Origin of the sequence: Sphingomonas sp. IC081, from assembly GCF_006874585.1 — a bacterium.
Lineage (GTDB): Bacteria > Pseudomonadota > Alphaproteobacteria > Sphingomonadales > Sphingomonadaceae > Novosphingobium.
In genome coordinates, this window is record NZ_CP029761.1 from 135,001 (window position 1) to 189,817 (window position 54,817).

Annotated in this window: 62 protein-coding genes (1 of these 62 cut by a window edge); 40 read left to right on the forward strand and 22 right to left on the reverse strand. The window is 66.8% G+C overall.

Going from position 1 to position 54,817, the window contains the following annotated elements:
* The first annotated feature begins 64 nt into the window (after positions 1-64).
* Positions 65-409 (forward strand): DNA-directed RNA polymerase subunit omega, encoded by a 345-nt coding sequence (gene rpoZ, locus DM450_RS00700; protein ID WP_142632159.1) that lies wholly within the window; start codon positions 65-67, stop codon positions 407-409.
* A gap of 209 nt (positions 410-618) precedes the next feature.
* Positions 619-1,359, forward strand: a complete 741-nt coding sequence (locus DM450_RS00705; RefSeq protein ID WP_260610362.1) for a ParA family protein — start codon at positions 619-621, stop codon at positions 1,357-1,359.
* Positions 1,360-1,458: 99 nt separating this feature from the next.
* Here the strand turns inward: DM450_RS00705 and DM450_RS00710 are convergent, their stop codons facing one another.
* Genes DM450_RS00710 through DM450_RS00725 form a run of 4 tightly spaced genes read right to left on the reverse strand, consistent with a single transcriptional unit; the run spans position 1,459 to position 3,844 of the window.
* Complete coding sequence (locus DM450_RS00710) at positions 1,459-2,433, reverse strand: alpha/beta hydrolase (protein WP_142632161.1); 975 nt, start codon at positions 2,431-2,433, stop codon at positions 1,459-1,461.
* 4 nt (positions 2,434-2,437) lie between these two features.
* Entirely contained in the window at positions 2,438-2,707 is a 270-nt protein-coding gene (locus DM450_RS00715; RefSeq protein WP_142632162.1) for a hypothetical protein, read from the reverse strand.
* Entirely contained in the window at positions 2,704-2,913 is a 210-nt protein-coding gene (locus DM450_RS00720) for a toxin-antitoxin system HicB family antitoxin (RefSeq protein WP_142632163.1), read from the reverse strand. The genes DM450_RS00715 and DM450_RS00720 overlap by 4 nt, the downstream gene beginning before the upstream one ends.
* Before the next feature lie 19 nt (positions 2,914-2,932).
* On the reverse strand, positions 2,933-3,844 hold the full coding sequence (locus tag DM450_RS00725; protein WP_142632164.1) for an SPFH domain-containing protein: 912 nt from the start codon (positions 3,842-3,844) through the stop codon (positions 2,933-2,935).
* Positions 3,845-4,138: 294 nt separating this feature from the next.
* Between DM450_RS00725 and DM450_RS00730 the strand changes: the two genes are divergently transcribed.
* The 3 genes from DM450_RS00730 to DM450_RS00740 all read left to right on the forward strand — a co-directional run bounded on the left by DM450_RS00730 (position 4,139) and on the right by DM450_RS00740 (position 6,014).
* Positions 4,139-4,315 carry a DUF465 domain-containing protein gene (locus DM450_RS00730; RefSeq protein WP_142632165.1) on the forward strand — a complete coding sequence of 59 codons (177 nt, stop codon included), beginning with the start codon at positions 4,139-4,141 and terminating at the stop codon, positions 4,313-4,315.
* A 75-nt stretch (positions 4,316-4,390) separates the two neighbouring features.
* A complete protein-coding gene (locus DM450_RS00735) occupies positions 4,391-5,377 on the forward strand; it encodes a TerC family protein (protein ID WP_142632166.1) in 987 nt (328 codons plus the stop codon).
* A gap of 88 nt (positions 5,378-5,465) precedes the next feature.
* On the forward strand, positions 5,466-6,014 hold the full coding sequence (locus tag DM450_RS00740) for a pseudouridine synthase (protein ID WP_142632167.1): 549 nt from the start codon (positions 5,466-5,468) through the stop codon (positions 6,012-6,014).
* 52 nt (positions 6,015-6,066) lie between these two features.
* Here the strand turns inward: DM450_RS00740 and flgH are convergent, their stop codons facing one another.
* Genes flgH through DM450_RS00760 form a run of 4 tightly spaced genes read right to left on the reverse strand, consistent with a single transcriptional unit; the run spans position 6,067 to position 8,877 of the window.
* Positions 6,067-6,834 carry a flagellar basal body L-ring protein FlgH gene (gene flgH / locus DM450_RS00745; protein ID WP_142632168.1) on the reverse strand — a complete coding sequence of 256 codons (768 nt, stop codon included), beginning with the start codon at positions 6,832-6,834 and terminating at the stop codon, positions 6,067-6,069.
* A gap of 19 nt (positions 6,835-6,853) precedes the next feature.
* Complete coding sequence (flgA, locus tag DM450_RS00750) at positions 6,854-7,291, reverse strand: flagellar basal body P-ring formation chaperone FlgA (RefSeq protein WP_142632169.1); 438 nt, start codon at positions 7,289-7,291, stop codon at positions 6,854-6,856.
* 4 nt (positions 7,292-7,295) lie between these two features.
* Complete coding sequence (gene flgG, locus DM450_RS00755) at positions 7,296-8,081, reverse strand: flagellar basal-body rod protein FlgG (protein WP_142632170.1); 786 nt, start codon at positions 8,079-8,081, stop codon at positions 7,296-7,298.
* 52 nt (positions 8,082-8,133) lie between these two features.
* Positions 8,134-8,877 (reverse strand): flagellar hook-basal body complex protein, encoded by a 744-nt coding sequence (locus tag DM450_RS00760; protein WP_142632171.1) that lies wholly within the window; start codon positions 8,875-8,877, stop codon positions 8,134-8,136.
* A 150-nt stretch (positions 8,878-9,027) separates the two neighbouring features.
* On the opposite strand from DM450_RS00760, the gene DM450_RS00765 reads away from it, so the two are divergent.
* From DM450_RS00765 to DM450_RS00780, 4 genes are read left to right on the forward strand one after another with little or no spacing between them, the layout of a single operon-like run.
* The gene (locus DM450_RS00765) at positions 9,028-9,549 is read left to right on the forward strand and encodes a flagellar basal body-associated FliL family protein (protein WP_142632172.1); all 522 of its coding nucleotides are present in this window, start codon (positions 9,028-9,030) and stop codon (positions 9,547-9,549) included.
* Positions 9,546-10,565, forward strand: a complete 1,020-nt coding sequence (fliM, locus tag DM450_RS00770; protein ID WP_142632173.1) for a flagellar motor switch protein FliM — start codon at positions 9,546-9,548, stop codon at positions 10,563-10,565. Before DM450_RS00765 ends, fliM begins: the two co-directional genes overlap by 4 nt.
* Positions 10,562-11,167, forward strand: a complete 606-nt coding sequence (locus DM450_RS00775; RefSeq protein WP_185928661.1) for a DUF6468 domain-containing protein — start codon at positions 10,562-10,564, stop codon at positions 11,165-11,167. The genes fliM and DM450_RS00775 overlap by 4 nt, the downstream gene beginning before the upstream one ends.
* A complete protein-coding gene (locus tag DM450_RS00780; RefSeq protein ID WP_260610033.1) occupies positions 11,164-11,829 on the forward strand; it encodes a MotE family protein in 666 nt (221 codons plus the stop codon). Before DM450_RS00775 ends, DM450_RS00780 begins: the two co-directional genes overlap by 4 nt.
* Before the next feature lie 232 nt (positions 11,830-12,061).
* On the opposite strand, the gene DM450_RS00785 is transcribed toward DM450_RS00780, so the two are convergent.
* Positions 12,062-12,511, reverse strand: coding sequence for a hypothetical protein (locus DM450_RS00785; protein WP_142632174.1), 450 nt, complete (start codon positions 12,509-12,511; stop codon positions 12,062-12,064).
* Positions 12,512-12,628: 117 nt separating this feature from the next.
* Here DM450_RS00785 and DM450_RS00790 point away from each other — a divergent pair, with 117 nt between their 5' ends.
* Positions 12,629-12,946, forward strand: a complete 318-nt coding sequence (locus DM450_RS00790; RefSeq protein WP_142632175.1) for a hypothetical protein — start codon at positions 12,629-12,631, stop codon at positions 12,944-12,946.
* A 24-nt stretch (positions 12,947-12,970) separates the two neighbouring features.
* Positions 12,971-14,893 carry a hypothetical protein gene (locus DM450_RS00795; protein WP_142632176.1) on the forward strand — a complete coding sequence of 641 codons (1,923 nt, stop codon included), beginning with the start codon at positions 12,971-12,973 and terminating at the stop codon, positions 14,891-14,893.
* A gap of 131 nt (positions 14,894-15,024) precedes the next feature.
* Here the strand turns inward: DM450_RS00795 and DM450_RS00800 are convergent, their stop codons facing one another.
* From DM450_RS00800 to flgE, 3 genes are all read right to left on the reverse strand, one after another.
* The gene (locus tag DM450_RS00800; protein ID WP_142632177.1) at positions 15,025-15,933 is read right to left on the reverse strand and encodes a flagellin; all 909 of its coding nucleotides are present in this window, start codon (positions 15,931-15,933) and stop codon (positions 15,025-15,027) included.
* A gap of 11 nt (positions 15,934-15,944) precedes the next feature.
* Positions 15,945-18,044 carry a flagellar hook-associated protein FlgK gene (gene flgK, locus DM450_RS00805; protein ID WP_185928662.1) on the reverse strand — a complete coding sequence of 700 codons (2,100 nt, stop codon included), beginning with the start codon at positions 18,042-18,044 and terminating at the stop codon, positions 15,945-15,947.
* 194 nt (positions 18,045-18,238) lie between these two features.
* A complete protein-coding gene (gene flgE, locus DM450_RS00810) occupies positions 18,239-19,540 on the reverse strand; it encodes a flagellar hook protein FlgE (RefSeq protein WP_142632178.1) in 1,302 nt (433 codons plus the stop codon).
* Positions 19,541-19,716: 176 nt separating this feature from the next.
* Here flgE and DM450_RS00815 point away from each other — a divergent pair, with 176 nt between their 5' ends.
* The 6 genes from DM450_RS00815 to DM450_RS00840 all read left to right on the forward strand — a co-directional run bounded on the left by DM450_RS00815 (position 19,717) and on the right by DM450_RS00840 (position 25,904).
* The gene (locus DM450_RS00815) at positions 19,717-20,151 is read left to right on the forward strand and encodes a flagellar biosynthesis repressor FlbT (RefSeq protein WP_142632179.1); all 435 of its coding nucleotides are present in this window, start codon (positions 19,717-19,719) and stop codon (positions 20,149-20,151) included.
* A gap of 13 nt (positions 20,152-20,164) precedes the next feature.
* Positions 20,165-21,514, forward strand: a complete 1,350-nt coding sequence (gene fliI / locus DM450_RS00820) for a flagellar protein export ATPase FliI (RefSeq protein ID WP_142632180.1) — start codon at positions 20,165-20,167, stop codon at positions 21,512-21,514.
* Entirely contained in the window at positions 21,514-21,963 is a 450-nt protein-coding gene (locus tag DM450_RS00825; protein WP_142632181.1) for a hypothetical protein, read from the forward strand. Before fliI ends, DM450_RS00825 begins: the two co-directional genes overlap by 1 nt.
* The gene (locus DM450_RS00830) at positions 21,960-23,018 is read left to right on the forward strand and encodes a peptidoglycan-binding protein (protein WP_260610036.1); all 1,059 of its coding nucleotides are present in this window, start codon (positions 21,960-21,962) and stop codon (positions 23,016-23,018) included. The genes DM450_RS00825 and DM450_RS00830 overlap by 4 nt, the downstream gene beginning before the upstream one ends.
* A 198-nt stretch (positions 23,019-23,216) precedes the next feature.
* Positions 23,217-24,113 (forward strand): sigma-70 family RNA polymerase sigma factor, encoded by an 897-nt coding sequence (locus DM450_RS00835; RefSeq protein WP_142632182.1) that lies wholly within the window; start codon positions 23,217-23,219, stop codon positions 24,111-24,113.
* Positions 24,114-24,464: 351 nt separating this feature from the next.
* Positions 24,465-25,904, forward strand: coding sequence for an alginate export family protein (locus tag DM450_RS00840; protein WP_142632183.1), 1,440 nt, complete (start codon positions 24,465-24,467; stop codon positions 25,902-25,904).
* Between the two features lie 46 nt (positions 25,905-25,950).
* Here the strand turns inward: DM450_RS00840 and DM450_RS00845 are convergent, their stop codons facing one another.
* The 3 genes from DM450_RS00845 to flaF form a co-directional block, all read right to left on the reverse strand.
* Positions 25,951-26,571 (reverse strand): response regulator transcription factor, encoded by a 621-nt coding sequence (locus DM450_RS00845; protein ID WP_142632184.1) that lies wholly within the window; start codon positions 26,569-26,571, stop codon positions 25,951-25,953.
* Positions 26,568-29,312 (reverse strand): PAS domain S-box protein, encoded by a 2,745-nt coding sequence (locus tag DM450_RS00850; protein ID WP_142632185.1) that lies wholly within the window; start codon positions 29,310-29,312, stop codon positions 26,568-26,570. The genes DM450_RS00845 and DM450_RS00850 overlap by 4 nt, the downstream gene beginning before the upstream one ends.
* Before the next feature lie 173 nt (positions 29,313-29,485).
* Complete coding sequence (gene flaF / locus DM450_RS00855) at positions 29,486-29,866, reverse strand: flagellar biosynthesis regulator FlaF (protein ID WP_142632186.1); 381 nt, start codon at positions 29,864-29,866, stop codon at positions 29,486-29,488.
* Positions 29,867-30,098: 232 nt separating this feature from the next.
* Here flaF and motA point away from each other — a divergent pair, with 232 nt between their 5' ends.
* The 13 genes from motA to DM450_RS00920 are packed head-to-tail and all read left to right on the forward strand — an operon-like array spanning position 30,099 to position 39,655.
* Complete coding sequence (gene motA / locus DM450_RS00860) at positions 30,099-30,983, forward strand: flagellar motor stator protein MotA (protein ID WP_142632187.1); 885 nt, start codon at positions 30,099-30,101, stop codon at positions 30,981-30,983.
* Positions 30,967-31,275, forward strand: a complete 309-nt coding sequence (locus DM450_RS00865; RefSeq protein ID WP_142632188.1) for an STAS domain-containing protein — start codon at positions 30,967-30,969, stop codon at positions 31,273-31,275. The genes motA and DM450_RS00865 overlap by 17 nt, the downstream gene beginning before the upstream one ends.
* The gene (locus tag DM450_RS00870; protein ID WP_142632189.1) at positions 31,272-31,637 is read left to right on the forward strand and encodes a response regulator; all 366 of its coding nucleotides are present in this window, start codon (positions 31,272-31,274) and stop codon (positions 31,635-31,637) included. Before DM450_RS00865 ends, DM450_RS00870 begins: the two co-directional genes overlap by 4 nt.
* Entirely contained in the window at positions 31,634-33,847 is a 2,214-nt protein-coding gene (locus DM450_RS00875; RefSeq protein ID WP_142632190.1) for a chemotaxis protein CheA, read from the forward strand. The genes DM450_RS00870 and DM450_RS00875 overlap by 4 nt, the downstream gene beginning before the upstream one ends.
* Complete coding sequence (locus DM450_RS00880; RefSeq protein WP_142632191.1) at positions 33,844-34,335, forward strand: chemotaxis protein CheW; 492 nt, start codon at positions 33,844-33,846, stop codon at positions 34,333-34,335. The genes DM450_RS00875 and DM450_RS00880 overlap by 4 nt, the downstream gene beginning before the upstream one ends.
* Positions 34,332-35,210 (forward strand): CheR family methyltransferase, encoded by an 879-nt coding sequence (locus tag DM450_RS00885; RefSeq protein WP_242526256.1) that lies wholly within the window; start codon positions 34,332-34,334, stop codon positions 35,208-35,210. The genes DM450_RS00880 and DM450_RS00885 overlap by 4 nt, the downstream gene beginning before the upstream one ends.
* Positions 35,207-36,268 (forward strand): chemotaxis response regulator protein-glutamate methylesterase, encoded by a 1,062-nt coding sequence (locus DM450_RS00890; RefSeq protein ID WP_142632192.1) that lies wholly within the window; start codon positions 35,207-35,209, stop codon positions 36,266-36,268. The genes DM450_RS00885 and DM450_RS00890 overlap by 4 nt, the downstream gene beginning before the upstream one ends.
* Positions 36,269-36,283: 15 nt before the next feature.
* Complete coding sequence (locus DM450_RS00895; protein WP_185928663.1) at positions 36,284-36,673, forward strand: response regulator; 390 nt, start codon at positions 36,284-36,286, stop codon at positions 36,671-36,673.
* 5 nt (positions 36,674-36,678) lie between these two features.
* A complete protein-coding gene (locus tag DM450_RS00900) occupies positions 36,679-37,209 on the forward strand; it encodes a chemotaxis protein CheD (RefSeq protein ID WP_142632193.1) in 531 nt (176 codons plus the stop codon).
* Positions 37,210-37,262: 53 nt separating this feature from the next.
* The gene (locus DM450_RS00905) at positions 37,263-37,568 is read left to right on the forward strand and encodes a hypothetical protein (protein ID WP_260610038.1); all 306 of its coding nucleotides are present in this window, start codon (positions 37,263-37,265) and stop codon (positions 37,566-37,568) included.
* Positions 37,569-37,579: 11 nt separating this feature from the next.
* Positions 37,580-38,440, forward strand: coding sequence for a flagellar motor protein MotB (locus DM450_RS00910; protein ID WP_142632194.1), 861 nt, complete (start codon positions 37,580-37,582; stop codon positions 38,438-38,440).
* Positions 38,441-38,496: 56 nt separating this feature from the next.
* The gene (locus DM450_RS00915) at positions 38,497-38,934 is read left to right on the forward strand and encodes a hypothetical protein (RefSeq protein ID WP_312846157.1); all 438 of its coding nucleotides are present in this window, start codon (positions 38,497-38,499) and stop codon (positions 38,932-38,934) included.
* A gap of 31 nt (positions 38,935-38,965) precedes the next feature.
* Positions 38,966-39,655, forward strand: a complete 690-nt coding sequence (locus tag DM450_RS00920) for a PilZ domain-containing protein (RefSeq protein ID WP_142632195.1) — start codon at positions 38,966-38,968, stop codon at positions 39,653-39,655.
* A 17-nt stretch (positions 39,656-39,672) separates the two neighbouring features.
* Here the strand turns inward: DM450_RS00920 and fliP are convergent, their stop codons facing one another.
* From fliP to DM450_RS00935, 3 genes are read right to left on the reverse strand one after another with little or no spacing between them, the layout of a single operon-like run.
* The gene (gene fliP / locus DM450_RS00925) at positions 39,673-40,455 is read right to left on the reverse strand and encodes a flagellar type III secretion system pore protein FliP (protein WP_185928664.1); all 783 of its coding nucleotides are present in this window, start codon (positions 40,453-40,455) and stop codon (positions 39,673-39,675) included.
* Positions 40,452-40,757: a flagellar biosynthetic protein FliO gene (locus tag DM450_RS00930; RefSeq protein ID WP_142632196.1), complete on the reverse strand. Its 306-nt coding sequence runs from the start codon at positions 40,755-40,757 to the stop codon at positions 40,452-40,454. The genes fliP and DM450_RS00930 overlap by 4 nt, the downstream gene beginning before the upstream one ends.
* Positions 40,758-40,760: 3 nt before the next feature.
* Positions 40,761-40,997 carry a FliM/FliN family flagellar motor switch protein gene (locus DM450_RS00935; RefSeq protein ID WP_142632197.1) on the reverse strand — a complete coding sequence of 79 codons (237 nt, stop codon included), beginning with the start codon at positions 40,995-40,997 and terminating at the stop codon, positions 40,761-40,763.
* A 117-nt stretch (positions 40,998-41,114) separates the two neighbouring features.
* Between DM450_RS00935 and flgC the strand changes: the two genes are divergently transcribed.
* The 8 genes from flgC (at position 41,115) to DM450_RS00975 (ending at position 46,096) form a co-directional block, all read left to right on the forward strand.
* Positions 41,115-41,522 carry a flagellar basal body rod protein FlgC gene (gene flgC, locus DM450_RS00940; RefSeq protein ID WP_142632198.1) on the forward strand — a complete coding sequence of 136 codons (408 nt, stop codon included), beginning with the start codon at positions 41,115-41,117 and terminating at the stop codon, positions 41,520-41,522.
* Positions 41,523-41,533: 11 nt separating this feature from the next.
* On the forward strand, positions 41,534-41,860 hold the full coding sequence (locus DM450_RS00945; protein WP_142632199.1) for a flagellar hook-basal body complex protein FliE: 327 nt from the start codon (positions 41,534-41,536) through the stop codon (positions 41,858-41,860).
* Positions 41,861-41,892: 32 nt separating this feature from the next.
* Positions 41,893-42,156 carry a flagellar biosynthetic protein FliQ gene (locus DM450_RS00950; RefSeq protein WP_142632200.1) on the forward strand — a complete coding sequence of 88 codons (264 nt, stop codon included), beginning with the start codon at positions 41,893-41,895 and terminating at the stop codon, positions 42,154-42,156.
* A gap of 11 nt (positions 42,157-42,167) precedes the next feature.
* Entirely contained in the window at positions 42,168-42,935 is a 768-nt protein-coding gene (gene fliR, locus DM450_RS00955) for a flagellar biosynthetic protein FliR (protein WP_142632201.1), read from the forward strand.
* A 4-nt stretch (positions 42,936-42,939) separates the two neighbouring features.
* A complete protein-coding gene (gene flhB, locus DM450_RS00960; protein ID WP_142632202.1) occupies positions 42,940-44,052 on the forward strand; it encodes a flagellar biosynthesis protein FlhB in 1,113 nt (370 codons plus the stop codon).
* A gap of 115 nt (positions 44,053-44,167) precedes the next feature.
* Positions 44,168-45,253, forward strand: coding sequence for a flagellar basal body P-ring protein FlgI (locus tag DM450_RS00965; RefSeq protein ID WP_142637350.1), 1,086 nt, complete (start codon positions 44,168-44,170; stop codon positions 45,251-45,253).
* Between the two features lie 11 nt (positions 45,254-45,264).
* Positions 45,265-45,684, forward strand: coding sequence for a rod-binding protein (locus DM450_RS00970; protein ID WP_142632203.1), 420 nt, complete (start codon positions 45,265-45,267; stop codon positions 45,682-45,684).
* Positions 45,674-46,096 (forward strand): flagellar biosynthesis protein FlgN, encoded by a 423-nt coding sequence (locus DM450_RS00975; RefSeq protein WP_142632204.1) that lies wholly within the window; start codon positions 45,674-45,676, stop codon positions 46,094-46,096. The genes DM450_RS00970 and DM450_RS00975 overlap by 11 nt, the downstream gene beginning before the upstream one ends.
* Before the next feature lie 88 nt (positions 46,097-46,184).
* Here the strand turns inward: DM450_RS00975 and DM450_RS00980 are convergent, their stop codons facing one another.
* The 4 genes from DM450_RS00980 to DM450_RS00995 all read right to left on the reverse strand — a co-directional run bounded on the left by DM450_RS00980 (position 46,185) and on the right by DM450_RS00995 (position 52,894).
* On the reverse strand, positions 46,185-47,585 hold the full coding sequence (locus tag DM450_RS00980; protein ID WP_142632205.1) for a putative bifunctional diguanylate cyclase/phosphodiesterase: 1,401 nt from the start codon (positions 47,583-47,585) through the stop codon (positions 46,185-46,187).
* A gap of 78 nt (positions 47,586-47,663) precedes the next feature.
* Positions 47,664-48,893, reverse strand: coding sequence for a helix-turn-helix domain-containing protein (locus DM450_RS00985; protein WP_260610040.1), 1,230 nt, complete (start codon positions 48,891-48,893; stop codon positions 47,664-47,666).
* A gap of 793 nt (positions 48,894-49,686) precedes the next feature.
* The gene (locus tag DM450_RS00990) at positions 49,687-50,109 is read right to left on the reverse strand and encodes a flagellar basal body rod protein FlgB (protein ID WP_142632206.1); all 423 of its coding nucleotides are present in this window, start codon (positions 50,107-50,109) and stop codon (positions 49,687-49,689) included.
* Between the two features lie 28 nt (positions 50,110-50,137).
* Positions 50,138-52,894, reverse strand: coding sequence for a hypothetical protein (locus DM450_RS00995; RefSeq protein WP_142632207.1), 2,757 nt, complete (start codon positions 52,892-52,894; stop codon positions 50,138-50,140).
* Between the two features lie 108 nt (positions 52,895-53,002).
* On the opposite strand from DM450_RS00995, the gene fliG reads away from it, so the two are divergent.
* Positions 53,003-54,031, forward strand: coding sequence for a flagellar motor switch protein FliG (gene fliG / locus DM450_RS01000; RefSeq protein ID WP_370584569.1), 1,029 nt, complete (start codon positions 53,003-53,005; stop codon positions 54,029-54,031).
* A gap of 82 nt (positions 54,032-54,113) precedes the next feature.
* Positions 54,114-54,817: the 5' portion of a hypothetical protein gene (locus tag DM450_RS01005; RefSeq protein ID WP_221889443.1), read on the forward strand. Its footprint extends 52 nt past the window's final position; only the first 704 of its 756 coding nucleotides appear in the window; the start codon lies at positions 54,114-54,116; its stop codon lies beyond the right edge, outside the window.

Genomic DNA, 54,817 nt, shown 5'->3' on the forward strand with positions numbered 1-54,817 from the left:
CTGCGCAGGGTAGCCCCTAGTGGGCAGGGTTTACCGATCCAGCGAATTTATTCACGGAGTGCCCATGGCGCGCGTTACTGTCGAAGACTGCGTCGACAAGATCCCCAACCGGTTCGATCTCGTCCTGCTTGCCGCGCAGCGTGCGCGCGAGATTTCGGGCGGTGCCGAACTCACGCTCGAGCGTGACCGCGACAAGAATCCGGTCGTTGCCCTGCGCGAAATCGCCGAGCAGAACGTCAAGCCGAACGAACTGAAGGAATCGCTCGTCACCTCGATGCAGCGCGTGCTGCCGGATGACGACGACGAGATGGACGAAATCGGTTCGCTCAGCCAGTCGGCCGAGGCCCTGCGCATCACCGCTTCGGCGCCGACGCGCAACACCTCGATCGGTGGCGACTACGACGGTTGATCTTTTCCTCGCATGCGTCCTGTTGAGCCACGTGGCTTGACTATCGGCGCATCGCGGGCAACCATCGGCAGGTGGTTGCAGGAAAGCACAAATTGCCCCGCATAGCCGGGAGCGGCGGGTCGGCCCTGAAGAGGGTTCGGCCCGTTGTCGTGTCGGCGACGGAGGGCGCCGGGGCGGTCAAGGCGGGCCGCGAGGATGCCGCGAAGGCACTGCGCGGTGCCACCATCGCCATCTACAGTGTCAAGGGCGGGGTCGGTAAGACCACCTTTGCCGCAAATCTTGCCTGGTGCTCCGCCCGGCTCGGGCAGCGCACACTGCTCTGGGATCTTGATGCCGCAGGGGGATCCGGCTTCCTTTATGGCCTGGAGCCGCGCGGCACCCGCCTTGCCGAGGACGTCTTCACCAAGGACCGCCCGGCTGCCAAGCTGATCCAGCCCACCGGCAATCCGCTTGTCGACGTGCTGCCTGCGGACGAGAGTATCCGCGCGCTCGATGCCCAGTTGATGCGCATCGGCAAGCGTAGGCGCCTCGCGAAGCTGGCTGACGAACTCTCGGCGGATTATCCGCGCATCGTGCTCGATTGCCCGCCGGTGCTGAACGAGCTATCCGCGCAAGTCGCGCGCGCTGCCGATCTGGTGATCGTGCCGCTGCCGCCTTCGCCGCTCTCGGCCCGTGCGCTCGAACTCGTGGTGCGCGAGATTGCCGATACCACCAAGCGCCATCCGCCGATCCTGCCGGTACTCTCGATGCTCGACATGCGACGCACGCTCCACCGACAGGTCCGCGAGGCGCAACCGGACTGGCCGGCGGTGCCGTATGCCAGCGTTGTCGAGCAATGCGCGGTGCGCCATCAGCCGGTCGGGGAAATCGCCCCGGCCAGCCCGGCCGCAAAAGCCTTTGCCATGTTGTGGCGGGCGATCGAGGCGAAACTGGCGGAGCGTAGAGCTTAGAGCAGTTCCCGATCCGATTGCATCGGATCAACTGCTCTAAGATTTTGGTTTTCCGCGTTTTCCGAGTCATCAGGTGATTCCACCTGATTAGAAAACGCTCTAACGCGAGGCTCGGATGAACGTCGCGATATCGGGCACCACGTCGGGCACCAGCGGCAGGTCCGGGTTGGCGTAAGTGGCGAGGTTCGCGGCGCGATCGTCGGAAGTCACGACTTTCAGCACATGGTTGGTATCGGGCAGCAGGCGCAGCTGTGCCTTGGGCTGGGCCTGCCCCAGCAGGGCGGCGTCTTCCTTGCTCACCTGAATGTCACGCTCGCCCTGAAGGATCAGCACCGGGCCGCGGTAGGTGGCGACCAGCTTGGCCGGATCGAGCGCCATGGCGCTGATCAGGAAGCCCTGCACGTTCGCACGGAACAGCGGGGCGAGGGCGGGGTTCAGTCCGGAGGCATCGACGCGGCGCCCGGCTTCCAGTTCGGTGATCGCGCGATCGGCCTGATCGAGCAGCGGCGCGTTGGCGGGGTTCGCATGCAGTTGCCCGCGCAGCACTGCGCCGAACGGACGCCCTGGTGTCGCAATCAGGATCAGGCCGCAGATGCCCTCAGGTGCGTGCGAGGCCGCAGTTTTGCGCGAGGCGGTAAGGGCGACCAGCCCGCCTTCGCTATGCCCCAGCAGCCACACGCATTTTCCGCCGGTGCGGGCGCGGATGCTGGAGACCCAGTTGTGAACGTCGGTGGCATAGTCTTCCATCGTCACGGCATTGGCATCGGGCACGGCGGCGGCACTGGCAAAAAGGCCGCGTTTGTCGATGCGCACGCTGGCGATGCCCTGCGCGGCAAGCCCTTCGGCGATCAGGCGCAGCGAGGCGGCCTTGACGCCCAGCGGGTTGTTGCCGTCGCGGTCGGTCGGCCCGGAGCCGGGGATCATCAGCACAATCGGCGTCGCGGCATTGGAGGGCGAGAGCATCGTGCCCTTGAGCGGGCCGTTGGGGCCGGGGGCCTCCACGAAGGTCTCCTTGACGGGCGGCGATGTGCCCATCAGGGCGGCGGCGGCCAGCAATGCAGCGAGGGTCCGCATCGGTTCAGTCCTCCTTGCCCGAGCGCCACTTCCACCCGCCGCGCGTGCGGCGCGCGGTGATGACGAGGAACAGGCCCGTCGCCAGCAGGAACAGCACGAAAGCGGCGGTCCGCCTTCCGCCCGTGCCCATATGGTTCAGCAACCCGATCCCGGCCAGCGTTGCCACATAGACGGCAATCACCAGCCAGCCCTGCCAGGCGATGGGGAGGCCCGCTCCGTAGCCTAAACGCTTGGGCGCAAACCAGGCCCCATCTTCGGTGGACTTGTGCATCATGCTTCACCCTCCTGTCTGGGCGGGCGGCCGCGTTTCACGGGTTCGCTCGCCGCCACTCTCACGCCGCGCCGGGCCAGGGCCTCGCGCAGCAAGACTTCGACTTCGGCATTCACCGAGCGCAAGTCTGCCGCCGCGCAGCGTTCGAGCGCGGCGTAGAGCGCCGGATCGATCCGCAGCGGAAAGGCCTTCTTGCCGGGGTTAGCCATGGTACCTGGACAGACTGCGTTACTGGTAAAGGGTGCCGGCGTTCACAACGGGCTGCGTGTCCCGCTCGCCGCACAGCACGACCATGAGGTTGGAGACCATCGCCGCGCGGCGCTCGTCGTCCAGTTCCACCACGTTCTTTTCGGAAAGCTGCGTCAGCGCCATCTCGACCATCGAGACCGCGCCTTCCACCAGCTTGCGCCGCGCACCGATCACCGCTTCGGCCTGCTGGCGGCGCAGCATGGCCCCGGCGATCTCGGGCGCATAGGCAAGGTGAGTGAGGCCGCATTCGTCCACGGTGATGCCCGCCACGCGCAGCCGCTCGATCAGTTCGGCGCGCAGTTCGCCGTTCACTTCCGCGTGGCTGCCGCGCAAGGTGATCTCGGCATGCTCCACATCGTCATAAGGATAGCGCGAGCCGATCGAGCGCACCGCGGCCTCGATCTGCACTTCGACAAAGGCCTTGTAGTCGTCCACATCGTAGAGCGCCTGGGCGGTGTCGGCCACGCGCCAGACGACATTGGTGGCGATCTCGATCGGATTGCCGCGCAGGTCGTTCACCTTGAGCTTTTCCGAGACGACATTGTTGGCGCGCACCGAGATCTTGCGCTTGGCCATCCACGGCCAGGTCCAGCGCAGCCCCGCCTCGCGGTCGGTGCCGCGATAGGATCCGAACAGCGTCACCGCCACCGCCTGATTGGGCTGGATCATGTAGAAGCCCGAGGCGATCAGGATCTGGCAGACCACGGCGGGCAGGATGAAGGCGAGGGAGGCCAGTATCGTTGCAGGTGCGGGATCACCGCTCGCCAGCGTGACCACGGCGAAGACGATGGCAGCCAGAACGCCGAGGAAAACCAGCAGCATGAGGTATCCGCTCATGCTCGACGCGGCGCGTTCGCGGCTGGAGTTGATGGGAAGATGCGACTCGGTCATCGGCGGCAATCTCCATTAAATCTGATATCAGATTAATATCGAAATGGCGCCTGGCGTCAAATGAATCCGCATCCGGGGTTGAAATCGGATCGATTCGCTCATATTGGACCCTTGCGGGCCGGGCCCCTCTGGCGCGGCGCCTCATAGCAGGCGCCACGTGATGTCGGACCGCATCGGGTTGATCCCCGGTGCAGGTTTCCGAGTGCCCCTTCCAAGGCTCCGCAAGCTCGGCAATCCCAATGTGCCGTCGGGATCATCCGATCGAACCAACCTTTGTTCGATAGGGATGCTGTTATGACCGACCGTATGTTCCACCTGCTTGAGCGCTTCCAGATGCTCGACGCCCAGTTGCGCCGTGCGCAGGGCTCGACGCGCCGCAATCTGCTCAGGATTGCGGAGCTGGAGCGAAGGAAATTGAGAATAAGGGCCAGGCTGGCCCGGCTGTTCGTCCCCCCGACGGCCGTAGTGTAAGCCTGTTACCCTCGCGCCGGCGCGCTGCCCCCCATGTACGCGCCGGCGCTTCCTTCCTTCAGCAGGACATGACTCGTGGAATTTCTCTTTGCTGACTGGCTGGGCACCCCGGTCTGGTTCTGGCTGGCATTTGTCGGCCTCGTGCTTGTACTCACCGCATTCGACCTCGGCTTCCTGCACAAGGACGACCGGGAGATGGGCATTGCCGAATCGCTGAAGCTGTCGGTCTTCTACATCGCCATCGCCGTGCTGTTCGGCGGCTGGGTCTGGTGGACCAAGGGATCGGCGGACGGTATCGCCTGGTACACCGGCTATTTCCTTGAAAAGGCGCTGTCGATCGACAACGTCTTTGTCATCTCGATGATTTTCGGTTTCTTCGCGATTGCGCCCAGGTACCAGTACCGCGCGCTGCTCTGGGGCATCATCGCGGTGATCGTGCTGCGCGGCCTGATGATCGCGGGCGGCGTGGCGCTGGTCTCGCAGGCGCACTGGGTGATGTACATCTTTGCCGCGTTCCTCGTCTTCACCGGCGTGAAGATGCTGTTTACCGGTGATCATGAACCCGATGTCGCGCACAACCCGGTGGTCCGCTGGATCTCGCGCCACATGCGCGTGACCAAGGCGCACTACGGCCACCATTTCTTCGTGAAGGAAGCGAACGATACGGGCCGACTGGTCTGGGCCGCGACGCCGCTGTTCCTGGCGCTGGTGGTCATCAATCTGGCCGACCTGGTGTTCGCGGTGGACTCGGTGCCGGCGATCTTCTCGATCACCACCGACACCTTCATCGTCTACACCTCTAACATCATGGCGATCCTTGGCCTGCGCGCGCTCTACTTCGCGCTGGCGGCGATGGTGCACCGCTTCCACTACCTGAAGTATGCGCTGGCCCTGGTGCTGGTATTCATCGGCGGCAAGATTCTGGTGGCCGAGTTGCTGCTGGACGGCGCCAAGTTCCCGCCCTTGCTGAGCCTTGGCGTGACCCTGGGCCTGATCGGCGGCGGCGTCGGCTGGTCCTTGTGGAAGACGCGCGGTCAAGAGGCGGAGAGCGGCCACGCTTGAACTGGTAGGGCGCGCTGCGTTTGTTTTTCGCATTTTCCAAGTCGTCAGGCGACTTCACCTGACTTGAAAATGCTCTAGGGAAGACCGGATGGCGCGCCTTATCCTCTTCAACAAGCCCTTTGACGTCCTGCCGCAGTTCACCGACGCGCGCTCGCCCACCCCGCGCGCGACGCTATCGGACTATATCGGGGTGCCGGGCGTCTACCCTGCCGGACGGCTCGACCGTGACAGCGAGGGGCTGATGCTGCTGACCGACGATGGCCGCCTGCAGGCGCGCATTGCGGACCCGCGCTTCAAGACGGCCAAGACCTACCTCGTGCAAGTCGAGGGCGAGCCGGACGAGGCGGCGCTTTCGGCCTTGCGCAAGGGCGTGACGCTGAACGACGGGCCGACGCGTCCGGCCGAAGTACGGCGGATCGACCCGCCCGAACTCTGGCCGCGCAATCCGCCGGTGCGCTTCCGCAAGACGGTGCCGGACTGCTGGATCGAACTGACCATTCGCGAAGGCCGCAACCGGCAGGTCCGCCGCATGACCGCGGCGGTGGGGCATCCGACCTTGCGGCTGGTGCGCTGGGCGATCGGCGGCTGGTCGCTCGAGGGAATCGCCCAGGGCGAATGGCGCGAACTTTCGGTCTGAGCGGCGCGATCAGGCATCGGCGCCGCTCAGACCGGGAAGACGGCCTGTTCTATCAGAACGGGAACAGCGCGTCGTAGATCTGCTGGCCCCAGCGGGCCTGCTGCGCGTCGGTGAGCTGGCCGCGGCCGCCGTAGCTGATGCGGGCATCGGCGATCTGGGAATGGCGGATCGAATTGTCGCGGGCGATGTCCTCGGGGCGGATCACGCCGGTGACGATCAGTTCGCGCAGCTCATAGTTCACCCGCACTTCCTGGCGGCCCCGGATCTGCAGGTTGCCATTGGGCAGCACGCCGATCACCGAGGCGGCCATCGTCATGTTGATCTGTTCGCTGCGGGCGGTGTTGCCCACGCCCACCGCGCTCGACGAGGAACTGGTGTCGGCCAGCGAGGACGGGTCGGAGCCGGTCAGCTTGCCGATGTGCTTTTCAAGGCCGAGCAGCGCGGCCACGCCGGCGCTTTCGCTGCCGTTGCGGGTGCGCGTAGTGGTATTGGCGACCGTGGCATTGTCGGCGATGTTGATGCGGATGGTGACGATGTCGCCTACGCGGGAGGCGCGCTGGTCGTGGAAGAAGGCGCCGGCGCCGGTACGGAACAGCGAGGCGCCGCGGGCGCCGTCGGCCAGCTGCGGATCGTCCACCGCACCGCGATCGGCGGTGCCCTGCTTGCCGATCGAGGGTTCGACGCGGGGTGCCACGGCGACTTCGGGCGCATCCATCTTCGGCGTCTTGCCGACGTTCTTGAGGCGGCCCACTGCACCGCAGCCGGACAGCAAGGTTGCGGCCATCAGCAGCGGGATAAGACCGGCACGGGTCGCTTTCATGATCGGGGAATCCTGTGGCTTAACGGACGGGAATGCTGACCTGGCCCGGCGCCTCGGCGACGGCGTCGAGCGTGCGGCTGGTGGCGAGGTTGAGCACGCGCACCGGCTCGCCCTTGGCGGCGTCGCTGAGCGCGCGGCCGGCCGAGGTGATGCGCATGGTGCCCGAGGCGACCGAGATCGTCACCGCCTCGCCGCGCCGGACGAGGCGAGGCGGCACGACGTCCGCGGCGCGCACCGGGGCGCCGGCACTAAGGCGACGGCTGGCCTCCTGCCCGGCGGCCTCGGCCGGGGTGAGCGCGCCGCGCGCGGTGACGGCGGGTAGCGCGGCCTTGGAGAAGTCGCTGGCCGAAAGGCGTTCGCCGCGCTCGACCGTGCGGTCGAGCACGGCAGTGGCGACCGTGTCCGGGGCAGCGGCGGGAGCCGTGGCCGCGAGAGCAAGCACGAGTGCGGCGAACATGACCTCAGCCCGCCTGCGTCGAGGTCTGGAGCATTTCGTCGGCGGTCTTGAGCACGCGGCTGTTCATCTCGTAGGCGCGCTGCGCGGTGATCAGCGAGGTGATTTCCGAGACCGGGTTGACGTTCGAGGCTTCGACAAAACCCTGGCTCAGCGAACCGAAGCCGGGCTCGGTCGGGGTCGAGACGGTCGGCTGGCCCGAGGCGCTGGTCTCCAGATAGAGGTTCGAGCCGACCGCTTCGAGGCCGGCTTCGTTGACGAAGGTCGCCAGTTCGAGCTGCCCGACGGTCTGGAGGTCGGTCTGGCCGTCGATCTTGACCTGCACTTCGCCGGTCTTCGACACGGTGACGCTGGTGGCGCCCTGCGGGATGGTGATGTTGGGCTGCACGAGATAGCCGTCGGTAGTGACGAGCTCACCCTGGTCGGAGAGCTGGAACGAACCGGCGCGGGTATAGGCAAGGTCGCCCGAGGGCAGCTGCACCTGGAAGTAGCCCTGGCCGTCGATGGCAAGGTCGTAGGTGTTGCCGGTGTTGGTCAGCGCGCCCTGTTCGGTGATGCGGTAGATGCCGCCGGTCTTCACGCCCGCGCCGAGCTGGATGCCGGTCGGAACCTTGGTGCCGCTGTCGCTGGTGTTGGCGCCGGGACGGGCGACCTGCTGGTAGAGCAGGTCCTGGAACTCCGCGCGCTGGCGCTTGAACGCGGTGGTGTTCATGTTGGCGATGTTGTTCGAGATGACGTCGACGTTGGTCTGCTGTGCAAGCATGCCGGTGGAAGCGATGGAGAGCGAACGCATGATGGCTCCTTCGGGAAAATGGGGTTGGGCGGGCGCGAAACGGTGATCGGGGTCAGCCGACCCTGCTGAGGCGGCCGATGGCATTCTTGCGCATGTCGGCAAGATCGGCCGAAAGGCGCTGGCTGGTCTGGTAGGAGCGCAGGATCTCGACCATGTGGGTGGTCTCGACGATCGGCTCGACGTTGGAGGCTTCGACGCCCCCGGTCTTGAGCCTGGTGCGCGCCGCGGTCAGGAACTGGCCGCCGGTGCCGGTAAGCAGGCCGTCGCCGCGCGGGTCGACGAGGCTCTCGTTGCCGAAATCGGTGACCGCGAGGCGCCCCACCGGGGCATCGCCGGCCATCACCGTGCCGTCCTCGGCAATGGTGATGCGGCTCAGCTGGTCGGCGGGGATGGCGATCGGACGGCCGTTCTCGTCCAGCAGGCGCTGGCCGCCGGACGTGATCAGTTCGCCGTTCTCGCTGACCTTGATATAGCCCGCGCGCGTATAGGCGACGCCGCCGTCCGGGTTCTCGACATTGAGGTAGCCGGCGCCGTCGATCATCACGTCGAGCGGGTTGCCGGTCGCCTGGAACGAGCCCTGCGCGGTGTCGTGCACGGTGCCGAAGTCGAGCACGAACGATGTCTTGCGGGCATCCTCGACCGGGGCTTCCTGCGCGGTCTCGACATATTCGTGGAACAGCGCCTGTTCGCGCTTGAAACCGACCGTGCTGGAGTTCGCCATGTTGTTGGCGACGATGTCGAGCTGGCGCCTCAGCGCCTGTTCGTGGCTCAGCAGAACGAAGGAGGAAACGTCCATTTCCAGCACCTTGAGAAAAAGTTGGCAGTTTTCGGCACTCGGCAGAATTTGCCGCTTGGTCCTCCTATAATAGAGGCGAAAACGCGATTGCGGTCGGATCGGAAGTTTTCGATTTTTCCGCCGCAGGCGCGGCAGCCAAGGGGGTCCACAGTGTCCAGCGAAGAGATCATCGACGTCGCACCCGTCGATGCGGACGAAACCAAGCCGTCGCGCAAGCGGCTGATCGTGATCGGCGCCGCGGTCGCGGTGCTGCTGATCGGCGGCGGCGCAGGCTATTACGGCTATACCCAGTTCGCCGGTGGCGGCAGCGACAGCGAAAGCGGCGCACCGGACGAGGAGGGCGGGTCGGAATCGGCCAAGGCCGGAAAGTCCTCCTATGTGGAAGTGCCGCCGATGGTGGTGAACCTGCGCGGCAGCGATGCCTCGGCGCGGTTCCTCAAGCTGCGCTTCATCATCGTCGCGGCCGACGATTCCAAGGCGGACAAGATCAAGGAGAAGCTGCCGGTCGTGCTCGACGCGCTCCAGCCGTTCCTGCGCGAACTGCGCCCGGATGACCTCGATGGATCGGCTGCGGTGTTCCGCATCAAGGAAGAGATGATGCGCCGCGCCACCCAGGCGCTTGGCCCCGGCATGGTCAGCGACGTGCTCATTCAGGACCTGATCCAGCAATGACCGACGATTTCGACGACTTCCTGCTGCCCGATCCGCCCAAGATGGACGAACTGGTCGGCGACACCTTCGACCAGGCGGGCATCGACGCGCTGTTCGGCTTCGACGGCGATGCCCCCGCGCAGACCAAGAGCGGTCTCAAGGCCGTCATCGAGTCCAACGTCATCAGCCATGAGCGGCTGCCGATGCTGGAAGTGGTTTGCGAGCGCATGGTGCGCACGTTTGCCACCAGCATGCGCAACCTCACGTCCGATGCCATCGACGTCAGCCTGGAAGAGATCACCTCGACCCGCTTCGGCGAGTTCATGAACCGCGTGGCGCTGCCCGCGATGTTTGGTGTGTTCCAGGTGACCGAATGGGAAAACTACGGCGTCGTCACCGTGGAATCGAGCCTGATCTATGCGGTCGTCGATGCCCTGCTGGGCGGGCGCAAGGGCAGCAAGCCGATGCGGGTCGAGGGGCGCGCCTTCACCACCATCGAGACGGTGCTGGTCTCGCGCATGGTCCAGCTGGCGCTCGACGATCTGTCGCAGTCGTTCGAGGCGATCGAGCCGGTGACGATGCAGGTCGAGCGCATGGAATCGAGCCCGCGCTTTGCCGCCATCGCCGGGCCCAGCAACATTGCCGCGGTCGCCACCTTCCGGGTCGACATGGAAGGACGCGGCGGCAAGTTCAGCGTGCTGCTGCCTTATGCGACGATCGAGCCGGTGCGCAACAAGCTGCTCCAGCGCTTCATGGGCGAAAAGCTCGGCCGCGACCGCATGTGGGCGGCGCACATGGCCAGCGAACTGTCGCAGACCAAGGTCACGGTCGATGTGGTCCTTGGCGAGAAGCAGATGGCGCTGCGCGACGTCATGAATCTCAAGGTCGGTCAGACGATCGCTTTCAGTCAGAGCCCGAACGATGCGCTCCAGGTCCAGTGCGGCGGCGTCCCGCTGGGTATCGCGCATATCGGGCAGCGTTCCAGAAACATCGCCGTGCGCATGGCGAATGACATCTCAAGGGGGTATCCGAAGTGAACACCGCGACCATGATCAATTTCACGCTGGTTCCCATCTGCACCGCCGTGATGGTGCAGGGCTGGCGTATCGACCGCCGCATGAAGGCGTTTCGCAATGCCCCGCTGACCGAAGGCGTCGCCAGCCTCGAACGCGCGACCGCCCAGGCCCGCGCGGTGCTGGGTGAACTCAAGCGGGTGCTCGCCACCGATGGCGTCGCCCAGGCCCGGACGATCGCCGATGCCGAAGCGATGCGCGATGAGCTTGCCGACATGGTGGGCATCGGCAATGCCGTCGCCGACCGCATCGTGGCCGCCACCGAGCTTTCGGCAGCCCCCAGGAAGCCCGCGCGCAAACCCGCTGCCAAGGCCGATACGGCCGGAGAGGCAGCCGGCGAGGAGAAGGTCGCCGCCAAGCGCACCACCACGCGCCGCAAGCCCGCGCGCAAGGCCGCCACGCGCACCGCAAAGCCCAAGGTCACCGCGCCCAAGGTCGTCGCTGTGACGATGGATGACGGCGTCGAGGCGGCCATCGCCGCGGCCGTGGCCGAGGCCAAGGAACTCTCGGCCGAGATCGTCATGCACCCGGCTGCCCGCGCCAATCGCAAGCGCGCCGCGGCATGACCGGTGCTACCGCCAACCTGCCCGCCCGGATCACCGGTGGGGGCAGGCTGATCAACGCACTGCGCGCCATGGCCCAGCCTTCGCGGCTGATGATCGGCGTGGCCGGGGCTGCGGTGATCGCGAACGTCATGGCGGTGGCAGCGCCTGGCCCCAACGAGGTTTCCGGCGATGCCTCGTCGGGGCGCCTCGGTGCCTCGCTGCAGGACTCGCTGGGCAAGCGCGACCGTGATGCGGCGGCGGAGCGGCGCAAGCTGGAAATGCGCGAGCAGGCCGTGCGGGCCGGGGAAACCCGGCTGGCCGGGCAATTGCAGGGCCAGCAGCAGGCGCAGGCTGCGGCAGCCGCCGCGCCGGGCCGTCCGGGGCAGCCCGGACAGGACCAGCCCGAGGTGCCTTACGACACGCTGGCGCAGATCTACCAGCGGATGAAGCCGCAGCGTGCGGCGCCGATCTTCGAGAAGCTCGATCTCGAAGTGCAGACGCAAGTCGCGCGGCGCATGCGCGATTCCGTAACGGCGCAGATCATGTCCTACATGTCGCCGGGTTCGGCGGTGGAACTGTCGATGGCGCTGGCGGGGCGCAAGGTCATCCGCCAGCGCGGCACGCCGCCGGCGCCAAGGCAGGCATCGGCAGCGCCCGGCCGCACGCCGCCAAGCGCACGTTGATTTGCCGCAGGTCCTGCGAACGCGGACCGGAAAAAAGGGCCTGCTTCCCTGTGGAAGCAGGCCCTTTTTTGTCCGGCCGGTGAAAATGCGACGAACCGCACCGACAAGCGCGGGGTTTCTCTTTCATCGCAAGGGCGTGCGGCCTAGAGGCTCGCGCCGAGCGGAAGGGAATCGTCTTCCGCCGGGTCGTGAAATTTCAGATGTGAACCGAGGCGCGGGGATCCGCGGCGCGTCAGCTGCGCAGGGCGCTGGCCCGAACGATGAGGACGCGGGCAATGCCTGGATCGACGCGCCGCAGCGCGGGGGTCAGGGTGTGCTGGAGTCGTTCGACATCGACCGCGGCGAACGGCGAGGCGCGCAGGCGTGCGAACTCGATCGCCGCCGCGAGCGAGGCAGCGCGCAGCTCCGGCATGCGCTTGGCCAGCGCGCTGGCGGTGTCGGGCGAGCGGGTCTCGACGACGAGGGTGAGGTGGAGCACGCCGCCGAGCTTCCCGGCGTCGACGATCGGCACGTCGATCTGGTCGAGCTTGACCAGCGTCGCCGGATCGAACGTGGGGGGCGCAGTGGCGGGAACGGCCGGCGCGGCCAGGGCCGCTTCGGGCGCCACGCCGGCAACCGTCGCGCAAGTGGCCACGGGAGCGGCCACCAGGGCTGCGGTGGCGTGAAGGGCGGAACGGGACATGCGGAACTCCGGTTGCACTGCGCGGCGGCGGAAAATTGTGAAATCCGCATGGCTTACCGCTCTTCTATAATAGGATGAAGTTGTTATCATAGGATCAAGTCGCAGGGGGCAAATTCAGTGAGCAACAATTCAGGCCCGGCCAAGGTCCGTGTCCTCTCGTCGGGAACGCCGGAATGGAATCCGGCACGTCGACGGGGGGATGTGCCGAATGCCGAGGCGAATGCGGTTCAGGGCGCTGCGGGGGGCGGCGCGGCTGGGGGCAAGGACACAGGGCTGACCCTGCCGCTGGGCAGCGGCGATGTCCTGCAAGGACAGAAGGGCAATGCCAACGGCAGCCTGTTGTGGATGGCCGGAGCGATCCTGCTTTTCGTGATCGGCAGCGCAATTGGCGGGCTGTTCGTGACCATTTCGGTACTGTTCCCCGGACTGCTCTGAAAACCGGCCTATAATGGGCCTGTGATGAGTTTTTCGCCAACCCGTTTCGTCATGCGCCGGCCGGTGATGCGCCGCTTGGCGCTTCTGTCCGCCAGCGTGGCCCTGTTTCCCGGTGCCGCGCCGATTGGCACCCCTGCGGCAGCGCCCCTCGCCGGTTCTGCGGCGGTGCCCGCTGCCGGGCTCGGCACGGGCGCCAATGCCGCCAAGGCGGCGGCGCTTTCCTCGCAGCCGGTGCTGCCGGCAGGGCCGCGCCTTCCCGGGTTCGCTGCGGATCTTGCCCAGCAGCCGATGATCGACGGTCCGGCCGCCTGGGGGGCGCTGTCGCAGCACGATGCCTGGGCGCGGATCGCGCGGGTACCCCAATCGGCGCTTCAGCAGGCGCGCTGGGACTATGCCCGCAGTCTGGTCGGCAGCGAGCGCGGGGGCGAAGCCTTCGGCGTGCTCGAGGTCATGGTGCAGGACGATCCGGACCTGGCCATGGTAGACGGTTACCGCCTGGCGCGCGGGGCGGCGCTGACGCTGCTGGGCCGTTATGACGAGGCGGTCGCGGCGCTGGCCAGCAGTGGGCTTTCCGCCAATCCCGAGGCCTGTGCCTGGCGCCTTCGTGCCCTCTCGCAGGGACATCTGGCCGAACAGGCGCTCGAACAGGTCGATTGCGCGCGCGCGGCGCTGCGCGTGGCGCGGCCCAAGGCCTTTGTGCTTGCCGCCGCGCAGGCTGCCGTCGAGGGCGGACAACCGGCCAGGGCGGTCGAATGGCTCCATCCGCTCCCCGATAGCGATCCCGCTGCCAATCTGCTGCGTGGCCGCGCCGAACTTCTGCAAGGGCACGGCGACGAGGCGCGGCTGCGTTTTGCCCGGGTCGAGCGTTCGGGCACGATCGCGCAGCGCACCGATGCCCAGCTTTCCGAGATCGAGGCGCGGGTCGCGGCGCATACCATCGGTTTCGACGAGGCGCTGCGCAAGCTTGATGCGATCCGCTATTCCTGGCGCGGCGACGTGATCGAGCAGCGTGCGCTGCGGCTCGGTTTCCGCCTGCGCGATGCGCGCGGCGACATTGCCGGCGCGCTCGACAATGGCGCCACGCTGATGCGCCACTTCGGCCTCTCCGGCGCGGACGCGGCGATCCTGCCGATCCTGCGCGACAAGCTGACCCAGGCGCTCGATCCCGCGCGCAAGCTGCCGCTGGACAAGGCTGCCGGGCTCTACTGGGACTACCGCGACATTGCGCCGGGCGGCGCGGAAGGCGACCTGCTCGCCAGCCGGCTGGCCGAGCGGCTCCAGTCCGCCGGGCTCTACGAGCGCGCGGCGGACCTGCTCGACTACCAGCTCTTCGTGCGCGCGGGCGATCTTGCCCGCGGGCCGCTTTCGGCCCGGGTGGCGAGCCTCTACATCCTGGCCGGGCGCCCCGACCGTGCGCTCGATACCCTGCGCAAGTCCGAGGACGGGAGCCTGCCCGATGCGATGATTGCCCAGCGCAACCGTGTCGAAGCGGTCGCGCTCAGCCAGATCGGCCGCACCGAGGAGGCTCTGGCGGTGCTCGAGACGGTGCCGGGCAGCGCTGCGCTGCAGGGCGAGATCCTGTGGAAGCACCGGGAGTGGCAGCGCTATGCCGATGCCACCGCCGCCAGCCTGCCGGCGCCGCGCGCGCTCGATACGATCGGGCAGGCGGTAGTGCTGCGCCATGCGATCTCGCTGGCCACGCTGGGCCGTGAGGATGCGCTGGCCGCGCTCCATGGGCGTTATGCCCCGGCCTTTGCCGGCCTGCCCACCGCGCCGGTCTTCGCGATGCTGACGGCGAGCCCGATGCAGGCCGATCCCGCGGCGCTTGGCCGGGCGATGGCCGCCTTGCCCTCGGCCAGCCCGGCGGGCGACCTCGCCGATCTGCTGGAGCGTGCGCCCGACGTGGCGCCGGTGCCGACCAAGGGGGCAAAACCCGGATCGGGCTGAGCCTGGCCGATTGCCTTCGGGCGGGCCTTTACCGTGTGCCGGACACGAAAAAGGGGCAGAGGGTTTTCACCTTCTGCCCCTTTCCTTTGACGCCTGTGGGGCCAGGCGCCTTAGGGAAATGGTCCTGTCCGTCAGCTGAGGTAGTTGGCCAGCGACATGCTCGAAAGCTGGGCAAAGACCGAATAGCTGGCTTCCAGCACGGTCTGGCGCTGCGAGATGTCGATGGCGACTTGCCCGAGATCGGCATCTTCGACGTTGCCGATCACTTCGGTCAGCAGGTCCTCGCGCGCCGAGGCGCGGCTGGTCAGCGATTCCACCTGGTTCTGGCGGCGGCCATTGGCGGCGTTGACATTACGAACCCCGGACAGCCCGGTGTCGAGCTGGTCCAGCGCGGTGCGGATCGCGGTCTTCTGGTCTTCGGTCAGCGTCTCGCCGAAGGGGCCGGCTTCGGCGAGCGTGCGGAACGCCGGGATCAGGTTGGTGCCGACGTCGCTGGCGGTGATGCCGTATTCGACATCGACGCCGTCGCCCATGCGGGCGGTCTGGTGGACATCGTCGTTGGCAAAGGCATCGGCGGCGTCGAGGCCGACGGTGTCGCTGAGCGTTTCAGGCAGGAACGGCGAGTCCGCGGTCTGCGAGCCGGCAAACAGCGGCACGCCGGCCGATGTCGCGTTGAGCGAGGCGCGCACGTCCGAAAAGGCGCCTTCCACGATCGACTGGAGCCCGGGGGAATCGCCGGTGCCGAGTGCGCTCATCAGCTGGCTGCGCAAGTCCGTCAGCGAGGAGTCGATCTGGTTGAGATTGGCATCGTAGAGCGACAGCGTGGTCGACACGGTGCTGGCCACCGTCTGGTAGGTCTGCTGCTGCGCCAGCATCGAGCGGGCGGACAGCGTCCGCACGGCATCGAGGCCGAGGCCGGCATAGTCGGTGGCCTTCTTGCCGGTCGCCAGTTGCATCTGGCTGTTCGCGAGACTCTGCTGCGAGCGCGACAGGGCGCTTGCCAGCGTGGTCTGCATCGGGATGGTGGCTACGCGGGTCATTTCTGGGTTCCTTATCCGAGCATGCCGATGAGGGTGTCGTACATTTCCGAGGCGGTGGTCATCACCCGCGCGGCGGCACTGTAGCTGTTCTGGAGCACGACCATCTGGGCGAGTTCCTCGTCGACGTTGACGCCGGCGTAGCTGTCGCGCCGGTCCACCGCGTCGGTCATGCGCGCGGCCGCGTCTTGCGAGGCGCCGGACGCCAGCGAAGCGGCCGAGCCGATCCCGCCAAGCAGCGCATTGGCAAAGTTGCCGACCGTCTTGACGCCGTCCTTGCCGAAATCGGTGGTGGCGGTCAGCGCGTCGACAAAGGCGGTGGCGTTGCGGTAGTCGGCGCCGCCGATCGCCTTGTCGCCAATGGCGGCATCGAGCTGGAGCTGGGCAAGCGGTACCTTGGAGGTGTCCGCCAGCATGGCCGAGGTCACTTCCGCGTTCTTGAGGCCGCTGGCCGAGCCGGTGAGGCCCGAGAGCGCGGAGAACGAGAGGCCGGTACCGCTGCGGTTGGTCGAATCCGAGGGGATCGAGATCGTCGAGCCCGCCGAGGTGGCGTTGGGCGTAAATGCCACGCGGCCATCGCCGTCCAGCGCGAAGCTGCCATAGGCGGCGAGCGGGCTGGCATTGAGGTTGGTGATCACGTCGCCCCAGCTGTCGCTGCCGGTGCTGCTGTAGGTGTACTGGCCGAGCACTTTGCCGCTGGGATCGCGCAGCACCATCTGCGCGGTCTCGCCTGCGGCAAAACCGGTGGGATCGGAGGCGATGAAGCCGGAGGGCGTCAGCGCGCTGCTGTCCGAGCGGATGATGTTGTTGAGCCCGAAGAACTGCGAGAAGCCGGCACCCGCGCGGTCGCTCGGGCTGTCGGGATCCTGGGCGATGGCGATGCCGTTCGCGCTGGACGAAGCGGTGATCGACATCACCCCCTTGGCATCGATGCTGGCGGTGGCGTCGGGCGAGAGCCCGGCATTGATCGCCGCGATCGCATCGTCGACGGTTGCGCCCGTGCCGAGCGCGTCGAAGTCGACGGTGACCTTGTTGACCAGGGTGCCGTCGCTGCCGAGCACGGCAAACGTCGCCTTGCCGGTGAAGCCGAGGCGGTCGCTGCCGGTCAGGCCATTGGCCTCGCCGGTCAGGCTGTTGGGCGGGGGCAGGGTGGTGCCCTCGTTGGAGACCTTGTTCAGCGTCTGCGCGAGGCCGGTGAAGAGCTGGCCGAGCTGTTCGGAGAACTGCGGCAGCGTCTTGTCGCGCATTTCCAGCAGGCCGCCGAGCTTGCCGCCGACCGAGGTGGAATCGATCTTCTCGCCGGTCGAGGCGCCCATCACGCCGTTGTCGGAGGCGAACTTGATGTCGATCGCGGGATAGGTCGCCTGGGCGGCGGCGGCGCCGGAATTGTAGGAGAGCTGGCGCAGGCGCTTGTCGAGCAGGGTCTGGCCCGAGGCGGTGTCGATAAAGACGCGCCCGTCGCTCTGTTCGCGCACGTTCACGCTCATCAGCCCGCTCAGTTCCTGCAGCGCGGACATGCGCTCGTCGGCGGGGCCGGAGGTGCTCTGGCCGAGGCCCTGGAGGCGCGAGACCTCGCTGTTGAGGTCGTTGATATTCTGGAGCAGCGCGTTGACGCGGCTCACCGTGTCGCCGACTTCGCTCTCGACGTCGGATTGCAGGCTCGAGACCTCGTTCTGCAGGCCGGTCAGGGTATCGAGCGTGTCGTCGATGCTGCCGGTGAACAGCGCGATCGACGATGACGAGCCGTTGAGGCCGGAAATCTGCGATACCGTGCTGGAAATCGAGTTGAGGCGCGCGGCGAGGCCCGAGGTGGAATCGGTGGCGCCCAGCATCGACTGCAAGCGGTCGAGATAGCTGGAGACAGCATCGGTGCGTCCCGCGGTGCCGGCGCGCTGGTAGACCGCGTTTTCAAGGAACTTGTCGGCCACGCGCGAAGGTTCGCCGACGACCACGCCGCTGACCTGTCCGCCCGATACCGCGGTCGCCAGCGACACCTTCTGCCGGGCGTAGCCGGCGGTGTTGACGTTGGCGATGTTGTTGGAAACCGTTTGCATCCCCGCCTGCGAGGCCGAGAGGCCCGACATGGCGGAACTGAGGATCTGGCTGAGGGACACGTTTCGGGTTCCTGCAAGTCTCGTGGGTGGGGGAAGTGGGGGGAGTTGCCTGAAAATCCGTTTGCGACGGATTTTGCGGCACCGGCTCTCTCCCCCGCCCGATCGCCCTTACAGGGTAGAATTCGGGCGGTCGGGTGGGGGAGAGGGCCGGTACCGCATTGGAAATGCCCGACAGGGCATTTCCAACCGGACAATCAGCGCTTCAGGTTGCTGACTTCCTGAAGCATGTCGTCGACCGTGGTGATGATCTTCGACGAGGCGCTGTAGGCGCGCTGGTAGAGGATCATGTTCGAGAACTCGGAGGCGAGATCGACGTTCGAGGCTTCGAGCACACCGGCCGAAAGCGAACCGCCGCCGAGCGACCCCGGCTCGTTGATCGAGGCATTGCCCGAGCTTTGCGAGGCGACATAGGCGTTGCCGCTGACGCGGGTGAGGCCGTCCGGATTGGCGAAGGTCGCCAGCGGCAGCTGGTAGATCGCGCGCGAGGTGCCATCGTCGAACACGGCGCTGACGATGCCGTCTTCCGAGATCTCGACCGAGGCCACGGTGCCGAGCATGCCGCCGTTGGCGCTCGAGGAGAGCAGGGCGGAATCGCTGGCGAACTGGGTCAGGCCGTCAAGGCCGTCGTCGCTGCCCAGGGCGAGGCTGATCGGGGTCGAACCGGCGCCGTTGGCCCAGCTGACGCCGAGGTCGGCAAACAGCGCCGAGGACGAGCCGGCAAGATCGAGGCTGCCGTCGGCGTTGAAGGCGATGGTGCCGCTGGCCAGCACGCCGGTGCCGCCTGCAGGCAGGACATCGGCCGGATCGGCGGTGATTTCGGCGGCCCACTCGTTGGTTGCGGTCTTGACGAAGTTGAAGGTCACGGTGTGCGAGCTACCTTGCGCGTCGTAGACTTCGACCGAGCGGGTGAACTGCGGGGTGACGGTGCCCGAGGCCATGTCGCCGGCCGTATAGGCGGTGACGGCGGTGGCGGTGGAATCGAGGTTGGCGCGCATCGAGACCGAGGTGGTCGGGGTCGCGGCACCGGTCAGCGCGTTGGGCTTGATCGCTTCGAGCGAGGTCATCGAGCCGTTGTTGACATAGTTGCCGTCGGAATCGAGCGGCCAGCCGGTCAGGTAGTACCCGGCAGTGTTGACGAGGTAGCCGTCGCTGTCGGTGGTGAACGAACCGGCGCGGGTATAGGCGATCGAACCGCTGGTATCCGAGCTCGAACGCACCACAAAGAAGCCGGCCCCGTCGATGCCGATGTCGGTCAGGCTGCTCGAAGCCTGGAGCAGGCCCTGCTTCGAGATCAGCGCCTTGGGCGAGGCGGTGACGCCGCCGGCCGAGTAGCTGCTCTTGATCTTGCCGTCGGTGACCAGGGTCTGGAACTGGGCCGAGACGCCCTTGTAGCCGACGGTGTTGACGTTGGTGATGTTGTCCGCGACGGTGGCCATCGCGCTCGCCTGAGCGCCGAGGCCTGACACGCCCGCGTAAAGAGCGGAATAAAGGCTCATGTCATTCTCCTGTGCGTCCGGGCCGGGAATTGGCGGGCCGGCTGTCGGACCAGAGCCATTGTAGGATGAAATTTGCGACCAACTGTTCGGAGCGGCAGGAAAAAAGCCGTCGGATCGTCACCGCACTGACTCATATCATCCTATAAATCTGGAAACGTGTCTCGGGGGCTGCACACATGACTCTTCGCATTTCGCTCAAGAAGGGCGAGCCGGTGATCGTCAACGGCGCGGTGCTGCGTGCGCAGGGCCGGACCGATCTCGTGGTCGAGAATACCGCGACGATCCTGCGCGGCCGCGAGGTGATGAAGCCCGAGGAGGCGGTGACGCCCGCGCGTGCGCTCTATTTTGCCTGCATGATGGCCTATATCGACGAGGCCGAGTTGGCTCGCCACCAGCAGTCGGTGCTGGAGCGGCTGGAGACGCTGATGGCCGCGCTGGAATCGCATGAGGCCAAGGCGGTCTGCATCCGCTTTGCCCAGAAGGTCGCCACCGGGAAGTTCTATGCCGCGCTGGTCGATTGCCGCTGGCTGATCGCCTACGAGGCCGATGCGCTTGCCCGGTTCGCGCCGGCGGAAGGCTCCGTGCCTTCCGAACCCGAAACCGCGGCCTGACGGAAGCGCGCCGATGGCCAGTCTTGCCGCCGCTGCCGCAGGCCTGCGCCTGCTGACGCCGGACCAGCGCCATGGGCGCGTGGTTGCGGTGCGCGGTGCGTTGATCGAGGTCGAGGGCTTGGCCGGTGCCGCGCAGATCGGTTCGCGGGTCAGCCTGCGCTCGCCAAACGGCACGGTCGAGGCGGAAGTGACCGGGCTCGATCGCGGGATCGCCCATTGCCTGCCTTTCAGCGATCCCCAGGGTATCGCCTCTGGCGCGCGGGCCGATCTTTCGGCCAGCCAGTTCGCGCTGCGTCCCTCCGAAGGCTGGCTCGGCCGCATGATCGACGGTCTTGGCCGTCCGGTCGACGGCAAGGGCGCGCTGCCGCAGGGCGAGGTGCTGCGCAAGATCAAGGCCTCGCCGCCGCCGGCCTCGTCGCGGGCGCGGGTGGGCACCTGCGTCTCCACCGGCGTACGTGCCCTCGATATCTTTGCGCCGCTCTGCAAGGGGCAGCGGCTGGGCCTGTTCGCGGGGTCGGGCGTCGGCAAGTCGGTGCTGCTCTCGATGCTGGCGCGCTGGACGGACTGCGATGTCGCGGTGATCGGCCTGATCGGCGAACGCGGCCGCGAGGTGCAGGAATTCGTGCAGGACGACCTCGGGGTCGAGGGGCTTGCGAGAAGCGTCGTGGTTGTCGCCACCTCGGACGAGCCGGCGCTGATGCGCCGTCAGGCAGCCTGGACCACGCTCAGCGTTGCCGAGCATTTCCGTGACCAGGGGCTCAACGTGCTGTGCCTGATGGACTCGGTCACCCGCTTCGCGATGGCGCAGCGCGAGATCGGCCTTGCCAGCGGCGAGCCGCCCGCGACCAAGGGCTATACCCCCACCGTCTTTGCCGAACTGCCGCGCCTGCTGGAGCGCGCCGGGCCGGGGTTGCCGGGGCAGGGCACGATCACCGGGCTGTTCACGGTGCTGGTCGACGGCGACGATCACAACGAACCGGTGGCCGACGCGGTGCGCGGCATTCTCGATGGTCACGTCGTCATCACCCGAAAGATCGCCGAGCGCGGCCGTTACCCGGCAATCGATGTGCTGAAGTCGGTCTCGCGTACCTTGCCGCATGCGCTTGGCGAGCACGAGAACCGCCTGCGGCTTGCCGCAAGGCGCGAGCTTTCGACATATGCCGACATGGAGGAAATGGTCCGCCTTGGCGCCTATCGCGCCGGGTCGAGCGAGCAGGTGGACCGCGCTGTCGCCTTGTCGCCCCGCATCGAGGACCTGCTCAAGCAGGGCAAGAACGAACGCGGCCACGCCGAGGACAGTTTTGCCGCGCTTGCCGGGATTCTCGACCTTCCCGAACTGGCACCTGAAGGCGAGGTGGCGTGATGAAGACCCCATATGATGCCGCGCTGCGCGTGCAGCGCCGCGAGATCGACGAGATGAGCGTTGCCATCAGCCGCGAGGCGGGGGTTCTTGCCGCAGTCGAGCAGGCCCATGCCGAGACCCGCGATGCCATGCGCCGCGAGGCCGACCTTGCCGGCAAGGACGTGACCGAAAGCCTCGTCATCGCCTCGCACGGTTACTTCGCGCGCAAGCGTGACGAGCGGCGGCAGCTCACCGGCTTGCAGGCGGAACTGAGCCGCAAGCTGGAAGCGCTCCGCGCCGAGGCGGTGGAGGCCTTTGGCACGTTCCGCACGATCGAAAGCGCCGCCGACGCCTTCCGCCAGGAAGCCGAGCGCGTCCAGGCCAATGCCGAGCAGGCCGGGATCGACGATCTTGCCGCCGCGGCCTTCCTCAAGGCGCGCCGCGGGGCACGTCGCGGGGATGCGGCGTGAGCGATCCTGTTGCCGTCCCTGCCACTGGCGGCGGGCATGCCGCTGCCGGCACGCAAATGCGCGGGTTGGACCCGGCGCAGAAGGCGAAGCTGATCTATGCGCAGGCCCGCAGCGAGATGTCCGACCGCCTCTGGCGTGCGGCGCTGGGCAGCGACGGGCCGGATGGAGACAGTTCCCGTCTCTCCGAAAAGCGCGGACTGCCGATGAGCCTCGAAGCCTTGCTGGGGTTGCTGGAAGGCGACGGCAAGACGCCGTCCTCGGCGGTTCCCGCCATGGTCGCGGCGCTGCAGCGCGGCGAGGCGCCGGTCGGCGACGGCAGTGGTGGCGGGCGGGAACGCGGCGCCAAGGACGGTGATGCCGAGGCCGATGCCAATTCCAATGCGGGCAGGGACGGCCAGGGCGGCGATCTCGCGCTGGGCCATGGCCCCAATGCCCGCTATGCGCCGATGCTGGGCGCCGCCGCGAACCGCACCGGGCTGCCGGCTGCCGCCCTGGCGACGATTGTCCATGCCGAGGCGGCCAAGGACGGCGACGGGCGCTGGCTACCCTATTCGCGCAATCCCCGTTCCAGCGCCGCCGGCCTCGGGCAGTTCCTGTCGAGCACCTGGGAAGGGGAGGCCGAGCGCGCGGGCACCTGGCTCAATGCGACGGCGCGTGCCAACGGCTGGCTCAACGAGCGTGGCCATGTGCGCGGCGATGCCCGCGCCGAACTGCTGTCGCTGCGTTACGATCCGCAGGCGGCGATCGAGACCACGGCAGACTACGCGCGCGCCAATCTCGACGGCTTGCGCAAGGCCGGGGTGACGGTCGGCAGCGGCGTCGAGGAACTCGCGCGCACGGCCTACATCGGCCACCATCTCGGCCGCGGCGATGCGGTGCGGTTTCTCACCGGCAGTCTCGATCCGGCGCGGGCGCGCCGGTTGCTTGATGCGCAGATCGGTGAGGCGCAGGCCAGCCGGCGGATCGAGCAGGCCGGAAGTGCTGTCGCGGCTCATCGTTCATGGCTGTTAGATTTCGTTGGGCGAAATATTAAACCGGCAAATTTTGCCGCCTGAAGACTTTGTTAACCCTTTCGGGCGAATTTGTCCGGTGATCTGCGCGTCATTCTCGGCAGTTTGGAAATTTCTTCGAAATATAGGAGAAAAGACTGCTTGTTATAGGATAGCTTACGCGGTAAGACATCAAGCACAGACTGACTGGTTGAAGGACGGTTGCCGCAGGGGTGCACGCCGTCCCGTGCTTGGGGGCTCAACATGTCGAAGATCACGATTGCTCTAGAATCCGCAGTTGCGCGCGTTAAAGCCAGTTCACCGCCGGAAGGGCAGGTATCCACCGCCCGGCAGCGAGCCGAAGTGGACCGTGCATTCGCCCATATCCTTCGACTGATCGCGCCGCGCATCCGTCATTTCATTCGCCAGTACGGCCTCGCGGCCCACTGGGACGATGCCGAGCAGGCATGCTCGATCGCGGTTCATCGTGCCATCCAGGCCTATGACTCCGAAAAGGCGCAGTTCACTACTTTTGTTAACTGGCAGATCCGCGGCGAACTGCAGAGCTTGCGCTTTCGCCTGATGACCGACCAGCGCCCGTCCGCACGCAAGGTCGAGGCGGTGACCGTCTCGCTCGACGCGATCGGCAGCGGCGAGGATGGCGAGGATATCTCGATCGTCGCCTCGATCGAGGACGAGGAAGCGCTGGATCGCACCGAGGCTGCCGCCTCCGACTATCTGGCCCGCGCGGCGATGGTCTCGCTGGCCGACACGTACGTCGAGCACTTGCGCAAGACCGGCATGGAGCGCCTGCGCCGCCAGGCCCGCTCGCGCAAGGGACGCCGTGCCGAAGTGGAAGGCAACGAAGGCGTCGATGCCGACGATCGCCAGCGCCGCCGGGTCTGGCGTGCGGAAAGTTCGGCCATCGATCCTGCCGATCTCGCCGAACTCGAGGAGCGCCTGCAGCACAACCGCAAGGTCGTCGAGCACCGCCTGTTCGAACTGCTCCCCGGCGAACCGTTTGATGACGATTCCGGCGTTATGCGCGAACGTGCCCGCCAGATCGCCAAGCGCGCGGCGCGCACGATGTGCGAACTGGCCGGGCTCGACCCGCGTTTCGCGATGATGGCCGAATACGGCCAGGCGCTTTCCGCACACTGACGGCGCCGCCCCGCGCCTCTCCCCATCAGCAGTTACCCCATGGCCGGGAGGATGTGCATTCGCATGTCCTCCCGGTTTCCGTTTTTTGCGGATGACGGCCAGTTAGCCCTCCTGCAGGTGTCGCGGAACGCGGGGATTGCGGCGGTTCGCGGTGATCGGCGCTTGTCCCCGATGCTTGCGCTTCCCCTCCGATCATGTGTGGCGGTTGGGCCGCAGGCTTCGATTATTTCTCGGTCCGCATGCGGATGTTTCTGAAACGGTCCTAGATTACCGGTAAGTCCGCCTCGGCAGTGTGCCCGGAAGGCAGGGCGCTAAGGGAGCATTTGCGTAGTCATGAAAAGGGAAACGGCCATGCGGGCCATCGCCCAAGGGACAACCCCGGCGATCATCCATGGTGCGAACCGGCGGGCAGGCGGCGTGGCCGGCCGCGTCGGTGTCGTGATCGGTGCGGCGGCTCTGCTCGGCGGCACGGCGGGCGTTGCCCATGCCAAGGACGGCCTGCTGGAGCAGGCGATCGGGGCGCCCGAGGGCCTCACCATCACCGGCGGCGTGCGCGCGCGGGTGGAGGGCATCGATGGCCAGTTCCGCCCCGGCAAGGCCGAGGACGACCTGATGTTTTCGCTCAAGACCACGCTTCAGGTCGAGTACGACGGCGGCCCGTTCCGCGTCGGCGGGGAATTGTGGGATGCGCGTGCCTACAACGAGCATGCCAATTCCTCGGCGGGAACCACCGAGGTCAATGCCATGGAGATGGTGCAGGCCTATCTCGGGCTGGACTTCAAGACCGGCGCCAGGAGCGAGGCACGGCTGACGGCCGGGCGCTTCACCATGAACCTGGGGTCGCGGCGCCTGATCGCGCGCCAGGCGTTCCGCAATTCGACCAATGCCTTTACCGGCGTCAACTTCGTCTGGAAGGACAGCCGCGGCAACCAGATCACCGCGCTCTGGGCGATGCCGCAGCAGCGCCTGCCCGACGATGCCCAGAGCATTCACGACAACGCCGTCCACTGGGACCGGGAAAGCACTGACCTGCAGGTATGGGGCGCGCACCTGACAAAGGGGCAGGTGCTGGGCGGTGTTGCCGAAGTCTACGGTTTCGGGCTGGACGAGCGTGACAGTCCCAGCGTGCAGACCCGCAATCGCCATCTCTTCACCTCGGGTGCGCGTCTTTACCGCAAGCCCAGGGCGGGCCGCTTGGACTATGATCTCGAGGGCGCCTACCAGTTCGGCCGGACCCGGCTCACAACCTCACCCAGCGATGTGACCGACCTCGATGTCTCTGCCTATTTCATCCATGCCGAAGCGGGCCGGACCTTCGCCGGTGGCTGGCAGCCGCGCCTCTCGTTTGATTTCGACCTCGACAGCGGCGAGCGCCAGGGCAGCAAGAGCTACAACCGCTTCGATACGCTTTTCGGGGCCCGCCGTTTCGACTTCGGCCCGACCGGGCTCTACGGCGCCGTCGGGCGTTTCAACGTGCTCTCCGGCGGTCTGCGCGGCGAAGTGAAACCGGACGCGAAGTCCGACGTGATGGTCATGTACCGCGCGCTGTGGCTGGCCTCGCGCACCGACAGCTTCGGTTCGACCGGCGTGCGTGACGCCAGTGGGCAGAGCGGCCGTTTCGCCGGTAATCAGGTCGAGGCGCGCTATCGCCGCACGCTGGTGCCGGATATGCTGCACTTCGATACCGGGGTGGCCTATCTCGCCAAGGGGCGCTTCCTCAAGCAGGCTCCCAATGCGCCGCAGACCGGTGATACCAAGTACGGGTACTTTGATCTCTATTTCGATTTCTGAAAGCAGCAGAGGCGGTGGCGGGCGGCGATCCGCCACCGCGCTGCGTTCAATCGACCGGCAGCAGTCCGGCGGCAAAGGCGATGCGCAGGGCTTCGGACAGGCTGCGCACGCCGAGCTTTTCCATCAGTTTGGCGCGATAGATCTCGACCGTGCGCGGGCTGATGTCGAGGTCGTGGGCGATCACCTTGTTCGACTGGCCCTCGATCAGGCCCTTCAGCACATCGCGTTCGCGCGGGGAGAGCAGTTCGAGCATGGCGATGGCCTGCTCCTTGCGCTGCGCCGCCGCGCGCGTGGCGGCCTGATGCGAGAACGCGGCGTCCAGCGCGGCGATCAGCTTGAGATGATCGCACGGCTTCTCGATGAAATCGGCCGCGCCCAGCTTCATCGCCTGAACGGCGACCGAGACGTCGCCTTCGCCGGTAAGCACGATCGGGACGAAGCGGTCGGGAATGTCGCCGATCGCGGCCAGCACGCCAAGGCCGGGGGTGCCGGGCATGTGCAGGTCGAGCAGCATGCAGCCCGGTTCGAGGCGCGGAGCGGCTTCGAGAAAGGCATCGCCGGATTCGAAGCAGGTGATGCGGCTGTCCGCGACCAGCGAGAGCAGGTACTCCAGCGAGGTCCTCACCGCGTAGTCGTCGTCGACGATATAGATCCGGCGCACGCTCATCCGGCCTTCAACTCCAGTTCGCTATAAGTCGGCAGGGTGAATTCGACGGCGGCACCGCCGCCCTCGATGTTGTGCAGCGCCAGCGAACCGCCATGCGCCTCGACGATGCGGCGGCAGATCGACAGACCCAGGCCCATGCCGTTGGACTTGGTGGAGCTGAACGCCTCGAACGGGCGGCTGATGACCTGATCGGGCAGGCCCGGCCCATTGTCTACCACGCGGATCATGATCTGCCCCTCGGCGACCGCGAGGGTGGTGATGGTGACCGCGGGATTGGCGACGTCATGCGCCTCTATCGCGTCGAAGGCATTGTTGATGAGATTGACCAGCACCTGCTGGATATGGATGCGGTCGGCCAGGATCACCGGCGCGGCGGCGTTGGGATGGTATTCCAGGCGCACGCCGGGCGCCTGGCTGCGCGAGCGGGCCAGCTGGAGCGTGTCGGCGATCATTTCGTCGAGCGGCTGGGCGCGGATGTCGAGTTCGCCCTTGGAAACGAAGGCGCGCATGCGGCGGATGATGTCGCCGGCCCGCAGCACTTCCTGGCTGGCGAGGCGCAGCAGTCGGCGCAACTGGTCCTGTCGCCATTCGCGCTGCAGTTGCAGTTCGATGGCGCCGAGGAAGTTGGCGGTTGCCGTGAGCGGCTGGTTCAACTCGTGCGCGAGACCTGCGCTCATCTCGCCCATGGCACTGACGCGCGAGGCGTGCAGGAACTGTTCGCGCAGTTCGTGGATGCGCGCATCGGTCTGCAACTGTTCGCGCAAGTCGCGCACGAAGGCGATCGAGATCTGCTCGTTGCCGATGTTGGCCTCGCCCACCGTGAGTTCGACCGGCACTTCGTTGCCCTGACGGTCTCGTCCGGCGGTCAGGCGGGTCATGCGATCCTGGACGCTGGAGCCTCCGGCATTCCTGGGCTCGGCGGATCGGGAAGCGGCGCCGTGGTGATGATGATGATGGTGATGGCGGTGGTGATACTGCGGCAGCACCAGCCGGACATCGCGGCCGAGCACGTCGTGCGCGGCATAGCCGAACAGGGCCTCGGCCGTGGCGGAGAAGCTGCGGACGAGGCCCTGTCCGTCGATGGTGATCATCGCTTCGGGCACGGTTTCGAGGATCGAGCGCAGCTCGGATTCCCGCGATTCCAGCATCTCGGCCCGGCGTTCGCGTTCGGTCGCGTCCATGACGATGCCGATCAGGTCCAGGCTGCCGTTGGCGGGATCGCGGTGGATCAGTACGGTGCCCTCGATGACCGCGGGTTGATCCGGGCGCTGCGACTGCAGGCGGAAGCCGTAGCGCCCCGGGACCCAGGCCTCCGGCGAGGTTATCTTGCGATCGAACACGCAGGCGATGTGCGCCAGCCATGCGGTCATGCCGCCTTCGAAGCGGCCTGTCTCGAGCCCGAACAGTGCTTCGGCGCGGCCGTGAAAGCGGAAGGAATCGTCCACGCTCGACCATTCGAAGATTCCGAGGCCATGCAGATCGACGGCAAGGGCGAGCCGCGCCTCGCTGGCCAGCATGGCCTGTTCGGCCTGCTGGCGCGCGGTCGCATCGGTCATCGACAGAACGATCATCGGCGCGCGGTCGCTGCGTGGCTGGACGATCTGCCGGGTCTCGAAAACGCGCAGCAAGCTGCCGTCGGCGCGCATCTCGGAAAGTTCGGTCTCCTGGGCGGCCATGGCGTGGGCAGGCGGATAATCGCGACCCGGGATCCGGGAGGCACCGGTCAGTTCGTGCTTGTTGAGGCCGAGCACCTGCTCGGCGCTCCAGCCGTAAAGCCGTGCGCAACCGTCCGACCAGCGCAGGATGCGCCCCTCGATGTCGGTGATCGCGATCGGCGCCGAATCCAGCGCCGCGCTGATCGCCCAGCGAGCGCTGCTCTCGCGGCTGATCCGTAGCCACGACCATGCGATCAGGATGCAGGAGGCCGTGACCTGGACGACTGCGAGGAAGATCACCATCGCCTCTGTCGATAGGTGGGTGTCACGCTTCGCCCAGAACAGCATGATCGCCGATAGCACCGGCAGGGCCACCGAAAACAGCAGCGTCCATTGCAGGGTCGAGGCGCCGAAGCCGCACTGCGGCTTGCGCGGCCAGGCGAGATCGCGCCGCAGCAGGATCAGCGAAAGCGCCAGCGCGGCGATGGTCACTGCGGTCGGCACCGACATCAGCGCGCGGCGCGTATCGTGATCGGCAATGCTCAGGCCGGTGGGTAGCAGGCTCCCGGAAATCGCGGCGATGGCGATGACGACACTGGTCAGGGGGACCGTGCTGCGACGCAGGATGCGCTGGCGCGCGGCGACCGCGAGTGTTGCGAGGCCGAGCAGGACGATGGCCAGCGCGGGCAGAACCCCCGGGCGGCCGCTGGCAGGGCGGGGCTGATGCGCAAGGATCTCGGCAAACAGCAGCGTGTCGATGCCGAGGCTGCGTCCTGCCGCTTCCTCGAACAGCGCGGCAAGCGCGATGCCGAGCGGCAGTGCGATCAGCATCCGCGCGAGGCGCAAGCGCTGCTTCGCCGTCGCCCAGACGGCAAGGCCCAGGCTCATGCAGGAAACCGCGGTGAGCGGCTGCATGAGCATGCCGGTGGCAGGCAGCCCCGCCAGCTGCAGGTTCGCACTGAACCAGCCGGTGAGGACAACAATGCCGATCAGTTGTACGACCACGATCAGGGCAGGAATGGCCGGTGCCATGCTGGCAGGAGGCGACCCGTCCGAACGCGGCGGCGAGGGGTTCAGTTCCTGCATCCGGGTCCGCTGCTTGCGCCTGTTAGCTCAGGCTCAAAGGCTGACCTCGCCTTATCGCGTCGAGCGCGATTGTAAATAGAGGCGAGGTTGGGCGGTCCCGGCATGAACGCTGGTTTGAGGATAACCGGTTGATATTCGGTTTCTAAAATTTAATCCGGAATGAAGGTATTCCGTCAGCCCGCGAACTGCTGCTGACCGACCTTGCCGTTCTCGTTCGACAGCCCTTCGATGATCGCGCGGTTGACGTCGATCAGGTCGTCGATGGTACCGCTGCCGGTCATCACGCTCGAGGTATACTTGGTGACCCACAGGCCGATCGAGATGATGGTCGCCCGCAGCTCGTCCGGAAGCCGGTTTCCCGATGTTGCACAGATGCTTGCGAAGGTGCCCCAGACCTGCCTGTTACGGTGCAGCGGGGCCATCAGGGCGGCGCCCTTGAGGCCGGAATCGCGCGCCGCGATCATCTCTCCGGTGACCTGGCTCATCAGCCGGTACTCGGTGCCGCGCGGCGAGGCGATCACCTTCTGGACGCGACGATAGGCATTGATTGACATGGTGGCTCCCGCGAACTCGTCAGCGCCGATGGGCGCGCCATCTTTATAGGACAAAATTGCCGGAGGCGGACGCGGAGCGCGCATGGACTGCGTTCGGGCGACCACTCTCTGCAAAAAGCGCTGCCGTGAATCCGGGGCATGCGATCTTCGTCCTATAATCACGGCAAGGGCTCCGTGGCTGTCACCACGCCGCCGCAAGCCGTTACGCCATCCACCATTCGCGGACCCAGTCATGCTCAATGCCATCGGCCTCATCGTCATCCTGCTGTGCGTATTCGGCAGCTTCCTGATGTCGGGCGGCAACATCATGGTCATCTTCCATGCCCTGCCGCATGAAATGCTGGCCATTGCGGGGGCCGCCGTCGGCGCCTTCATCCTCGGCAACTCGATGCAGACGGTGAAGAAGACCTGGAAGGGCGTGGTCCGCGTGTTCAAGGGTTCGCGCTGGAACGAGGGCGACTTCCGCGACCTGCTGGCGCTGCTGTTCATGCTGCTGGCGACGTTCCGCAAGAGCGGCGCCAACGCGCTTGAACCGCATCTCGACAAGCCGGAGGAAAGCGAGCTGTTCCAGCGCTATCCGCGCCTGCTGGAGGACCACGACCTGATCGAGTTCACGTGCGACTACTTGCGCATGATGACAGTCAACTTCGAGGATCCGCACCAGCTCGCCGAAGCGATGGAAGGCGATATCGAGCGCCACCATTCCGAGGAACTGGCCCCGCAGCACTCGCTGCAGATGATGGCCGACGGCCTGCCGGCGCTCGGCATCGTCGCCGCCGTGCTCGGCGTCATCAAGACGATGAGCTCGATCGATCAGCCGACCGAGATTCTGGGGGCGATGATCGGCGGCGCGCTGGTCGGCACCTTCCTCGGCGTTCTGCTCGCCTATTGTCTGGTCGGTCCGATCGCGCAGAAGCTGCAGCAGATCATCGATTCCGATTTCAAGCCCTACCTGATCGTGAAGACCGCGATCATCGGCCACGCCCAGGGCCAGCCCACCGAAGTCGCCATCGAACTGGCGCGCCGCATGACCCCGTCGCCCTATGCGCCCTCGTTCTCGCAGCTCGAGACCGCGCTCGACGAAGTGAAGGACCAGCTTAATGCCAAGCCTGCCTGAAGGCGCGAGCGGCGAAGGTCCGCTCGTCCTGCCCACACATGCCTCCACCGTCACTGCCGAGGACTTGCGCGACCGGCTGGTCGCGGCGGTCGGCGCCATCGAGATCGATGCCGGCGAAGTGGAATCGGTCGGGCAGGCGGTGCTCCAACTGCTGCTTGCCGCCCGTAACGAGGCGGCGTCGAGCGACCGCCCGTTCGCCATCGTCAATCCCAGCAGGGCCTTCGTCGACCGCGTCCGCGCCTGCGGGCTGGCGGCGTCGCTGGGGCTCGTTGAAGAGGAATTTACCGCGTGAGCAAACTGATCCTGACTGTCGATGATTCCGCCACGATCCGCATGCTGCTCAAGGCATCGCTGACCGCGCAGGGCTTCCGCATCGAGAGCGCCAACGATGGCGAGCATGGGCTGGAGCGCATGCACGAAGTGAAGCCCGACCTGCTGATCACCGACATCAACATGCCCAAGATGGACGGCTTCGAGCTGATCGAGGCGGTCCGCAAGACCGCCGAGTTCAAGGGCACGCCGATCCTGGTGCTGTCGACCGAGTTCTCGGACGAGAAGAAGACCCGCGCCCGTGAGGCGGGCGCCACCGGCTGGATCACCAAGCCGTTCGACGCCGATCGCCTGGGGGCGGCCATCCGCCGCGTGTGCCCGTGAGCGACGAACTCGACGAAATCCAGGCGATCTTCTTCGAGGAGTGCGTCGAGGGTCTGGCGGTGGCCGAGGAAGGCCTGTCCGCCATGGCCGCGGGCGACACTTCGGCCAGCGTGATCGCCGGCGTGTTCCGCGCCGTCCACTCGATCAAGGGCGGCTCGGGCGCCTTCGGCCACACCGCGCTGCTCGGCTTCTCGCACCGTTTCGAGAACGTGCTCGACGAAGTGCGCGCCGAACGCATCGCGCCGACACCCGAAGTGACGCAGTGCCTGCTGGGCGCCTTCGACATTCTCTCGGACCATGTATCCGCCGCGCAGCACGGGGCGGATGCGCCGGACGACGGCCACATGCTGGAACAGCTCGACGCGATTCTCGCAGGTGGCGGCGCCCCGGCTGCCGCACCGGAGCCTGAGCCTGTCGCGGCTGCGCCCGTGGAAGCGGATGAGTTCGGCTTCACCCCGGTCGCGGTTGTCGACCTCGACTTCGGCGGCGATGCCGATCCCTTCGGTTTCGAGCCGGTTGCCGTGGCGCTCGACGATTTCGATGCGGGCGAGCCTGCCGGCTGGACGGTGCGTTTCGGTCCCTCGCGCGGGGCCATGGCCAATGGCGCCGAGCCGCTGCTGGTGATCCGCGAACTGGAATCGATGGGCGGCGAAGTGACCGCCGTCGATACCGAGGCGCTGCCGCCGCTCGCCGAACTCGACCCCGAGGACAGCTACTTCGTCTGGACGGTGGCGCTGCCCGCCAGTGTCGACGAGCGCGACATCCGCGACTGCTTCGACTTCGTGGCGCCGGATTCGCTGATCGAGGTCACGCAGGCGCAAGTGGCCGCGCCGGCACCGGTCGAAGCGGCTGCTCCCGCTGCTGCCGAGCCGGAGGAAATTCCCTTCGAGCCGGTCGCGGTGGTTTTTGACGACGTGGTCGTGCCGCTGCCGGTCGAACCGGCACCCGCTGCCGCTGCGCCAGCGCCTAAGAAGGTCGAGGCGGCCAAGCCCGATGCGGCCAAGCCCGAGGCCAAGCATGCCGTCGAGGTGGCCCAGACGATCCGCGTCGACCTTGGCAAGCTGGACCAGCTGCTCAACCTTGTCGGCGAACTCGTGATCCGCGGCTCGATCCTGTCGGACCGTCTGTCGCCCGCCGACCAGGAGCGTGTCGAACTGCCGGAGCTGTCGCGCCTCACGCGCCAGATCCAGGACAACGTGATGTCGCTGCGCGCACAGCCGATCAAGCAGGCGTTCTCGCGCGTGCCCCGCATGCTGCGCGACCTTTCGGCCGAGACCGGCAAGAAGGTGATCCTCGAGACCACCGGCGAGATGACCGAAGTCGACAAGGGCGTGATCGAGAAGATCGGCGATCCGCTGACGCACATGATCCGCAACGCGGTCGATCACGGTATCGAGAGCCCCGAGGACCGCATTGCCGCGGGCAAGTCGCCCGAGGGCACGATCTATCTTTCCGCCGAGCAGAAGGGCGGCCGGATCCTCGTGAAGGTGCGGGACGACGGGCGCGGCATCAACCGCGAGCGCGTGCGCGCCATCGCGGTGACGCGCGGCATCATCGCCGCCGATGCCCAGCTTTCCGACGAGGAGATCGACAGCCTGATCTGCGCGCCGGGCTTCTCGACCGCCGAGACGATCTCGAACATTTCCGGCCGCGGTGTCGGCATGGACGTGGTCCGCTCCAACGTCGAGGCGCTGGGCGGGCGACTGGAAATCGTCTCGGTGCCGGGTGAGGGCACGACCTTCTCGATGGCGCTGCCGCTCACGCTCGCCATTCTCGACGGCATGATCGTGCGCTTGGGCGACCAGCGCTTCGTGGTGCCGCTCGCCAACGTGATCGAGACCGTCCAGCCCGAACCGGGCCAGGTCCAGGCGACGTCGCCGACCTCCGAGGTGATCGAACTGCGCGGCCAGTACCTGCCGGTGCGCCGGGTGGGCGAGATGTTCGGCATGCGCTCCGAGCGCCCGGCCGAGGACTCGCTGGTGATCATCGTCGAGAGCGAGACGGCGGGCCACGTCGGCCTGATGGTCGACACCATCGACAACCGCCGCGAGGTCGTCCTCAAGAGCCTGGAGGACAACCTCCACCCGATCCGGGGCCTGGGCGGCGCGACGATCCTGGGTGACGGCGCCATCGCGCTGATCTTCGACGTGGACGCGCTGGTCGCGACCGGCGGCGCTTCCAAATTTGCACTGAAAGGACTGGCGGCATGAGCACTGAAGCGATTGCTAACGACGAACGCAAGATCGTGACCTTCACGCTGGGCAACCAGCTGTTCGGCATCGAGATGGCCTCGCTCATCGAGATCCGTGAATGGGAAGCGCCGACGCCGCTTCCCAGCGTGCCCTCCTATGTGCTGGGCGTTGCCAACTTGCGCGGTTCGGTGATCCCGATCGTCGGCCTGTCCGAGCGGCTGGGCTGGGAGCCTAGCGTGCTCCATGCGCGCTCCTGCGTGCTGGTGGTCACCATCGGCGGGCGCAACGCCGGTTTCCTGGTCGACGAGGTGCAGGACATCGTCTCGATCAAGGGCAGCGAGATCCAGCCGGCGCCGGATACCGAAGTCAACGACCAGAGCGCCATCGCGGGCCTCGTCAAGATCGAGCGCCGCACCTCGGACGCCTCGAACCAGGAGGCCATGTGCCTGCTGCTGGACCTCGATGCGCTCAGCCTGACGCGCCATATCCCGGAACTGGCTGCGTGAGCACTTCGGCCGCCTCTGCCGGCACGCTCGCGGCGAATGCGGAACTGCGCCCGGCGCAGTTCCAGGAGATCGCCGCGATCATGCAGCGCGAGGCACGCATCCACCTGGTCGAAGCCAAGACGACGCTGGTGCACTCCCGCCTCAGCCGCCGTCTGCGCGAACACGGGCTCACCAGCTTTGCCGACTACGTCTCGCTGGTGCAGCGCGATGCGCAGGAGCGCCACGCCATGGTCGTGGCGCTGACCACCAACCACACGCACTTCTTCCGCGAGGCGCACCACTTCGATCATCTGCGCAGCCATGTCCTGCCGCAGTTGCAGGAGCGGGCGCGCCGGGGCGAGAAAGTGCGCATCTGGTCGGCCGGCTGCTCCAGCGGCGAGGAAGTCTACACCATCGCCATGTGCCTGGCGGGCGAAAGCCCGGCAAGCGCGGCCTGGCTCGACAAGGGCGACGTGCGCCTGCTGGCGACCGACATCTCGCCCCCGGTGGTCCAGGCGGTGTCGCAGGCGACCTATCCCGACAGCGCGGTGGAGCCGATCCCGGCGGGCTACCGCCAGCGTTGGCTCAAGCCGGCGGGGACGGGATACCACGTGATCGCCGAAACGCTGCGCAAGCTGGTGGCCGCGCGTGTGCTCAACCTCTTCGACCAATGGCCGATGCGCCAGAAGTATGACGTGATTTTCTGCCGTAACGTGATGATCTATTTCGACGATACCGCCAAGGCCGAGCTGGAGGCGCGTCTGGTCGACATGCTCCAGCCCGGCGGCACGCTCTACATCGGCCATTCCGAGCGCCTGATCGGACCCGCCGCCACCCGCATGAAACCGGTCGCCCAGACCGCTTATGCGCGGATCGACGGGGCAGGTGCGGCATGACCGATCCTGCAAACGAGAAGGTCCGCGTTGTCGTCGTCGACGACAGCGCGGCGATGCGGGCGCTGCTGACCAAGCTGCTCAACCACGATCCGCTGATCGAGGTGGTCGGCCAGGCACCGGAACCCCATGCCGCGCGCGAGATGATCAAGGCGCTCAATCCCGATGTCGTGACGCTCGACGTCGAGATGCCGGGCATGGACGGGCTGTCGTTCCTGGAACGCATCATGCGGCTTCGCCCGATGCCGGTGGTCATGTGCTCGACGCTGACCGCGCGCGGCACCGAGGCGACCATCGAGGCGCTGCGCCTCGGCGCGGTGGACTGCATCGCCAAGCCCTCCGGCAATCCGCTGGAGATCGCGCAGGACGGTGCGCTGCTGCGCAAGATGGTGCGCACCGCGGCACGTTCGTCGGTCCGCGCGGCGGCGGTCCGTCCGGCGGCGCCGCGTCCCGGACAGGTTGCGGCCACGCCCGCACCCTCGGCAGGCCCGCTGCGCGACGTCGTCATTGCCATCGGCGCCTCCACCGGCGGCGTCGAGGCCCTGTTTTCGATCATCGGCGCGCTGCCGGTCGATTGTCCGCCGGTGCTGGTGGTCCAGCACATGCCGGCGATCTTCACCGGCGGCTTTGCCGCGCGGCTCGACCGCGAGGCGCGTGTCAGCGTGGTCGAGGCCAAGGACGGCATGACCCTCAAGCGGGGCACGGTCTACCTCGCCCCCGGCGGCAGCCATCACATGGAACTGGTCGGCGGTACCAGCGGCCATGTGCGGCTGATCGAGGGCGAGCCGGTGTCCGGCCATCGTCCTTCGGTGGACGTGCTGTTCCGCTCGGTTTCCGCGCTCGGCTCGCGCGCTGTGGGGGTGATCCTCACCGGCATGGGGTCGGACGGGGCGGAAGGCCTGCTGCAGATGCGCACCGCCGGTGCGCGGACGATGGGGCAGAGCCGGGACACATGCGTGGTCTACGGAATGCCGCGTGCCGCCTTCGAGCGGGGCGCGGTCGAAAAGGAAGTGAATTTGTCGGCACTCCCCGAGGCGATCCTCGGGGCTTGCCGGCGGTAATTTGGAGCGGGTCTCATGCCGGCAGCGGCTGCAATCAAGGTAATGGTGGTCGACGACCAGACGAGCATGCGCGCGATGATCCGTCGCGCTCTGCAGGATCTGGGTTTCAAGGACATTCGCGACAAGGGCTCGGCAACCGAAGCGCTTGCCGCGGTCAAGTCGGATCGGGTGCATCTGATCATCTCGGACTACAACATGCCCGAGATGGACGGCCTCGAGTTTCTCGAGGCGGTGCGCAAGGATGACGTGATCGGCAAGACCGTGTTCATCATGCTCACCGGTTCGGCCGACAAGGAAGTCGTCCAGAAGGCGGCGGCGCTCGGCGTCAACAACTACGTGGTCAAGCCGTTTGCCCCGGCCGCGCTCAAGGAAAAGATCGAGCGCGTCTTCGGGGAGCTGGTCTGACCGCCATGCGCCGCGTTCCCATCGTCCAGGGCGAATATCATGTCGCCGTGCAGGGCGGGGTGGTCATTTCCACCCTGCTGGGCTCGTGCGTGGCCGCCTGCATCCAGGATCCGGTGGCGCGCGTGGGCGGGATGAATCATTTCCTGCTGGGTGAACCGGGCAGCGACAGCCCGGTCACGCCGGCGGAAATGCAGCGTTACGGCGTCCACGCGATGGAACTGCTGATCAACGCGCTGATGCAGCGCGGGGCCCAGCGCTCCCGCCTGCGGGGACACCTTTACGGCGGCGCGAACATCGTCGCCGGGCTTGGCGGCATCGGCACCAAGAACGGCGAGTTCGCCCGCAACTTCCTGCGCACCGAGGGCATTCCCGTGGATCACTGCGATCTCGGCGGCACCCAGGCGCGCAAGGTAGAATTCATGCCGTACGAAGGGCGTGTGCGGTCGATGCTGGTCAAGGACCAGCCCCTGCCGCCGATCGTCCGGCCGGCGCCGGTCGCCGCGCCGCAGCATACCGGCGAACTCGAACTGTTCTGACCGTCGAGGTCATGGGCGGTGCGAGCCATAACGAACACAGGGGAAGCGACACAGTGACGATACAGTTGGATAGCGGTGGCACCATGGAAAGCTACGGGGCCGCGCTGTGCCAGGCGATCGCCGGTGAAATGCGCGTCGCCCGCGAATTGCTGGAGCAACTCGCCGGCGTGCTGGTTTCCGACGAACGCTTCGTGGCCGATTACCTCGACCAGCTCCAGGCCTTCGACCTCATTGTCCAGCACGTCGACGAGACGGCGGACCTGCTCGACCGGATGGCGGGCGGTTCGGCGATCGGCGAGGCACTGGGGCAGGTGCGGCTCAATGTCATGCAGGCGCGCCTGCGCGCCGCGCTCGACTGAGGAGAGCTTCGGTGGCGGGCAACGGCGATGCGACGATCATCATCCGCAAGGTCAGGAAGAAGGCGCACGGCGCGCACCATGGCGGTGCGTGGAAGGTGGCCTATGCCGACTTCGTGACCGCGATGATGGCCTTCTTCATGCTGCTCTGGCTGCTCGCCAACCCGGACAAGCAGCAGCTCAAGGGGCTGGCCGAATACTTCTCGCCGGCGGCCGACCGCGATGCGGTGCCGACCGCGCTGACCCAGACCCCCGGTCCGCAGCCGGGCCTTGGCGGCCATACCCGCAAGGCCCAGGCCGAGGACGTGAAGGCGGTGGGCGAGCCTTCCGCCGAATCCGGCGTCAAGGGCGCGGCGCGCGGCGGCACTGCCGATGTGCCCGAGGCGGCGCTCAGGATCATGGCGCAGCAATTGCAGCTGCAGATCGAGCCGCCGATCGACACCGCCCAGGGCAAGCGCAACCTCGATGTCGAGGAAACCCGCGACGGACTGCGCATCCATCTCGTCGACAGTGCCGAGCGTTCGATGTTCAAGGGCGGGACCGCCCAGCTCAATCCCTATGCGCGGGATCTCCTCGCCAGGGTCGCGCGCAAGCTTGCCGGCACCGGCGCGCAAGTGGCGATCGAGGGACACACCGATTCCACCGGCGGCCAGAGCGATGCCAACTGGATGCTCTCGGCCCAGCGCGCGCTGGCGGCGCGTGCGGCGATGGTCGAGGCGGGCCTGCCGACCGACCGTTTTGCCGAAGTCGTGGCCAAGGCCGCGACCGAGCCGGTCTATCCCGACCGGCCCGACCGGCCCGAGAACCGCCGCATCACCATCGTCGTGATGGCGCAGCGCTCGGCGCTGCCGCAAGACGCCAGCTTCCGCTTCTGACCGGGGCGGGCTTTGCCAATGATGTCATCCATGAATTTGCCAATCGGGAGCATAACGTGATCCGAAAGATCATGATCGGGCTCGCCGCGCTTGTCGGCGGCTGCGCGATCGGCGGGGGCGGAGCCTATGCCGTCGTCACGTATGCGCCGCAGTTCCTGCCCCACGCGCCCAAGCGTCCGGCGGAGACCGAATTCGTGCCGACCGGCACGATGCTGGCGCCGCTGACGTTCGCGGACGGGCGGCTGTCGGGCTATGTCTCGTTCGAATGCCAGCTGGAAGTGCCCAAGGGCAGCGCGGCAAAAGTGACCGCGCAGCTGCCGGTCCTGCTGAACGCCGTCAACATGCGCAGCTACCGCCAACCGCTCGCCAGCGGGCGCGATGGCATGATCCCCAATCTGGAGCTGTTCCGCCGGCTGGTCATGGATGCGGCACGCGAGGTCTACGGGCCCGGTTTCGTGCAGCGTGCGGTGATCACCCAGGCCGCGCCGATCTGATACCAAGCCCCCCGCAAGGACCACCTGACCCATGTCGTTGCCGCCATCGCCGCGCTCCGAACGCGCCGTCGACGCTTTCCTCGACGAGTTCGAATTTTCTGCCGAGGGAGGCGCGGACGAACCCTTGCGCGGACTGCAGCCGCGTGCGCCGCGCGTCACCACGATCCTGCTGATCGGCAAGCTGGCCGCGCAGGACCGCGAGACGCTGTGCCGCGTGCGCAATATCTCGGCGACCGGGATGATGGCCGAAGTCCACGGCAGCTTCATCGTCGAGGAAGCGGTCGAAGTCACGCTCAAGGCAGGCGATACCCTGAGCGGTACCGTGCGCTGGAACCGCGCGGGCCGCATCGGTGTCGCCTTCGACCACCCGGTCGACGTGCCCGAACTGCTGGCCCATGCGGCGATGCGCAGCGGCGCCGAGGGGGTTGCGCGCGGTCCCCGCTTCACCGCCGATTGTCCGGCGGCGCTGCTGGTGACCGGTTATCGCCATCCGGCGCGGCTGGTCGACATCTCGCAGGGCGGCGCGCGCCTCACCGTCGCGAACGCGATGCCGCGCGACCAGTTGCTCGGCATTTCGATCCCCGGCCTCGGCGAGCGCGAGGCCGCCGTGCGCTGGGTTGGCAACAATGCCTGCGGCCTGGTGTTCCTCGAGCCGATCGCGTTTGCCGATCTGGGGCCATGGCTGATCGACACGCGGGCGCGTTTTGCCAACCAGGTATGACTCCCCGAGGGCCCGGCTCACCCCGGCCCTCCGAAACTCTTGACCAGCGATCCCGCCACCAGGGCCCAGCCGTCGACCAGCACGAAAAAGATGATCTTCATCGGCAGCGAGACGGTCGCAGGCGGCAGCATCATCATGCCCATCGCCATCAGCACGGCGGCCACGGCAAGGTCGATGACCAGGAACGGCAGCAGCAGCAGGAAGCCGATCTCGAAGGCGCGGCGCAGTTCCGAGATCATGAAGGCGGGCATCAGCGTCGACATCGGGATCGCCTCGCGCGAGGCGGGAACCTTGCCGGAAAGCGAGACGAACAGCTTCACGTCCTCGTCGCGCACTTGCTTGAGCATGAACGTGTGAAACGGCTTGGAGGCGGCATCGAGCGCCTGGGTCTCGTTGATCCGGCCCTGGTTGTAGGGGACCATGGCTTCCTTCCAGGCGGTGTCGAACGTCGGCGCCATGACAAAGAAGCTGAGGAACAGCGCGAGGCTGATGACCACCGGGTTGGGCGGCACGCCCTGCACGCCGAGCCCCGAACGCAGCAGCGAGAGCGCGCAGACGATACGGGTGAACGAGGTGATCGTCATCAGGATGCCGGGGGCAAGGCTGAGCACCGTCATCATCAGCACGAGCTGGATCACCCGGCCGGACACTGCCCCGCCGCCGCCTGCGCCTCCCAGGCCGCCGAGCGCGTCGGGCGCGGCCGCCGCCTTGGCCATGGCGAAATCGGGGGCGAGCGCCAGCAGTGCCGCTCCGCCCAGCGCTGCGGCAAGCGCGAGGCGCCTGGTGGTCACGGGGCTCATTCTGCGGTTTCCTTGATGGGGGCGCTGTCCAGCAGGACCACGCCTTCGGGCGCGATCAGCAGGCTGATGTCCTTGTTGTCGCTGCGGATCATCACGACTGAGCGGCGCGGGTCGATGGCCAGCCGCTCGACCAGTTCGAGGCGGCGCACCGAGGTGCGATCGCCCAGCCGGTCGCCCAGCCGGGCCAGCCATTTCTGCGGCATGCGAAGGTCGTAGCGGCGCACCGTCCAGAGCGCGCCGACCAGCAGACCGAGCACCACGGCCAGCGCACCCAGGGTGCGCAGCACGGCGAGGAACTCCATCGCTCAGCTCTCGCCGCGCTGCACGACCTTGGTGATCTCGAGCGACATGTGCTCGCCGTTCACCAGGATCTTGCCTTCGGCCACCAATTCGTCGTTCACGTAGACGCGGGTGGGATCGTTGTGCCCGCAATCGAGCGGGATCATCGCGCCGCGGCTCATGTTGAGCACCTGGCGGATGGGAATGCTGGTCGAACCCAGCACGATCGACAGGTCGATGGGAATGCCTTCGAGGACGGACATCGGGAGTTTCCTTTCGCCCTCGTTATAGGAAATAAAATATAGGAGTGATCCGAACTAGGCAAAAAATGCCTATAAGGAACCTGTCTGCTGCATCGAGCAGAGGGGGGACCTACCTTTATGGAATTGGATAATTCGATCGCGGTTTCGGCGTCGGGCCTGCGTGCGCAGTCGCTGCGCATGCGCGTGATCGCGGAGAACCTTGCCAACTCGGATTCCGTGGCGACCACGGCAGGCGGCGATCCCTACCGCCGCCGGGTCTCGACTTTCGCGGCGGAAGTCGACCGCGCGACCGGCGCCACCAAGGTGTCTGTCAAGTCGATCGACGGCGACCAGAGCCAGTTCACCCGCGTCTACCAGCCGGGCAGTCCGGCCGCCGATGCACAGGGCTATATCGAGCAGCCCAACGTCAATCCGCTGATCGAGGCGGCCGACATGAAGGCCGCGCAGCGTTCCTACGAAGCCAACCTCAATGCCATCGAATCCGCGCGCGGCATGACCATGCGCACGATCGACCTGCTCAAGTAAGGATCTGACCCATGGCTATCGGAGCCCTCGACGCCGCGTCCGCCTATGGCCGCGCGCTCAAGACCACTGCGCCTTCGTTCGGCACCACCGACGATGCCGCATCGCCCGCCGCCGGTAACGGTTCCAGCTTCGGTTCGATGATCGAATCGATGGTCGGCGACGCCGCCACCGCGCTCCACACCGCCGAAAGCGAAAGCGCCAAGCAGGTGGCCGGCAAGGGTGACCTGATCGACGTCGTCACCGCCATCGGCGCGGCCGAGACCGCGCTCGACACCGTGGTTTCGGTGCGCGACCGCGTGGTCAGCGCCTATTCCGAAATCATGCGGATGCAGATCTAGTCCGGGCCGTCGCGCGCAAAGGATAGAGTGTCATGGACTCCGCTTCCGCCATCGAGCTGGCGCGTTCGGCGCTGGTGCTGGTCCTGACGATCGTCGGGCCGATGCTGATCGCCTCGCTGATCGTCGGCGTCTTGGTCGGCCTGCTTCAGGCCCTGACGCAAGTGCAGGAAATGACGCTCACGTTCGTGCCCAAGCTGCTGGTGCTGGGGGTTGTCCTGCTGCTCTCGCTGCCGATGATCGGTCATGCGCTGTCCAATTTCATGGAGCGCATTTCCGACATCATCATCGCCGGTTAGGCGCGGGCTGGATGGACACCGCGATCCTGGCCGCGCTGCCGGTCGATGCGGCGACGTTCCTGGTGCTGTTCACCCGGATCGGCGCGGTGATCATGCTGCTGCCTGCCTTCTCCGAGGAATCGGTGCCGGCGCAGATCCGGCTGATGATGGCGCTGGGCATGACGGTGGGTCTTTACGGCCTGCTCGCCCCGCGCGTCGCCCCGCTGGTGCAGGGCGGTGACCTGGCGATGATGACCTTCACCGAAATGCTGGTCGGCCTCGCCTTCGGGACGATCATCAAGATCCTGTTCAGCGCGGTCGCCATTGCCGGGTCGATGGTGACGCAGCAGATCGGGCTGTCCTCGGCGCTGGTGGCCGACCCATCGCTCGGCGGCCAGTCGCCGCTGCTGGCCCGTCTGTTCGGGATCGCGGCGGTGATCGTCTGCATGGCGCTGGGGGTCCATCACCTGTGGATCGCCGGCATGGTCCAGTCCTACACGATCTTCCCGGTCGGCGGCATGCCGCCGGTCGCCGACTTCGCGCAGCTGGCGGTGCACGTGACCGGGCAGGCGCTGGCGCTGGGCGTGAGCCTTTCGGCGCCGCTGATCCTCTACGGCGCGCTGTTCAATCTCGGGCTGGGGCTGGCCGCGCGCGTGGCGCCGCAGATCCAGGTCTTTTTCATCACCCAGCCGCTCAACCTCATGCTTGGCCTGGCCGTGGTAAGCGTGGTCATGGGCAGCATCCTCACCGCCTTTGCCGCCGCCATGACCAGCTTCATGCAGTCCGGCTGGAGTTTCTGATCCCATGGCCGAGACCGACAAGGACCAGAAGACCGAACAGCCCACCTCCAAGCGTCTCGAGGACGCGGCGAACAAGGGGCAGGTCGCCAGCTCGACCGAGATGCGCCACGCGGCGATGCTCTCGGGCGCGCTGATCGTGACCGGCGGGCTGGGCGCCAGCGCCTTTGCCGCACTCTCGCCGATGCTGGTGCGGCTCTGGGGCAATGCCGAGGATTTCCGCCTCGATGCGCGCGGCACCCAGAACCTGATGACCGGCCTTGCCGAACATTTCGTGCTGTCGCTGCTGCCGGTCTTCGGCGTGCTGATCGCCTGCGCCCTGGCCATCGGTTTCCTGCAGGGCCGCTTTGTCATCAGCTGGACCCGGCTGGCGCCCAAGTGGTCCAAGTTCAATCCCGTCGCCGGGCTCGGGCGCATCTACGGCAAGCGCGCGTTTGTCGAGTTTGCCAAGACCCTGGCCAAGTTCCTCGGCATCGCCACGGTCGTCTTTACCGTGCTGAGGCCGCGCATGGTCGGGCTCGACCTGCTGGTCGGCTATGCCCCCGGCGCGCTGGCCCATGCGGCCGGGTCGCTGGTGTTCGAGGCGGTGCGCGCGGCGGCGATGTCGGTCGGGGTGCTGGCGCTGGCCGACTATTTCTACCAGCACCGCGCCTTCATGCAGCGCATGCGCATGAGCCGCCAGGAAGTGAAGGACGAGTACAAGCAGAGCGAGGGTGACCCCAAGATCAAGGGGAAGATCCGCCAGATCCAGATGCAGCGTGCGCGCAGCCGGATGATGGCGGCCGTGCCCACCGCCAGCGTGATCGTCACCAATCCGACGCACTATGCCGTCGCGCTCAAGTATGACCATGGCCAGATGGCGGCACCGCTGGTCGTCGCCAAGGGCGTCGATGCCATCGCGCTCAGGATCCGCGAGATCGCCGCCGAGGCCAACGTGCCGATCGTCGAGAGCCCGCCGCTGGCGCGCGCGCTGTTCGCCTCGGCCGAGATCGACCGGCCGATCCCGATCGAACATTACGCCGCTGTCGCCGAGATCATCGGCTACGTCATGCGCCTCGCCCGCCGCAAGGGTGGAGCGGGAGCCGGGGCCGGGGGCGGCACGCGGATCGCGATACCATGATTGCCCGCCAAAAAGGCTTCCGGCCGTCCCCTTCGGTCCCCTCCATTTTCCTATAAGGACTGTGATGAAGATGTCCCTGAAATCGAGGAAGCGCCCCTCGCTTGCCGCCTTGACGATGGTGGCGGCGAGCGTGCTTGCGCTCACCGTGCCGGGCACCGCCTTCGCGGACCCGCAACCGCGCATCAAGGACATCGTCGATGTCGAGAACGTGCGCCCGAACCAGCTCGTGGGCTACGGCCTCGTCGTCGGCCTCCAGGGCACCGGCGACCGCATCCGCAATGTGCCGTTCACCGAAGAGACGCTCCAGGCGATGCTGGAACGCATGGGCGTGAACATTCGCGGCGACCAGATGCTGACGCAGAACGTCGCGGCCGTCTCGGTGACCGCGACGATGCCGCCTTTCGCGCGCGCGGGGTCGACCATCGACGTGCAGGTCTCGGCCATGGGCGATGCCTCCAGCCTTCAGGGCGGCATCCTGCTGGTCTCCTCGCTGCGCGCGCTCGACGGCGAGATCTATGCGGTGGCGCAAGGGCCGGTGGCGGTCTCGGGCTTCAAGGCGCAGGGCGCGGCGGCAAGGATCAGCCGCGGGGTGATGACCACCGCGCGGATCGCGGGCGGCGGCATCATCGAACGCGAAGTGCCTTATGACTTGCGCTCGGCCCAGAACCTCAAGCTGGCACTCAAGAATCCCGACTTCACGACCGCGCAGCGCATCGCCGCGCGGATCAACGGCGAAGGCACCGGCATGGCCGAAGTGCTGGACCCCGCGACCGTGCAGATCACCCCGCGCGGCGGCAACGTGATCGAGATGGTCACCCGCATCGAGAACCTTACCGTCCCGGTCGACCAGCCCGCGCGTATCGTCATCAACGAGGCGGCAGGTACCGTGGTCATGGGCGCGGACGTGCGGGTCAGCCCGGTGGCGATCGCCCAGGGCGGCCTGACCATCAGCGTGACCGAAACGCCGGTCGTCTCGCAGCCGGGGCCGCTCTCGAACGGGCAGACCACCACGGTGCCGCGCACGCGGATCCAGGCGGATGACGGCAGCGGCGCTTCGCTGGCGCTGCTGACGCAGGGCACGTCGCTGCAGACGCTGGTGTCCGGGCTCAACGCGCTCGGCGTCAGCCCGCGCGATCTCATCACCATTCTCCAGGCGCTCAAGAGCGCCGGGGCGCTTCAGGCGGAAATCACGGTTCAGTAAGGAGCGGCAGGATGACCGACACGACGATTGCGGCCGCGATCGCGTCCACCCCGGCGCGGCAGATCCAGACCACGCCGGACAAGTCGCCCGCCGGCGTTGCGCGCCAGTTCGAGGCGGTATTCGCGGGGCAGGTCGCCAAGATCATGCTGGAGACCGTCGAAGTCGACGACCAGTTCGGCGGCGGCCACGGCGAGGAAATGTTCCGCGGCATGATGGCCGAGCAGATCGGCAACCGGATCGCCCAGGGCAAGGGCCTGGGCATCGCCTCCGCCGTCGAGGCGCAGATCATCCGCATGCAGGGCGGAACCGCGGCGGCGCCGAAGGCCTCGACGCTGGGCACGGGCCCGCAAGGCAACGTTCAAAGTGGTGCGACACAGGCTGCGGCCGCCCTGGCGGCCAGCGAGCAGGGGGATACGGGCAGTGCCGAATGAAATGATCGAGATCATGACCTCGCTTTCGCTGGTCATGCGGGAAGAGACCGAGCGGCTGGAGCGGCGCGAGCGCGTGCTCGATCTCGCCTCGCTGGCCTCGGCCAAGGCGCGCCTGGTGGCGCAGCTGGAAGAGACGCTGGCGCGCCGCAATCGCCGCGAGCCCGCGTGGACCGAGCGGATGGATGCGGAAACCCGCGAGCGGCTCGCCGATTGCCTGGGCGAACTGCGCGCGGCCTCGCTCGCCAACGCCGCCTTGCTGGAGCGCCAGATCGAACTCTCGATGGAGATGATGACGGCGATTGCCGACGAGGCCAAGCGGCTGACCGGCAAGCGTTCCTATACTTACGGCGCCAGCGGCGACATGGCCAGGATCGACGCGGCGACGCCGATTTCGTTCAACGGCGAATACTGACGCGGCTGTCCGCGAGGGCGTAGACATGAAAAAGGGTGGGGCGCCGGCAGGCGTTCCACCCTTTTTCATGTCTGCCGCGGGGAAAGGACTATCGCGGCGGGCCGAGGCCCGCGATGCGGGCCGCCTCGCGCGCCGGGGCGGGACGGCCGAACAGGAAGCCCTGTGCATAGGCGCAGCCGCGTTCGATGAGGAACTGCGCCTGTTGCTCGGTCTCGACGCCCTCCGCGGTTACCGGCATGCCAAGGCTGCGGCCAAGGTCGATCACGGTGTTGACCAGCTTGCGCCCGGCATCGCGGTCGATGGCCTGGATCAGCGTGCGGTCGATCTTCAGGGTGTCGAGCGGCAGTTCGCAGAGACGGGCAAGGCTGCCGTAGCCGGTTCCGAAATCGTCGAGCGCGACATGGACCCCGGCCCCGCGCAGGGTCTCGATGGTGGCGCGGGCATCGGCAAGGCTGTGCACCATGGCGTCCTCGGTGATCTCGACGGTCAGGCGTTCGGGCGGAAAGGCGCTGGCGAAGGCGATCTGCAGGAGGTGGTCGGCCAGGGCAGGGTCGCAGACCTGGCGGGGTGACATGTTGATCGCGAGGCCCACGCCGTCGGGCCAATCACGGGCGTCGCGGCAGGCCTGGCGCAGCAGGGAGAACATGAGGTCGTCGATCAGATGGAGGTCTTCGCTGACCGGCAGGAACTGGTCCGGCCCCAGCAAGCCGCGCTGCGGGTGCTGCCAGCGTGCGAGCAGTTCGAAGCGGGCGATGGTGCGGGAGGGGAGCGCGACGATCGGCTGGTAGTAGGGCACCAGTTCGCCGCGCAGCAGGCTTGAGCGCAGGGCTTCTTCCAGTGCTGCGCGGTCGGTGAGGCGGGCCAGCATCTCGGGCATGAAGCGCCGCACCGTGGCGCCGCCCGCCGCCTTGGCGTGCGACATCGCGATCGAGGCGGAGCGCAGCAGGTGCTCGGCAGGGACATCGCCGCAAGGGTCGATGGCGATGCCGATCGCGGCCGTCAGGTGGATCATGTGCTGGCCCAGCACGATGGGGGCGGCCAGAATGTCCTGAAGGTCGCCGGCAACCGCCTCGGCGCGGTACTCGTCGCCGGCCCCGCTGTCGGTGCCGAGCGGCACGACGCAGGCGAATTCGTCGCCGCCGATGTGGGCGAGCGCACCGCCCGACTTGGCCACGGCGCGGCCATAGCGATCCGAAACGATCGAAAGGACCAGGTCGCCGGCGTGGTGGCCGCACAAGTCGTTGACCAGCTTGAAGCGGTCCAGGTCCAGCACCAGAAGGGCCAGTGCGGGGGCCAGTGCGGGGGCCAGGGGGGAGGACTGTGCCGGGTGACGCTCCGTGCGTTCGCGCAAGGCGCGGATCAGCCGGTCTACTGCGCGCAGGGGCGGGGTGCGGGCTTCCAGTTCGATAGGCGGGGGCTGTCGCTGGCCGGGGCTACGCAGCCTGCCGGTACGTTTCGATTTCGAATGGGGCGGGCCCGCCTTGTGCATTTTCGAACCGTTGTTCTCCTCCTTCCCTTATATGGGAGGAGACGGCTGATTCGATAAAAATGTAGAAAAATTAAATGCCTACTCGAATATTGCCGAAAGCACGGAGGCGACGCGGCCCGGGTCGACGGCATCCAGCGCCACTTCGATGTCGGGATTGAGGCTGAACCCGAGTGTCTGTCCCTGGCGGTCAAACGTGATGGCGATGACCCGCAGGCCCTCGTCCTGTTCGATGACGGCGAGGCCGCCGGCGGATGGAAAGCGATCGGGGTCCACCACCAGGATGGCGCGGCCGGGCAGGCCGGGGCCGAGTGTCGAGCGACCAATACGCAGTCCGTACGTGCGCGGTCCGGCGCCGCGCGGCGCCTCGACCAGCGCGTCGGTGGGCGTGCGGGCGAGCAGGCCGTCCGGCAGCGCCGAGCCGTAGACCGGCACCAGCCGCACGGTAGTGGAATGCCCCTTGGACGCGGGTGCGGGTGCCTCGGCGGCAGGCAAAACGGCCGGGGTGGCGGCGTCCAGCACCGGCACCGGGCCTTCCAGCACGGCGGTTTCAAGGGGCTCGCGGGAGCCGGCAGACACGGTGCGCGGCGTCGGCGGGGCGGCAGGGCGCGGGCTCGCGGTATCGGCGCCGGTGTCCGTGGCAGAATCTTCGGTGGCGGCCAGTTCCTTGCGCAGGGCGGCGATCCGCGCGCGGGTCTTGGCGATGCGCGAGCGGGGGTTGGCGACCAGCGGCAGCATGTCGTCCAGCTTGCCGTCGGCGTGAAGCGCGGCGACCTCGGCGATCAGGGCACTGTCATCCTTGGCACCGAGCAGGCGGCGCAGCGCCTTGCGGACATCGTCGTTCCAGCGGTCGAACGGCTTGTGGGCGTTCTCGATCCGCGAGAGGATCACCGGCGCGATCCCGTATTCCTCTTCCAGCACGGAAATGGTGAGGGCATCGTCGGCGGCGCGGCGGGCGCGCACGGCGGCGGCGATGAGCACGGCGATGCGGTCGCTCTCGGGGTCGACATGGTCGCTGCCGACAATCGGTTCGGCCCAGTTGCCGATATCGAAGGCGGGCTTGTCGATATCGATCAGCAGGTCGGCCGGGGCGACGTGCAGTGCGGCGGCAATGGCGCGCAGTTCCGCGGTGCGCGCAAAGACTTCGCCGCGTTCGATCTTGGAGAGGCGAATATAGGTCAGGTCCGGGATCTGTTCGGCCAGCTCGAGCAGGGAGCCTATATTGCGCTGCTTGCGGAATTTCCTGATCTCATTCGGAAACACGAGATTACGCCAGGCGTCGATCTCGATTTTCCGGGGTGCAGCAGCCACCGGCTTCCGGGACCGCCTGCCAGATCGAACGGATTTTTCGGTCATTGAAGCTCGAGTTTCATTGCAATGCCCAAGATGTTTCATGAAGCACTAAGGTGGTCAATATCACACTTGGGTCGATGACCCAAAATGGGTCGGATCAGAGTCCGCGAGGAAAACTGCCAAGCGTTGATTCTTTGTAAGGTGAATAAACGTAGGCCGGACCCAGTTACAGGTTTTTAACAGTTAAATTGTTCCTGTCATGTTCCAGTAAAGCCCCCTGCGAATAGGCACGCTCATCAAGATGACGCGGCCAATTCTATTCCATTGTAAATATTTCCGACAATCCGGGGCGGTGCAGAGCGCGTGATGTGAAAAGGTCGCGGATGCTGCCGCCGAGGCTTTTCGATCGCGCCGGGTCGACCTGGATTATGGAAACTCCCCTTCAATCGGACAACGCCTGAAAGAACCAGTTGGTTCCTGTAAATTATTGTTTCGGGATAAAAATTTCCGGCTCGTTGCCGGTCCCGCCGGTCGGTTCGTGCAAAGTCGGTGGGCGGGAACGCTGCGGCCTTGTCTGCCCTGGCCCCTTGCCGGGCAGGGCCCGCGCAACCGGCAGGAGCAGCGGCGACATGCGGAAGCGGTGAGACCGGGCGTACTATCCTGCCGGAAAAAAAGAAGGCGTGCTCCCGATGGGAGCGCGCCCAGGTTGTTCCCGCCCGGTCTATATCTGGGGATGCTTCGGACGGGAGTGAATGATTTCAGATGAGCGGCCGGGCGATGGGCTCCTTTTGGGCCATTCTGGTGCGAACAGTCATCGTCCGATCGCCAGCTTCATCAGATTCATCTGTTTCTTGTAGATGTTGGTCATCGCCGTGTAGTCCGCCTGGACCTGGCCCAGCGTGAGCAGCTGGTCTTCCAGGGTCACGTTGTTGCCATCGGGCTTGGTCTCGCTCGTGTCGCTGTCGAGCACGATGCCGCCGCCGCCCTGCGGGGGGCGGGCGCCGAGCGCGGTCATCGCGGCGGAGAGTTCGATCCGCGGGCGGGCGACATGGGGCGTACCCGTCGCCTCGCCATACTGGGCGACGAGCGAGGAGAAGTCCGGTGCCGTCACCGTGCGTGCCTTGTAGCCGGGGGTCTCGCTGTTGGCGATGTTTTCGGAAATGACGCGCTGGTGTTCGGCCATGGCCTTGAGCGAGGCGGCCATGCCGTCGAGCAGCGGGGGAAGCGTGGACATCGGGTATTCCTTTAACGCGGCCGAAGGATCAGGACGAGCCGGTCAGGCGGGAGAGGGCGGCCTGGTAATTGGCGAGCTGGGCCTTCTGGTAGGCCGATCCGCCGTTGGACGAGACGGTGCCGTCGACCAGGTTGGCCTTGGTCGAATCCCAGTAGAGCGAACGATAGGCGCTCTGCGTCATCGAGATCGCCGACTTGACCTTGGTGAGGGCATTGGCCGCCGCATCGGCGGTGGTCAGGTTGAGCGCGCTGGTCAGCGACAGGCTATAGGCGCCGCCCGGCGTGACGGCGGGGTCCTTCTTGCTCTTGGTCTTGGGCGTGCTGAGCTTGACCGGCGAGAGGCCGAGCTTGGCCAGCGCATCCTTGCCTTCGCTGCCTTCGCCCAGCACCAGCGTATGACCGGACGCCACCGAGATCTTGAGCGTGGTCTGGCCGTCGACCAGCGAGGTGGTGACGGTCGCGTCGGTGCCGGTGATCTTCTTGATCTTGGCCGCCAGCGTGGTCATCGTCTCGTTCTTGGCGATGGTGATCGTCTTGGCGTCCTCGCCGTCGACCGAGATCGTGAACTCGTCGCCGGTGCGCAGGCTGGTCTGGGTGACCAGCGTGGCCGAGGTGGTCGGATTGAGCAGCCCGCTGTGCAGGCCGAGCGCGCCCAGGGCATTGTCGCCGCCCGAGAGCGTGGTGATGCGCACCGGCTCGACCTTGGAGGCGACGAGGCCCCACTGCGAGACTTTCTGCACTTCGCCGGTATCGCCGTCGACCCGGGCGATGAAGCCGTCGGTCGAGCCCGCCTTGGTGCCCGACAGCGTGCCGGCGGTCCGGCCGCCGACGTAGAGCGTGCCGTTCAGCCAGGTGACGCTGTCGGCCTGGTCGTCCTCCGAGGTGCCGATATAGGTCGTGCTGGCGGTGGTGAGGCCGGCGTCGATACGCGTGACGAACGCATCGCGGGCGCCGGTGATGGTATTGACCTGGTCGCCTTCGAGGGCCGTGCTGGTGGCACCGACCACGGCGATCTCGCCGGTGTCAGAGACGGCGATGGCGCGGGCCTCGACAGTGCCGAGCGTGACCGAGGAAAGGTCGGTCGAGAGCGAGTTCGCATCGATCTGGCGCAGCGTGGCGACGCCGTTTTCGTTGGTCAGCGCCAGCAGGTTGCCCGAGGCGTCGATGGCGAGGGCGTTGACCATGTCGTTGCCGCCGCTGTCGATCGTGCGGCGTTCGACAAAGGTGCCGGTGGCATCGAGCTTGACGATCACCGCGTCGCCGCCGCCGGTCGAGGCCCGTCCGGCCACGTAGATGCTGCCGTCGTTGCCGACGGTGACGGCATTGGCGGTTTCGCTGCCGGTCTGGCGGATCGCGGTGGCGGAGAGTTCCTCGCCGCTGGTGCTGTAGCGGGCGACGAGGAGGTCGGTCTGGCTGGAATCGCTGTTGTTGAATTCGCCGCTGACCGAGCCGGCGACCACAAGGTCACCGTTCGGCGCGAAGCTGATCGCCGAGCCGGAGGCCGAACCGGCCCCGCCGAGATTGCGCTGCCAGACGACATTGCCTTCGGAATCGACCTTGGTGAGGAACAGGTCGTTCGATCCGTCGGTCACCGCGCTGCCGACATCGCCGTCGGTGGTGCCCACGATGTAGCTGAACCCGTCGCTGTCGGTCACCATCGCGCGCGCGGCGGTATCGGCATGGACGGTGTAGTCGGTATCCTCGTCGTCATCCTCGCTGGCGGCGGCTTCGGCCTGGGCGGTGGCGGCGCTGTCGACGGCGCTCACCGTGCCGAGGCGTTCCCAGGTCAGGTCGCCGTCGATGTCCGAGAATCGATAGACTTCGGCATCGGTGATGGAATTGTCGACGGTCTTGCCATTGGCGTCGGTGGTGGTGCTCTTGCGGGTCTCGCCGCTGGCGACCATGATGGAATCGCCGGCATCGACCTGCTCGAGCGAGACTTTCTCGACGCCCGAGGGGTTGAAGACGAGGCCCCATTTCTCGGCCTCGGAATCGTACTTGACCGTGAAGTTCGACTTCCACTGGCTGACCGGGTTGCCATCGGCATCGAGCACGGGGTCGCCGTTGGCGTCGAGCTGCGGTGTCGCGCCGATCGCGGCATTGAGCGCGGCGGCAACGGAATCGAGTGTCGGCGGCTGGGTCGATTGCGACAGGTCGACACTGACCGTCTGGGTGGTCGTGCCCTTGGTGAGCGTGACCTCGAACATTTCGGAGCCGGTGAGGCCGGTGATCGCGTCGCCTTCCTTGGTGGACACCGCGGTGCCCGCGATCGCGCCGGTGACGTCGGGCTTGTTCACCGCGATCGTCTGCGTGCGGCTGGCCGAAGTGCCGAAGTTGAGCGTCAGAAGGTCGGTATCGGCGCTGCCGATATAGGTCTGGAGGTCGGAGAGGCCTTTGGCGAAGGCCTTTTCCAGCGCCGCGCGCTCGGTCTTCGAAGTGCCGGACTTGGCGGCGCTTTCGGCGAGGACCTGGAGGCTGGTCAGCGCCTTGTAGATCGTGAAGGTGGTGCGCACGTCGGGCAGGTCGTCGAGCGAACTGTCGCGGCTATAGGAATCGTCGATGATCGAGCGCAGCTTCTTGATCGCGGCGGCTTGCTTGGTGATCGAGGAGGTGTCCGTCTCGTCGGTCTTCCACGGCGGCGTGGTGGCCGCCAGCGTGAAGGCCTTCTTGGCCGCGAGCACCTTGGCGCTTTCGGTCGAGGTCGCGGTCGAGAGCGCGCTGGTATAGGCGCTGGTTCCGCCCAGGATCGAAAGGCCGGTGAGCCCGCTGCTGTACTTTATCGTCAATTCTGCCTCCCGGACTTCGCACCCGTCCGCTATCATCCTATAAGATAGACGGTCGCAGGTGCCGACAGGTCGGCTTCGCGGACTTTTTTGGGGATGAAAGACGTGACGATGATGGCCGCGGTGGGCGAACCGCCCGAGCTCAAGAAATTTTCGGGAATGCAGCGCGCTGCCGCGCTGATGCTCTCGCTCGGCCACGAGCAGGGCGGCCCGATCTGGGATCAGTTGACGACCGAGGAGATCAAGGAACTGTCCTCGACGATCTCGCAGCTCGGCCGCGTGCCGGCGGTGGTCGTCGAATATCTGCTGGTGCAGTTCTCGGGCGAAGTGTCGAGCATGTCGACGCTGCATGGCTCCTACGAGACCACCGAGCGCCTGCTGGAAGGCATCATGCCGACCGACAAGGTCAAGGAGATCATGGAGGACATCCGCGGTCCTTCCGGCCGCACGATGTGGGACAAGCTGTCCAACGTCAGCGAGGCGGTGCTCGCGGGTTATCTCAAGAACGAATATCCGCAGACGGTGGCGGTGATCCTGCACAAGCTGCGCCCCGATCACGCGGCGCGGGTGCTTTCGGAACTCCCGCGCGAGTTCGCCACCGACGTCGTCATGCGCATGCTGCGCATGGACACGGTGCAGAAGGACGTGCTGGTCCAGGTCGAGCAGACGCTCAAGAGCGAGTTCATGACCAACCTCTCGCGCGCCCAGCGGCGCGATCCGCACGAGACGATGGCCGAGATGTTCAACGCGCTCGACCGCTCGACCGAGGAAGCCATGCTCGAGGCGCTCGACGACAAGGCGCCGGAATCGGCCGAGCGCATCCGCGCGCTGATGTTCACCTTCGAGGATCTCGCCAACCTGCTGCCCGGCGCGATCCAGACGATCGTGCGCAATTGCAACAAGCGCGAGCTGGCCTTGGCGCTCAAGGGCTCGCCGGAAGACATGAAGAAGGTCTTCTTCAACGCCATGACCGAACGCGCCGCCAAGCTGATGCGCGACGACATGGCCGCGATGGGGCCGGTCCGCGCGCGCGAATGCGAGGAAGCGCAGACCGCGCTGGTGCGGTTGGCAAAGTCGCTCGGCGATCGCGGCGAGATCATGCTGGTCGATCCCAAGAGCGACGACGCAATGATCTATTGATGCTTGATTCTCATCGATTTATTTGAACTAATCAGGTCAGGAACGACAGGTGCGGCTGGATACATCGCGAATGGAGAAAGCCATGAGCATTGAGCCCTTCGGTTTCGACAGGGTCTTCCGCTTTACGTCCGCGGAGGCCGAGGAAAAGGACAATGGCAAAGCCGCGTACGAGGAGCTTGCCGCGCTTGAGGCGCGCCTGGAGCGCATGCGCGAGGAGCATGCCGCCGAACTGGTGCGAGCCCGCGCGGATGGCTTCGAAGCCGGGCTCGAGCAGGCCCGGCACGAGCGGGACACCGCGCTGCTGGCCGCGACCGATGCCTTGCATGCCGGGCTCGACGACGTCGTGCGGCGCTTCGACGAGGTGACCGGGCAGGTCGGGCGCGAGGCGGCATCGGTGGCGCTGCTGGCCGCCGAGATGCTGGCCGGACATGCGGTGGCGCTGGAGCCGGCCCGCGCCATCGACGAGGCGCTGGCCCGTGCGCTCGACCAGGTGGCGCGCGGCACGCGCATCACCGTGCGTGTCCATCCCTCGCTGCGCGCGCATCTGGAGCAGGTGGTCGCCGCCCGCCAGGCGAGCGAGCGCCGCGAACTGTCGATCCTGGTGATCGACGATCCTGCCGTGGCGCCCAGCGATGCGCGGATCGGCTGGGTCGAGGGCGGTCTCGGTGTCGATGCGGGCGCGCGCCGCGAGGCGGTGCTGGCCGAGCTTGCCGGCCTGCTGGAACCGGCGGCCGTGCAAGTACCTGAAAGCGCATCGGAAGCTGCCGGGACCGCGGTTTCGCGGGA

Coding starts and splice junctions, on each gene's coding strand:
- DM450_RS00930 (WP_142632196.1), bottom strand. CDS start 40,757: ATGGAGTTCCTCGCCGTGCTGCGCACCCTGGGTGCGCTGGCCGTGGTG.
- DM450_RS00920 (WP_142632195.1), top strand. CDS start 38,966: ATGTCGTTGCCGCCATCGCCGCGCTCCGAACGCGCCGTCGACGCTTTC.
- fliR (WP_142632201.1), top strand. CDS start 42,168: ATGGACACCGCGATCCTGGCCGCGCTGCCGGTCGATGCGGCGACGTTC.
- fliM (WP_142632173.1), top strand. CDS start 9,546: ATGACCGACGATTTCGACGACTTCCTGCTGCCCGATCCGCCCAAGATG.
- DM450_RS00850 (WP_142632185.1), bottom strand. CDS start 29,312: ATGCAGGAACTGAACCCCTCGCCGCCGCGTTCGGACGGGTCGCCTCCT.
- DM450_RS00710 (WP_142632161.1), bottom strand. CDS start 2,433: ATGCGGACCCTCGCTGCATTGCTGGCCGCCGCCGCCCTGATGGGCACA.
- DM450_RS00965 (WP_142637350.1), top strand. CDS start 44,168: ATGGTGGCGGCGAGCGTGCTTGCGCTCACCGTGCCGGGCACCGCCTTC.
- DM450_RS00730 (WP_142632165.1), top strand. CDS start 4,139: ATGACCGACCGTATGTTCCACCTGCTTGAGCGCTTCCAGATGCTCGAC.
- DM450_RS00970 (WP_142632203.1), top strand. CDS start 45,265: ATGACCGACACGACGATTGCGGCCGCGATCGCGTCCACCCCGGCGCGG.
- DM450_RS00740 (WP_142632167.1), top strand. CDS start 5,466: ATGGCGCGCCTTATCCTCTTCAACAAGCCCTTTGACGTCCTGCCGCAG.
- DM450_RS00780 (WP_260610033.1), top strand. CDS start 11,164: ATGACCGGTGCTACCGCCAACCTGCCCGCCCGGATCACCGGTGGGGGC.
- fliP (WP_185928664.1), bottom strand. CDS start 40,455: ATGAGCCCCGTGACCACCAGGCGCCTCGCGCTTGCCGCAGCGCTGGGC.
- DM450_RS00715 (WP_142632162.1), bottom strand. CDS start 2,707: ATGATGCACAAGTCCACCGAAGATGGGGCCTGGTTTGCGCCCAAGCGT.
- flgE (WP_142632178.1), bottom strand. CDS start 19,540: ATGAGCCTTTATTCCGCTCTTTACGCGGGCGTGTCAGGCCTCGGCGCT.
- fliI (WP_142632180.1), top strand. CDS start 20,165: ATGGCCAGTCTTGCCGCCGCTGCCGCAGGCCTGCGCCTGCTGACGCCG.
- DM450_RS00760 (WP_142632171.1), bottom strand. CDS start 8,877: ATGGACGTTTCCTCCTTCGTTCTGCTGAGCCACGAACAGGCGCTGAGG.
- DM450_RS00800 (WP_142632177.1), bottom strand. CDS start 15,933: ATGACCCGCGTAGCCACCATCCCGATGCAGACCACGCTGGCAAGCGCC.
- DM450_RS00725 (WP_142632164.1), bottom strand. CDS start 3,844: ATGACCGAGTCGCATCTTCCCATCAACTCCAGCCGCGAACGCGCCGCG.
- DM450_RS00880 (WP_142632191.1), top strand. CDS start 33,844: ATGAGCACTGAAGCGATTGCTAACGACGAACGCAAGATCGTGACCTTC.
- DM450_RS00840 (WP_142632183.1), top strand. CDS start 24,465: ATGCGGGCCATCGCCCAAGGGACAACCCCGGCGATCATCCATGGTGCG.
- flaF (WP_142632186.1), bottom strand. CDS start 29,866: ATGTCAATCAATGCCTATCGTCGCGTCCAGAAGGTGATCGCCTCGCCG.
- DM450_RS00900 (WP_142632193.1), top strand. CDS start 36,679: ATGCGCCGCGTTCCCATCGTCCAGGGCGAATATCATGTCGCCGTGCAG.
- DM450_RS00720 (WP_142632163.1), bottom strand. CDS start 2,913: ATGGCTAACCCCGGCAAGAAGGCCTTTCCGCTGCGGATCGATCCGGCG.
- DM450_RS00865 (WP_142632188.1), top strand. CDS start 30,967: ATGCCAAGCCTGCCTGAAGGCGCGAGCGGCGAAGGTCCGCTCGTCCTG.
- flgA (WP_142632169.1), bottom strand. CDS start 7,291: ATGTTCGCCGCACTCGTGCTTGCTCTCGCGGCCACGGCTCCCGCCGCT.
- DM450_RS00845 (WP_142632184.1), bottom strand. CDS start 26,571: ATGAGCGTGCGCCGGATCTATATCGTCGACGACGACTACGCGGTGAGG.
- motA (WP_142632187.1), top strand. CDS start 30,099: ATGCTCAATGCCATCGGCCTCATCGTCATCCTGCTGTGCGTATTCGGC.
- flgC (WP_142632198.1), top strand. CDS start 41,115: ATGGAATTGGATAATTCGATCGCGGTTTCGGCGTCGGGCCTGCGTGCG.
- fliG (WP_370584569.1), top strand. CDS start 53,003: ATGATGGCCGCGGTGGGCGAACCGCCCGAGCTCAAGAAATTTTCGGGA.
- DM450_RS00795 (WP_142632176.1), top strand. CDS start 12,971: ATGAGTTTTTCGCCAACCCGTTTCGTCATGCGCCGGCCGGTGATGCGC.
- DM450_RS00990 (WP_142632206.1), bottom strand. CDS start 50,109: ATGTCCACGCTTCCCCCGCTGCTCGACGGCATGGCCGCCTCGCTCAAG.
- DM450_RS00935 (WP_142632197.1), bottom strand. CDS start 40,997: ATGTCCGTCCTCGAAGGCATTCCCATCGACCTGTCGATCGTGCTGGGT.
- DM450_RS00950 (WP_142632200.1), top strand. CDS start 41,893: ATGGACTCCGCTTCCGCCATCGAGCTGGCGCGTTCGGCGCTGGTGCTG.
- flgG (WP_142632170.1), bottom strand. CDS start 8,081: ATGCGTTCGCTCTCCATCGCTTCCACCGGCATGCTTGCACAGCAGACC.
- DM450_RS00945 (WP_142632199.1), top strand. CDS start 41,534: ATGGCTATCGGAGCCCTCGACGCCGCGTCCGCCTATGGCCGCGCGCTC.
- DM450_RS00825 (WP_142632181.1), top strand. CDS start 21,514: ATGAAGACCCCATATGATGCCGCGCTGCGCGTGCAGCGCCGCGAGATC.
- DM450_RS00815 (WP_142632179.1), top strand. CDS start 19,717: ATGACTCTTCGCATTTCGCTCAAGAAGGGCGAGCCGGTGATCGTCAAC.
- DM450_RS00895 (WP_185928663.1), top strand. CDS start 36,284: ATGCCGGCAGCGGCTGCAATCAAGGTAATGGTGGTCGACGACCAGACG.
- flgH (WP_142632168.1), bottom strand. CDS start 6,834: ATGAAAGCGACCCGTGCCGGTCTTATCCCGCTGCTGATGGCCGCAACC.
- DM450_RS00890 (WP_142632192.1), top strand. CDS start 35,207: ATGACCGATCCTGCAAACGAGAAGGTCCGCGTTGTCGTCGTCGACGAC.
- flhB (WP_142632202.1), top strand. CDS start 42,940: ATGGCCGAGACCGACAAGGACCAGAAGACCGAACAGCCCACCTCCAAG.
- DM450_RS00835 (WP_142632182.1), top strand. CDS start 23,217: ATGTCGAAGATCACGATTGCTCTAGAATCCGCAGTTGCGCGCGTTAAA.
- rpoZ (WP_142632159.1), top strand. CDS start 65: ATGGCGCGCGTTACTGTCGAAGACTGCGTCGACAAGATCCCCAACCGG.
- DM450_RS00785 (WP_142632174.1), bottom strand. CDS start 12,511: ATGTCCCGTTCCGCCCTTCACGCCACCGCAGCCCTGGTGGCCGCTCCC.
- DM450_RS00980 (WP_142632205.1), bottom strand. CDS start 47,585: ATGCACAAGGCGGGCCCGCCCCATTCGAAATCGAAACGTACCGGCAGG.